55 protein-coding genes, 1 other RNA gene and 2 pseudogenes (1 of these 58 cut by a window edge) are annotated in these 56,812 nt (G+C 55.0%); 44 read left to right on the top strand and 14 right to left on the bottom strand.

All coding sequences use genetic code 11. The annotated features are described in order from the left end of the window. Positions 1 to 295, top strand: partial view of a 16S rRNA (cytidine(1402)-2'-O)-methyltransferase gene (gene rsmI / locus AC222A_RS03160; protein WP_372758470.1) — the 3' portion only. Its footprint begins 545 nt before the window's first position; the window shows 295 of its 840 coding nt (coding positions 546-840); the start codon falls outside the window, past its left edge; the stop codon is at positions 293 to 295. On the opposite strand, the gene AC222A_RS03155 is transcribed toward rsmI, so the two are convergent. Further along, entirely contained in the window at positions 283 to 1,317 is a 1,035-nt protein-coding gene (locus AC222A_RS03155) for a Gfo/Idh/MocA family protein (RefSeq protein WP_486774626.1), read from the bottom strand. The two genes, rsmI and AC222A_RS03155, sit on opposite strands and share 13 nt — an antisense overlap. A 79-nt stretch (positions 1,318 to 1,396) precedes the next feature. Between AC222A_RS03155 and rnpB the strand changes: the two genes are divergently transcribed. The 20 genes from rnpB (at position 1,397) to mutT (ending at position 24,148) form a co-directional block, all read left to right on the top strand. After that, positions 1,397 to 1,750: RNase P RNA component class A (gene rnpB / locus AC222A_RS03150), an RNA gene on the top strand. A gap of 296 nt (positions 1,751 to 2,046) precedes the next feature. Further along, positions 2,047 to 2,490: a division/cell wall cluster transcriptional repressor MraZ gene (mraZ, locus tag AC222A_RS03145; protein WP_372749502.1), complete on the top strand. Its 444-nt coding sequence runs from the start codon at positions 2,047 to 2,049 to the stop codon at positions 2,488 to 2,490. Between the two features lie 9 nt (positions 2,491 to 2,499). Continuing rightward, positions 2,500 to 3,423 (top strand): 16S rRNA (cytosine(1402)-N(4))-methyltransferase RsmH, encoded by a 924-nt coding sequence (gene rsmH, locus AC222A_RS03140; RefSeq protein WP_372749501.1) that lies wholly within the window; start codon positions 2,500 to 2,502, stop codon positions 3,421 to 3,423. A gap of 23 nt (positions 3,424 to 3,446) precedes the next feature. Beyond that, positions 3,447 to 3,728 carry a cell division protein FtsL gene (ftsL, locus tag AC222A_RS03135; protein ID WP_372749500.1) on the top strand — a complete coding sequence of 94 codons (282 nt, stop codon included), beginning with the start codon at positions 3,447 to 3,449 and terminating at the stop codon, positions 3,726 to 3,728. Continuing rightward, positions 3,712 to 5,451, top strand: a complete 1,740-nt coding sequence (locus AC222A_RS03130) for a peptidoglycan D,D-transpeptidase FtsI family protein (protein WP_372764774.1) — start codon at positions 3,712 to 3,714, stop codon at positions 5,449 to 5,451. The genes ftsL and AC222A_RS03130 overlap by 17 nt, the downstream gene beginning before the upstream one ends. 13 nt (positions 5,452 to 5,464) lie before the next feature. Further along, a complete protein-coding gene (locus AC222A_RS03125; RefSeq protein ID WP_486774625.1) occupies positions 5,465 to 6,931 on the top strand; it encodes a UDP-N-acetylmuramoyl-L-alanyl-D-glutamate--2,6-diaminopimelate ligase in 1,467 nt (488 codons plus the stop codon). Further along, positions 6,928 to 8,307 (top strand): UDP-N-acetylmuramoyl-tripeptide--D-alanyl-D-alanine ligase, encoded by a 1,380-nt coding sequence (locus AC222A_RS03120; RefSeq protein WP_372750281.1) that lies wholly within the window; start codon positions 6,928 to 6,930, stop codon positions 8,305 to 8,307. The genes AC222A_RS03125 and AC222A_RS03120 overlap by 4 nt, the downstream gene beginning before the upstream one ends. Next, positions 8,301 to 9,383 (top strand): phospho-N-acetylmuramoyl-pentapeptide-transferase, encoded by a 1,083-nt coding sequence (mraY, locus tag AC222A_RS03115; RefSeq protein WP_372783141.1) that lies wholly within the window; start codon positions 8,301 to 8,303, stop codon positions 9,381 to 9,383. Before AC222A_RS03120 ends, mraY begins: the two co-directional genes overlap by 7 nt. A gap of 7 nt (positions 9,384 to 9,390) precedes the next feature. Then, positions 9,391 to 10,749: a UDP-N-acetylmuramoyl-L-alanine--D-glutamate ligase gene (murD, locus tag AC222A_RS03110; protein WP_486774624.1), complete on the top strand. Its 1,359-nt coding sequence runs from the start codon at positions 9,391 to 9,393 to the stop codon at positions 10,747 to 10,749. Further along, positions 10,742 to 11,884 carry a putative lipid II flippase FtsW gene (gene ftsW / locus AC222A_RS03105; RefSeq protein WP_372749892.1) on the top strand — a complete coding sequence of 381 codons (1,143 nt, stop codon included), beginning with the start codon at positions 10,742 to 10,744 and terminating at the stop codon, positions 11,882 to 11,884. The genes murD and ftsW overlap by 8 nt, the downstream gene beginning before the upstream one ends. Continuing rightward, positions 11,874 to 12,974: an undecaprenyldiphospho-muramoylpentapeptide beta-N-acetylglucosaminyltransferase gene (murG, locus tag AC222A_RS03100; RefSeq protein ID WP_372758971.1), complete on the top strand. Its 1,101-nt coding sequence runs from the start codon at positions 11,874 to 11,876 to the stop codon at positions 12,972 to 12,974. The genes ftsW and murG overlap by 11 nt, the downstream gene beginning before the upstream one ends. Continuing rightward, entirely contained in the window at positions 12,967 to 14,394 is a 1,428-nt protein-coding gene (murC, locus tag AC222A_RS03095; RefSeq protein WP_372758972.1) for a UDP-N-acetylmuramate--L-alanine ligase, read from the top strand. Before murG ends, murC begins: the two co-directional genes overlap by 8 nt. After that, entirely contained in the window at positions 14,391 to 15,323 is a 933-nt protein-coding gene (locus AC222A_RS03090) for a D-alanine--D-alanine ligase (protein ID WP_372750007.1), read from the top strand. Before murC ends, AC222A_RS03090 begins: the two co-directional genes overlap by 4 nt. Beyond that, positions 15,323 to 16,096 carry a cell division protein FtsQ/DivIB gene (locus AC222A_RS03085; RefSeq protein WP_372750008.1) on the top strand — a complete coding sequence of 258 codons (774 nt, stop codon included), beginning with the start codon at positions 15,323 to 15,325 and terminating at the stop codon, positions 16,094 to 16,096. Before AC222A_RS03090 ends, AC222A_RS03085 begins: the two co-directional genes overlap by 1 nt. A gap of 52 nt (positions 16,097 to 16,148) precedes the next feature. Further along, positions 16,149 to 17,384, top strand: coding sequence for a cell division protein FtsA (gene ftsA, locus AC222A_RS03080; protein WP_372763611.1), 1,236 nt, complete (start codon positions 16,149 to 16,151; stop codon positions 17,382 to 17,384). A gap of 56 nt (positions 17,385 to 17,440) precedes the next feature. Next, the gene (gene ftsZ / locus AC222A_RS03075) at positions 17,441 to 18,589 is read left to right on the top strand and encodes a cell division protein FtsZ (protein WP_372758509.1); all 1,149 of its coding nucleotides are present in this window, start codon (positions 17,441 to 17,443) and stop codon (positions 18,587 to 18,589) included. Positions 18,590 to 18,687: 98 nt separating this feature from the next. Beyond that, positions 18,688 to 19,602, top strand: a complete 915-nt coding sequence (lpxC, locus tag AC222A_RS03070; protein ID WP_372748729.1) for a UDP-3-O-acyl-N-acetylglucosamine deacetylase — start codon at positions 18,688 to 18,690, stop codon at positions 19,600 to 19,602. 204 nt (positions 19,603 to 19,806) lie between these two features. Next, complete coding sequence (secA, locus tag AC222A_RS03065; protein WP_486774623.1) at positions 19,807 to 22,527, top strand: preprotein translocase subunit SecA; 2,721 nt, start codon at positions 19,807 to 19,809, stop codon at positions 22,525 to 22,527. Between the two features lie 3 nt (positions 22,528 to 22,530). Beyond that, entirely contained in the window at positions 22,531 to 23,745 is a 1,215-nt protein-coding gene (argJ, locus tag AC222A_RS03060) for a bifunctional glutamate N-acetyltransferase/amino-acid acetyltransferase ArgJ (protein ID WP_486774622.1), read from the top strand. After that, positions 23,708 to 24,148, top strand: a complete 441-nt coding sequence (gene mutT, locus AC222A_RS03055) for an 8-oxo-dGTP diphosphatase MutT (RefSeq protein ID WP_486774621.1) — start codon at positions 23,708 to 23,710, stop codon at positions 24,146 to 24,148. Before argJ ends, mutT begins: the two co-directional genes overlap by 38 nt. Here mutT and AC222A_RS03050 read toward each other — a convergent pair. Genes AC222A_RS03050 through pilB form a run of 5 tightly spaced genes read right to left on the bottom strand, consistent with a single transcriptional unit; the run spans position 24,122 to position 28,764 of the window. Continuing rightward, on the bottom strand, positions 24,122 to 24,361 hold the full coding sequence (locus AC222A_RS03050; protein ID WP_372763608.1) for a DNA gyrase inhibitor YacG: 240 nt from the start codon (positions 24,359 to 24,361) through the stop codon (positions 24,122 to 24,124). The two genes, mutT and AC222A_RS03050, sit on opposite strands and share 27 nt — an antisense overlap. Further along, a complete protein-coding gene (gene coaE, locus AC222A_RS03045; RefSeq protein WP_372748734.1) occupies positions 24,345 to 24,956 on the bottom strand; it encodes a dephospho-CoA kinase in 612 nt (203 codons plus the stop codon). The genes AC222A_RS03050 and coaE overlap by 17 nt, the downstream gene beginning before the upstream one ends. Then, complete coding sequence (locus AC222A_RS03040; RefSeq protein WP_372748735.1) at positions 24,956 to 25,822, bottom strand: prepilin peptidase; 867 nt, start codon at positions 25,820 to 25,822, stop codon at positions 24,956 to 24,958. The genes coaE and AC222A_RS03040 overlap by 1 nt, the downstream gene beginning before the upstream one ends. A gap of 2 nt (positions 25,823 to 25,824) precedes the next feature. Beyond that, positions 25,825 to 27,045: a type II secretion system F family protein gene (locus tag AC222A_RS03035; RefSeq protein WP_372781179.1), complete on the bottom strand. Its 1,221-nt coding sequence runs from the start codon at positions 27,043 to 27,045 to the stop codon at positions 25,825 to 25,827. A 3-nt stretch (positions 27,046 to 27,048) separates the two neighbouring features. Continuing rightward, entirely contained in the window at positions 27,049 to 28,764 is a 1,716-nt protein-coding gene (pilB, locus tag AC222A_RS03030; protein ID WP_372763605.1) for a type IV-A pilus assembly ATPase PilB, read from the bottom strand. Between the two features lie 391 nt (positions 28,765 to 29,155). On the opposite strand from pilB, the gene AC222A_RS03025 reads away from it, so the two are divergent. The 3 genes from AC222A_RS03025 (at position 29,156) to AC222A_RS03015 (ending at position 31,742) form a co-directional block, all read left to right on the top strand. Further along, positions 29,156 to 30,022, top strand: coding sequence for a DUF3014 domain-containing protein (locus AC222A_RS03025; protein ID WP_372763604.1), 867 nt, complete (start codon positions 29,156 to 29,158; stop codon positions 30,020 to 30,022). 68 nt (positions 30,023 to 30,090) lie between these two features. Then, entirely contained in the window at positions 30,091 to 30,729 is a 639-nt protein-coding gene (can, locus tag AC222A_RS03020; RefSeq protein ID WP_372749805.1) for a carbonate dehydratase, read from the top strand. Positions 30,730 to 30,815: 86 nt separating this feature from the next. After that, positions 30,816 to 31,742: an NAD-dependent epimerase/dehydratase family protein gene (locus tag AC222A_RS03015; RefSeq protein WP_486774620.1), complete on the top strand. Its 927-nt coding sequence runs from the start codon at positions 30,816 to 30,818 to the stop codon at positions 31,740 to 31,742. A gap of 38 nt (positions 31,743 to 31,780) precedes the next feature. Here the strand turns inward: AC222A_RS03015 and AC222A_RS03010 are convergent, their stop codons facing one another. The 4 genes from AC222A_RS03010 to AC222A_RS02995 all read right to left on the bottom strand — a co-directional run bounded on the left by AC222A_RS03010 (position 31,781) and on the right by AC222A_RS02995 (position 35,418). After that, on the bottom strand, positions 31,781 to 32,314 hold the full coding sequence (locus tag AC222A_RS03010; protein WP_486774619.1) for a hypothetical protein: 534 nt from the start codon (positions 32,312 to 32,314) through the stop codon (positions 31,781 to 31,783). Between the two features lie 201 nt (positions 32,315 to 32,515). After that, complete coding sequence (locus AC222A_RS03005) at positions 32,516 to 33,919, bottom strand: NAD(P)(+) transhydrogenase (Re/Si-specific) subunit beta (RefSeq protein WP_372750161.1); 1,404 nt, start codon at positions 33,917 to 33,919, stop codon at positions 32,516 to 32,518. Positions 33,920 to 33,922: 3 nt separating this feature from the next. Beyond that, positions 33,923 to 34,207 (bottom strand): NAD(P) transhydrogenase subunit alpha part 2, encoded by a 285-nt coding sequence (locus tag AC222A_RS03000; protein ID WP_372750160.1) that lies wholly within the window; start codon positions 34,205 to 34,207, stop codon positions 33,923 to 33,925. A gap of 2 nt (positions 34,208 to 34,209) precedes the next feature. Next, complete coding sequence (locus AC222A_RS02995) at positions 34,210 to 35,418, bottom strand: NAD(P) transhydrogenase subunit alpha (protein WP_372750159.1); 1,209 nt, start codon at positions 35,416 to 35,418, stop codon at positions 34,210 to 34,212. Positions 35,419 to 35,742: 324 nt separating this feature from the next. Here AC222A_RS02995 and AC222A_RS02990 point away from each other — a divergent pair, with 324 nt between their 5' ends. Beyond that, positions 35,743 to 36,033, top strand: a complete 291-nt coding sequence (locus AC222A_RS02990) for a DUF1244 domain-containing protein (RefSeq protein ID WP_486774618.1) — start codon at positions 35,743 to 35,745, stop codon at positions 36,031 to 36,033. Positions 36,034 to 36,136: 103 nt separating this feature from the next. Beyond that, a pseudogene (locus tag AC222A_RS02985) lies at positions 36,137 to 36,748 on the top strand (DUF4382 domain-containing protein); the annotation flags it as partial. A gap of 480 nt (positions 36,749 to 37,228) precedes the next feature. Here AC222A_RS02985 and AC222A_RS02980 read toward each other — a convergent pair. Beyond that, a complete protein-coding gene (locus AC222A_RS02980) occupies positions 37,229 to 37,624 on the bottom strand; it encodes a hypothetical protein (RefSeq protein WP_372759069.1) in 396 nt (131 codons plus the stop codon). Positions 37,625 to 37,774: 150 nt separating this feature from the next. Between AC222A_RS02980 and AC222A_RS02975 the strand changes: the two genes are divergently transcribed. Beyond that, positions 37,775 to 38,338 carry a heme-binding beta-barrel domain-containing protein gene (locus tag AC222A_RS02975; protein WP_372759070.1) on the top strand — a complete coding sequence of 188 codons (564 nt, stop codon included), beginning with the start codon at positions 37,775 to 37,777 and terminating at the stop codon, positions 38,336 to 38,338. Positions 38,339 to 38,374: 36 nt separating this feature from the next. Then, complete coding sequence (locus AC222A_RS02970) at positions 38,375 to 38,839, top strand: YaiI/YqxD family protein (protein WP_372781167.1); 465 nt, start codon at positions 38,375 to 38,377, stop codon at positions 38,837 to 38,839. Between the two features lie 121 nt (positions 38,840 to 38,960). Here the strand turns inward: AC222A_RS02970 and AC222A_RS02965 are convergent, their stop codons facing one another. Both AC222A_RS02965 and AC222A_RS02960 read right to left on the bottom strand, forming a co-directional pair. Continuing rightward, the gene (locus tag AC222A_RS02965; RefSeq protein WP_372759072.1) at positions 38,961 to 39,266 is read right to left on the bottom strand and encodes a hypothetical protein; all 306 of its coding nucleotides are present in this window, start codon (positions 39,264 to 39,266) and stop codon (positions 38,961 to 38,963) included. Between the two features lie 279 nt (positions 39,267 to 39,545). Next, the gene (locus AC222A_RS02960) at positions 39,546 to 40,916 is read right to left on the bottom strand and encodes a cytochrome P450 (RefSeq protein ID WP_372759073.1); all 1,371 of its coding nucleotides are present in this window, start codon (positions 40,914 to 40,916) and stop codon (positions 39,546 to 39,548) included. Positions 40,917 to 41,102: 186 nt separating this feature from the next. Between AC222A_RS02960 and AC222A_RS02955 the strand changes: the two genes are divergently transcribed. Beyond that, on the top strand, positions 41,103 to 42,128 hold the full coding sequence (locus AC222A_RS02955; protein ID WP_372799526.1) for a 2-dehydropantoate 2-reductase: 1,026 nt from the start codon (positions 41,103 to 41,105) through the stop codon (positions 42,126 to 42,128). Then, positions 42,125 to 42,880, top strand: coding sequence for an SDR family NAD(P)-dependent oxidoreductase (locus AC222A_RS02950; protein ID WP_372750651.1), 756 nt, complete (start codon positions 42,125 to 42,127; stop codon positions 42,878 to 42,880). The genes AC222A_RS02955 and AC222A_RS02950 overlap by 4 nt, the downstream gene beginning before the upstream one ends. Before the next feature lie 17 nt (positions 42,881 to 42,897). Here AC222A_RS02950 and AC222A_RS02945 read toward each other — a convergent pair whose 3' ends face one another. Next, positions 42,898 to 44,142, bottom strand: coding sequence for a sulfotransferase family protein (locus AC222A_RS02945; protein ID WP_372781165.1), 1,245 nt, complete (start codon positions 44,140 to 44,142; stop codon positions 42,898 to 42,900). Positions 44,143 to 44,315: 173 nt separating this feature from the next. On the opposite strand from AC222A_RS02945, the gene AC222A_RS02940 reads away from it, so the two are divergent. The 14 genes and pseudogenes from AC222A_RS02940 to AC222A_RS02875 all read left to right on the top strand — a co-directional run. Beyond that, positions 44,316 to 44,792 carry a nuclear transport factor 2 family protein gene (locus tag AC222A_RS02940; RefSeq protein ID WP_372750180.1) on the top strand — a complete coding sequence of 159 codons (477 nt, stop codon included), beginning with the start codon at positions 44,316 to 44,318 and terminating at the stop codon, positions 44,790 to 44,792. Then, positions 44,792 to 45,238 (top strand): MaoC/PaaZ C-terminal domain-containing protein, encoded by a 447-nt coding sequence (locus tag AC222A_RS02935; RefSeq protein WP_372750181.1) that lies wholly within the window; start codon positions 44,792 to 44,794, stop codon positions 45,236 to 45,238. The genes AC222A_RS02940 and AC222A_RS02935 overlap by 1 nt, the downstream gene beginning before the upstream one ends. Positions 45,239 to 45,361: 123 nt before the next feature. After that, positions 45,362 to 46,483, top strand: a complete 1,122-nt coding sequence (locus tag AC222A_RS02930) for an Rv3169 family protein (protein ID WP_486774617.1) — start codon at positions 45,362 to 45,364, stop codon at positions 46,481 to 46,483. 95 nt (positions 46,484 to 46,578) lie between these two features. Beyond that, positions 46,579 to 47,694 carry an alanine dehydrogenase gene (gene ald / locus AC222A_RS02925; protein WP_486774616.1) on the top strand — a complete coding sequence of 372 codons (1,116 nt, stop codon included), beginning with the start codon at positions 46,579 to 46,581 and terminating at the stop codon, positions 47,692 to 47,694. 143 nt (positions 47,695 to 47,837) lie between these two features. Beyond that, positions 47,838 to 49,427, top strand: a complete 1,590-nt coding sequence (locus AC222A_RS02920) for a FadD3 family acyl-CoA ligase (RefSeq protein WP_372764480.1) — start codon at positions 47,838 to 47,840, stop codon at positions 49,425 to 49,427. Then, positions 49,420 to 49,944, top strand: coding sequence for an Lrp/AsnC family transcriptional regulator (locus AC222A_RS02915; protein WP_372749538.1), 525 nt, complete (start codon positions 49,420 to 49,422; stop codon positions 49,942 to 49,944). Before AC222A_RS02920 ends, AC222A_RS02915 begins: the two co-directional genes overlap by 8 nt. Next, entirely contained in the window at positions 49,941 to 50,408 is a 468-nt protein-coding gene (locus AC222A_RS02910; RefSeq protein ID WP_372749539.1) for an Lrp/AsnC family transcriptional regulator, read from the top strand. Before AC222A_RS02915 ends, AC222A_RS02910 begins: the two co-directional genes overlap by 4 nt. A gap of 114 nt (positions 50,409 to 50,522) precedes the next feature. Continuing rightward, entirely contained in the window at positions 50,523 to 51,398 is an 876-nt protein-coding gene (locus AC222A_RS02905) for a CoA transferase subunit A (RefSeq protein ID WP_372749540.1), read from the top strand. Between the two features lie 10 nt (positions 51,399 to 51,408). Next, complete coding sequence (locus tag AC222A_RS02900; RefSeq protein ID WP_372749541.1) at positions 51,409 to 52,209, top strand: CoA-transferase subunit beta; 801 nt, start codon at positions 51,409 to 51,411, stop codon at positions 52,207 to 52,209. An 88-nt stretch (positions 52,210 to 52,297) separates the two neighbouring features. Next, positions 52,298 to 53,413, top strand: a complete 1,116-nt coding sequence (locus AC222A_RS02895; protein WP_372758553.1) for an NAD(P)H-dependent flavin oxidoreductase — start codon at positions 52,298 to 52,300, stop codon at positions 53,411 to 53,413. A 17-nt stretch (positions 53,414 to 53,430) separates the two neighbouring features. After that, on the top strand, positions 53,431 to 54,186 hold the full coding sequence (locus tag AC222A_RS02890; protein WP_372758552.1) for an enoyl-CoA hydratase family protein: 756 nt from the start codon (positions 53,431 to 53,433) through the stop codon (positions 54,184 to 54,186). Between the two features lie 129 nt (positions 54,187 to 54,315). After that, the gene (locus AC222A_RS02885) at positions 54,316 to 55,488 is read left to right on the top strand and encodes an acyl-CoA dehydrogenase (protein WP_372749124.1); all 1,173 of its coding nucleotides are present in this window, start codon (positions 54,316 to 54,318) and stop codon (positions 55,486 to 55,488) included. 95 nt (positions 55,489 to 55,583) lie between these two features. Then, the gene (locus AC222A_RS02880; RefSeq protein WP_486774615.1) at positions 55,584 to 56,633 is read left to right on the top strand and encodes an acyl-CoA dehydrogenase family protein; all 1,050 of its coding nucleotides are present in this window, start codon (positions 55,584 to 55,586) and stop codon (positions 56,631 to 56,633) included. A 51-nt stretch (positions 56,634 to 56,684) separates the two neighbouring features. After that, positions 56,685 to 56,812: pseudogene (locus tag AC222A_RS02875) on the top strand (acetyl-CoA C-acetyltransferase); the annotation flags it as partial.

Here is a 56,812-nt window from a genome sequence, read left to right as displayed (position 1 = left end):
AATGGCTGTGCTGGCCCGGGAACTGACCAAGATGCATGAAACCATTCGTCGGGCGCCGTTGGCTGAGTTGGCCGATTGGATAGCCGCTGATGCCAACCAGCAGCGGGGAGAATGCGTGGTGCTGGTGCAGGGTGCACCCGCCCAAGAGCAGGCGTTGGATGCTGAGGCTGCCCGAGTGCTGCAGATTCTGATGGCAGACTTACCGCTAAAACAGGCGGCCCAACTGGCTGCCAAAATCACCGGCTTGAAAAAGAATCTTCTCTATCAGGCCGGCCTTTCTCTTCAGTCAGACTGAGCACCGCGCAGCGGCATACCGGCCGCGCGATAGATTGAATCGATAAAGGTCATGTTTTCCAGGGCGTCGGACAGGTCGCTCTGGGTCTCCCCTGAGGCAATGCGTTCGGCAAACCGTTTAAGTTGTCCCGTGTAGCTGGCAGCACCGCTTACCTTTTCACGGGTGGTTTTTCCGTCGATGGTGGTTTTCAGTTGGTGATATATCTGCGGGGCTACGGGGTTGAGAACATATAGCTCACCCTTGCTGCCGCGGACCTTGGCACTTATGCGAAACAGGCGCCGAGACAGAAGGGAGTTTTCGATGACACCGGTGGTGCCGTTACCCCATTCAAACTCTACCCGCATGGCGCGGTCGACATTTTCGCGCAGCAGTTTCGCTTCGGCGCGCACAACCTTGGGCAGTACTTTTAGCGCTGGATCATCACTGGCGCTGGCCAGCAGACGGGCGATATTGCAGGTATAGGCTCCGACATCCATGGTGGCGCCGCCGCCCAGGGCATAGTTGAAACGTATGTCGTTAAGCATTGGCAGGGGAAAGCACATACCAACGTCAATGTGCTCAATACGACCTAAAGCTTTCACACGTTCGCACATTCGTTCTGCGAGCGGGTGGTAGCGATAGTGAAAGGCTTCCATCAGTACGCGTTGGTTGCGGTGTGCAGCGGCGGTCATTTGCCTGACTTCGTCGGCATTGCTGGCAATGGGTTTTTCGCACAGCACGTGCTTGCCGGCGTCCAACGCCCGAATTGTCCATTGGCAGTGCAGGGCATTGGGCAGCGGGTTGTAGATAGCGTCGATAGCCGGATCGTCAAGTAGCGCCTCGTAGGTTTCGTGGACCACTGCTATGCCATGTTTCTTTGCGTACTGGCGAGCGCGCTCTGGATCGCGGGCGGCAATGGCGTGCACCTTGATATGGGGTAGCGATTTAGCAGGTTGGATAAGGCCGAAGTAACCAATGCGGGCGGCGCCCAGCATGCCAATATTAAGCGTGGTGGTTGCGTTTTGCGCGGTGTTGGTGACCATGATGAGCCTCTTGAAATATTGTTATGCGGCCTAGCATAGAGGGCTTGCGCTCAAACTGGATACTGTATATTCTTACACCTGAGTCGGTCGGGCAGTCGCCGCCTGTTTTACGCAGGGGGAGGAAAGTCCGGGCTCCATAGGGCAGAGTGCCAGGTAACTCCTGGGGGGCGAGAGCCTACGGAAAGTGCAACAGAAAGGATACCGCCAGACTGCTTCCCGGTAGTCTGGTAAGGGTGAAAAGGTGCGGTAAGAGCGCACCGCGCGGCTGGTAACAGGCGTGGCGATGGTAAACCCCGCTCGGAGCAAGGCCAAATAGGAATCCATCGCTGCGGCCCGCAGTGGATTCGGGTAGGCTGCTTGAAGTCAGTGGTGACACTGACTCTAGATGAATGACTGTCCTCGACAGAACCCGGCTTACAGACCGACTCATTTTTATTTCCCGTCAGTAACTCCCCATTACCGCTCTCAGCAGGGCGGCTACGCCTATTCTTAAGACTTTACCTTAAGTGTCTCGCGCATCGGCTTGATTTTGGTCGAGAATGAGGTGGGGCTGCTTTGCAAGATGTAAACCGTTACCTGCATTTTTACCGCAACTTCTTGAGAAATAAAAGCATTTTCCCTCCGTTTAGCTTGACACTCCTCTCGCGTCGTCCCTATAGTGTGCAAAAGTGGTAAAAAGTGGATTTTAGTGGGAATAAGTGGTTAATAACTCCATAGGAGTGGGGAAACGTGTTCACCGGCAGCAACAATGTCACGATGGATTCAAAGGGGCGTCTGGCCATTCCGGCCAAGATTCGTGACGCCCTTGTGGAATCCTGTGGCGGCCGCATTGTGGTGACCGCACATACCGAAGATCGCTGTGTCCTGGTTTATCCCGAGCAGGAATGGGCTGAGCTCAAAGAAAAAATTGCTGCGCTTCCGAATATGAACGCCAAAGCCAGACGAATTCAGCGTCTGGTGCTCGGGTATGCCCAGCCTCTGGAGCTTGACGGCAATGGCCGAGTGCTGTTGCCGCAAACCTTGCGCGATTACGCGCAGCTTGAAAAGAAACTGATGTTGGTTGGGCAGAACAACAAACTGGAATTATGGAGTGAGGCGCTCTGGAACAGTTGGGTAGATGAAGATGATCCAGAGGGTGATGTACCTGATGCCGTTAACGCCCTGTCATTGTAGGTTGGGGCGATGAGCGAGCATGTGACCGTATTGCTAAAAGAGGCCGTGGAGGCTTTGGTGAGCGACAGTGCGGGTTTCTACATTGATGGAACATTTGGTCGCGGCGGGCACAGTCAGGCAATCCTTGGTGTGCTCGGTGAGGGTGGCAGGTTACTTGCTATCGACAAAGACCCCGCCGCCATAGCGGCGGGGCAGACACTGCAGGCGGCCGATGGTCGCCTGCTTTTGTATCGGGGTTCCTTCGCTGAACTGGACCATGCGCTTGCCGATCACGGGGTGACCGCGGCAGATGGCATTTTGCTGGACCTTGGCGTGTCTTCGCCGCAGTTGGACGATGCCGAGCGCGGCTTCAGTTTCAGCCGCGATGGCGACCTGGATATGCGGATGAACCCTGATGCGGGCCAGAGTGCCGCTCAGTGGTTGGCCGGGGTAGAAAAGGCGGAATTGGTACGCGTTCTGAAGGAATACGGTGAAGAGCGCTTTGCCAAACGTATTGCCGGGGCCATTGTTGCCGCGCGCGAAGAGCATCCAATTACACGCACTTTGCAATTGGCGAAAATCGTTACTGAGGCCAATCCCGCGTGGGAAAAACATAAACACCCGGCAACCCGAGCCTTTCAGGCTATTCGGATCGCCGTTAATGATGAATTGCGCGACCTGGAAGTCGCACTAAGCAAGGCGGTGGATTGCCTAGCGCCCGGAGGGCGGTTAGTGGTCATCAGTTTTCACTCGCTGGAAGACCGCATGGTCAAACAGTTTATGCGACGAGAAAGCCGGGGTGATGAGCCGCCTTCCTACATTCCGGTGCAGGACAGTGCGATTAGCAATCGCCGGTTAAAGCTCTTGGGCAAGGCGATCAAGCCGGGGGCTGACGAGTTGGCGCAGAATCCACGCGCGCGCAGTGCCGTTATGCGCGTGGCGGAAAAACGATAGTAATTACTCAAAAGGGGTTGCGAGTGGCTAAACAGGGGTTTGTTGCGGGGCTGATAATGCTGATCGTTTTGTCAGCACTGTCTGTCGTGTACAGCTCCCATCAGTCGCGCCAACTGTTTAATGAATGGCAGTTATTGCAAAAAGAAGCCTACCGGCTAGATGAAGATTGGGGGCGCCTGCTGCTCGAGCACAGTACCTGGGCAGCCCACGACCGAGTTGAACGATTGGCCAGTGAGCGTTTGATGATGACGCCACCGGTAAATGAAGCACTGCAGTTGGTGAAAGTGAATGCCAAAGAGGACTAAGCAAACAGTACAGCTTGTTCCCATCTGGCGCTTTATGGTGATGGCGCTGGGTTTGCTGTCGCTTGCGATTTTATTGGTGTGGCGAACCCTGAATCTGCAGATTCTGGATGCCGATCGAGGTCGTGAGTTTTTGCAGGGGCAGGGTAACGCCCGAACCATCCGCAGCGAAAGTATTCCTGCACATCGCGGCATGATCGTTGATCGCCACGGTGAGCCGCTAGCGGTAAGTACTCCGGTGGCCTCAATCTGGGCAGACCCAAAGGAATTGATCCAGGCAATGGGGCGAGTGCCAGAGCTGGCGCGTTTGCTTGAGTTGGATTCGGCTTCTCTCAATAAGAAAATCAGCAGCCTATCGTCGCGCCGTTTTGTCTATTTGCGGCGACATATGTCACCGGCTGCTGCTGAACGTGTATTGTCGGCTTCAATTCCCGGCGTTTACATGCAGCGCGAATACCGTCGTTACTATCCAGCTGGCGAAGTGGTCTCCCATCTAGTGGGCTTTACCAACATCGACGATGAGGGGCAGGAAGGGCTGGAGCTCGCGTACAACGATTGGTTGCGGGGCACACCGGGCAGCAAGCGCGTTCTCAAAGATTTATACGGCAATTTCGTGCGTGATCTGGATGAAGGAAAACCAGCGCAGCCGGGTAACGATTTGCAACTGACCATCGATCTTCGGCTGCAGTATCTTGCATACAAGGAATTGAAGGCAGCATTGCAACGCAGCCGCGCCAAAGCGGGAACGTTGGTCATGCTCGACAGCGACAGCGGTGAAGTACTGGCGATGGTCAATCAGCCGGGCTTTAACCCCAATAACCGCATTGAAATGAAACTTGCTGCCATGCGCAATCGCGCCATGACTGACATGTTTGAGCCTGGCTCAACGGTTAAGCCTTTTACGGTTGTGGCGGCACTTGAAAGTGGTAAATTCTCAGCCGATTCGGTGATTGATACCAACCCCGGACATATACGTATTGGCTCAAAAACACTGGTTGATCCGGTTAACTACGGTACTTTGAGTCTGGAGCAGATGCTTAAAAAATCCAGTCAGGTGGGTATCAGCAAATTGTCGCTGGCGTTGAACGAACAGTGGGTCTGGGATGTGTTTCAGCGCATTGGGTTGGGGCGTTCTACAGGCACGGGCTTTCCCGGAGAAAGCAATGGCATTCTTCCCAATCATCCAAAATGGCTGCCGATCGAACGAGCAAACTTTGCGTTCGGCTACGGATTGTCTGTTACGACTTTGCAGCTCGCTCAAGCCTACGGCGTGCTTGCCAGTGGCGGTGTGTTGCGTCCGGTCAGCCTGATTCAGCAGGGGCGCAAGGGTGGTGAGCAGCGGGTAATGAATGAGGAGATTGCACGTTCCGTAACTCAGATGCTCGAGTCGGTTATTCGTCCTGGGGGCACAGGAACGCGCGCCCATATCGATGCCTATCGTGTGGCTGGCAAGACCGGCACGGTGCATAAGATCGTTGACGGCGGCTACGCGGATGATCGCTACCTGTCATTGTTTGTTGGTATGGCGCCGGCTTCTCGGCCGCGAGTGGTGACGGTCGTGACGATTGATGAGCCCGGCAGTGGTCGCTACTACGGCGGCGAAGCCGCAGCACCCGTATTTTCTCGAGTTACCGGAGAGGCAATGCGTCTGTTGAATATAGCGCCGGACGCGGTTGACGAAGTGATTGCAGATAAAGCGGCAAAAAAGAAACCGGGTTCAGCGTGAAATGGAAGCACTGATGGGGCAGACAACGACGGTTCTAGGCGATTTGCTTGACGCGGTTAGCGCGGATCAGGCTGCGATCCCGGTTACCGGCCTAGCGCTGGACAGCCGACGTGTTCAGCCTGGCGATGTGTTTGTTGCTCTAGCCGGCCACAAACTCGACGGTCGCGATTTTATCGATAAAGCAGTGTCGAAAGGAGCGGCGGCGATCATTGCCGAGGCGCCCTGTGATGCGACGCGCTGGTCCTTACCGGTTATCCCGGTGGCGGATCTATCCGAAAAAGTCAGCGACATCGCCGGCCGTTTTTATGCCAACCCTTCGCAGTCGATGCGTGTTATTGGGGTCACAGGTACCAATGGGAAATCAAGCGTTACCCACTACATCGCTCAGGTGCTGGAAAGCATGGGTAAACCGTGTGGCGTTATCGGTACCCTCGGTGCTGGCCGCGTTGGGCAGTTGCAGGGCGCGAGCAATACCACGCCGGATGCGATCAGCACCCAGAGCACACTTGCCCAGTGGCGTGATGCGGGTGCGCAGTGGGCGGCGATGGAAGTTTCATCTCATGGCTTGGTGCAGCACCGGGTAGCAGCCATTCAGTTCAGCACGGCAGTATTCACCAACCTGACTCAGGATCACCTTGATTACCACGGCACCATGGAGGCTTATGGTGAGGCTAAATCCCGTCTGTTTGCCCTACCCGGACTAAAAAATGCCGTACTGAATCGCGATGATAGTTTCAGTAAGCGGTTGCGCGAGCGAATTCCCACAAGCGTTAATGTTGTCAGTTTCGGGCTGGGCGGAAGCGCGGATATACGGGCGTTAGACATCCGTTATCACAGTAAAGGCATTGAGGCGCGTATTGTGACACCGTGGGGGGAGTTCACATTGAACTCGGGCTTATGCGGTGTAGTCAACCTGAAAAATATTCTGGCTGTCGTTGCCGTCCTCGGCTGTGAAGGCATCTCTTTAAAGGCTATCGCCGCGGGCGTTTCCAGCTTGCAAGCCGTGCCCGGTCGTCTGGAGAGGCTGCCGCCGGTAGATAGCGTACAAGTAGTAATTGACTACGCGCATACACCGGATGCACTGGAGCAGGTGCTCTGGAGTTTGCGGCCCCATTGTAGCGGCAAACTTTGGTGTGTGTTTGGTTGCGGCGGTGACCGTGATCGCAGTAAGCGTCCTTTGATGGCTGCCGTTGCTGAGCAGTTAGCCGATCGCATCGTGATCACCAGCGACAATCCGCGCAGTGAATCTCCAGACACCATACTTTCCGATATCCGTGCCGGTTTGAGTCAGCCCCCGATTCTCCAAGATGCGGACAGAAAGCGGGCGATTGAGTTCGCTATTGCTTCAGCCCAGGCAGGTGACCTGGTGTTGATTGCAGGTAAAGGACACGAAGACTATCAGGAGTCAGCCGGACGGCGACTGCCGTTTAGTGATGTGCAGTGCGCGCGATTGGCCCTTACCCGGAGGCAGCGGACATGATGGCTCCATTGCCTTTACAGGAAATCGCTCACGCTATCGGTGCCGATGGGGTTTTTGACGGCACGGTGGAAAACGTTAGTACTGATTCGCGCAATATTGCTGCCGGTGATCTGTTTGTGGCTTTGCGAGGTGAGAATTTCGACGGCCACCAGTTTGTTAACGCAGTGGCGCAGCAGGGTGCGGTCGCAGCCGTTGTTGAGTCGCCGAGTGATATCGACCTGCCTCAGCTCTGTGTCAAAGACAGTCTGGTAGCGCTTGCCCAGATTGCCGCCTTGAACCGCCAGCGTTTTGTGCGTGCTGGTGGCCGGGTTGCCGCATTGACAGGGAGTTGTGGCAAGACCAGTTGTAAAGAAATTCTGGCGACGATTTTGCGACAGAAGGTTTCGGTACTTGCCACCAGAGGTAACCTGAATAACGAAATCGGCGTACCAAAAACGCTCCTTGAAATTGCCCCTGAGCACCAGCTTGCTGTTATTGAAATGGGGGCGGCCAAGCCGGGTGATATTCACTACCTGTGTCAGTACGCGCAACCTGAAGTCGCATTGATTACATTGGCGGCGCCGGCCCACCTTGAAGGCTTTGGCAGCATCGAGGCTGTCGCGAAGACCAAAGGTGAGATTTACACGGCATTACCGCCTCACGGAACCGCGGTTATTAACGCTGATGATCGCTTTGCGCAGCAATGGCAGGATTCCACCTCGGCGGGTCGGGTAGTGACAGTAAGCTTGTGCAGCACGACCGCCGATGTTTATGCATCTGCCATAAGAACCGGTGCAAAAGGTTGCGAATTTGTGTTGCATGCGCATGGTGAGCAGGCCGATGTTCATATGCCTCTACTCGGCGAAGCGATGGTAATGAATGCGCTACTTGCGAGTGCCGCGGCGATGAGCTTGGGGGCAACTATGGCGGACATCGCCGCTGGGCTGGCTGGTTTGTCCCCAGTGCCGGGTCGCCTTTATCCCTCGGCGCAACCCTGGGGTTTGTTGATTGATGATAGTTACAACGCGAATCCCGCGTCGGTAAAAGCAGCCATCGATGTGCTTTCTCAGTGTCAGGGTCGGAAAATACTCGTGCTCGGTGATATGGCAGAACTGGGTGCAGACAGCGATGCGCTGCACGATGAGGTTGGCCGCTATGCCGTGGAGTCCGGTATTGATCTGTTATTTACCTGCGGTGAGCACGCCAAGCACGCCACTGAAGCCGTGGTGCCGCATGGCTTGCATTTTCCAGATAGAGCGGCCTTGGCTGCTGCGCTGATAAATATAATTGAAAGTGGCGATGCGGTCTTGGTGAAGGGTTCCCGGTCTTCGGGAATGGATGATGTAGTGAAGACGGTTGCCAACTCTCAGGTAGCTGGGGGAATAACAACATGTTAATGCTATTGGCTGATTACCTGTCGCAACACGTCAGTGGTTTTGCGGTATTTCAGTACCTCACATTCCGCGGCATTCTCGGTGTGTTGACCGCGCTGGCGATATCGTTGCTGGTTGGGCCGATCATGATTCGGCGGCTGAATTATCACCAGATTGGTCAGGCCGTACGCAGCGACGGACCGGAAAGCCATTTCAGTAAATCAGGCACGCCCACCATGGGCGGTGCCTTGATTCTTGTGGCCATTGCTATCAGTACCTTGCTCTGGTCAGATCTGTCTAACCCATATGTGTGGACGGTACTGGGGGTAACGCTGATCTTTGGCGCGGTCGGCTGGGTTGACGACTATCGCAAGGTGATTGAACGCAATCCTCGTGGACTGCCAGCCCGCTGGAAATATTTCTGGCAATCGGTCGGCGGACTTGCGGCCGCACTTTACCTGTATACGCTGGCGTCGGAGCCGGCCCATACCCAGTTGTTCATTCCTTTCTTCAAGGATGTATCACTGGAGCTTGGCGCACTGTTTGTTGTGTTGACTTACTTTGTGATCGTCGGCTCCAGTAATGCAGTGAACCTGACAGACGGTTTGGACGGATTGGCCATTCTGCCCTCGGTGATGGTTGGAGGGGCGCTGGCCATTATCGCCTATGTAACGGGCCACTTTAAATTCGCGGATTATCTGCATATTCCTTACATCGCAGGCGCCGGAGAGCTGATTGTATTTTGCGGCGCGCTGGCGGGCGCTGGGCTCGGCTTTCTGTGGTTTAACACCTATCCCGCTCAGGTTTTCATGGGTGATGTGGGGGCTTTGGCACTGGGTGCGGCGTTGGGCACTGTGGCTGTTATTACGCGCCATGAAATCGTGTTTTTCATCATGGGCGGCATTTTTGTCCTTGAAACGGTATCGGTCATTTTGCAGGTGGCTTCATTCAAGCTCACCGGTAGACGGATATTTCGCATGGCGCCGATACATCATCACTATGAATTGAAAGGTTGGCCTGAACCGCGGGTGATTGTCCGTTTCTGGATTATCACCGTGGTACTGGTGCTGTTTGGACTGGCAACGCTGAAACTGCGTTAGGAAAAGTATGAGCCTGATCGCCTCAGACAAGCTTCGCGTTATCGTTGGCCTCGGTGTCACCGGGTTGTCCTGCGCGCGATTTCTGGCCTCCAAAGGGCTGGGCTTTGTCGTGGCTGACAATCGCGATGCGCCGCCCGCTCTGGCAGCGTTTAAGGCTGAGTTTCCCGAGGTGGAGGTTGTCTTGGGTCGCTTTACCATTGGTCAATTTGATGGTGCGGATGAGTTATATGTAAGCCCGGGAGTCTCGTTGCGTGAACCAGCGATCGCCAGTGCCAGCCAAGCGGGTGTTCGCGTAACAGGGGATTTGGATCTGTTCGCGCAGCACGCGAGTGCACCGATTGTCGCAATTACCGGTTCAAACGGCAAAAGCACCGTGACGACACTTGTCGGCGAGATGGCCGAGGCCGCCGGTCGCCGCGTTGCAGTGGGTGGCAACCTTGGTACGCCAATGTTGGATTTGCTCGATGATACGGTTGAACTTTATGTCGTTGAGTTGTCGAGCTTCCAGCTTGAGCGTTGTGCTCATTTGGGGGCCGAAGTGGCTACCGTGCTGAATGTCAGTGAGGACCATCTCGATCATCACGGTTCGCTGATTGCCTATCACCAGGCAAAGCACCGCATTTTTCGCGGCTGTCGACAAGCGGTGATTAATCGTGACGATATGCTGACGCAGCCCTTGGTACCAGAGGATGTCAAAGTCGCCAGCTTTGGGTTACAGAAACCTGATCGCGGTCAGTTTGGGCTGCTGATTCAAGAGGGCCGCGAATACCTCGCTTGCGATGGCGATGCGCTGCTGCCATGTGATGAATTGCGTATTGCCGGTCGCCACAATCAGGCCAATGCGCTGGCTGCATTGGCTTTGGGTCGCGCCGTGGGTCTGCCAATGGCAGCCATGCTAGAGGCGTTGACGCGTTTTGGTGGCTTGCCCAATCGCTGTCAGTTCATCGCCCAGGTAAATGGCGTGGACTATTTTAACGATTCCAAAGGCACCAATGTGGGCGCGGCCGTTGCCTCAATTGAAGGGCTGGGGTCACGCTACCGCCTTGTACTGATCGCGGGTGGTCAGGCGAAAGGTGCGGATCTTTCGCCGGTTGCGGAGGCCCTAGTAAAAGTAGGGCGCGGTGCGGTGTTTATCGGCGAATCCGCTCAGGACTTGTTGGATATGGTCGCAGCGCGCATCCCCACTGTGCTTGCACAGACAATGCAGGATGCGGTGGCCCAGGCCGCAGGTATAGCTCAGTCAGGCGACGCGGTTCTGCTGTCTCCCGCCTGCGCAAGTTTTGACATGTTTGATAATTACGAGCATCGAGGTGCCTGTTTTGTTGAGGCGGTGAACCAGTTGGCAGCAGGAGGTGCGCATGCTTGAGGCGATCAATCAGCACCGCGCCGACGCGCAGTATCTGGACCGTTTGTACCTGGGTCTGCTGGCTGCGCTGCTCATTATTGGTTTTGTGGCCATGTCGTCGGCGTCTATTGAATTTGCGGCTAGACAATATGGCGACGCGTTTTATTTTGCCAAGCGTTACGGCTTTTATCTGGGGTTGGCGGCCGTGTTGGGCGTAATGACTTATCAGGTGCCCATGGATGCCTGGCGCAAATACAGCTGGTTGCTCCTGTTAGGCGGGTTTATCGCGTTGGCGCTTGTATTAATTCCTGGTATCGGTCGCGAGGTCAATGGCAGTCGTCGCTGGTTGGCTTTCGGCCCATTAACGCTGCAGGTTTCAGAATTCGTCAAGTTGACCGTGGTGTTGTACCTGGCCGGCTACCTGGTGCGTCGCCACGAAGAGGTGAAGAGTAAATTCGCCGGTTTTGTGAAACCGATGGCGGTAGTTGCCATGGTGACACTGCTGCTGATGATGGAGCCGGATTTTGGTGCCACGGTGGTCACTGTAGGCACGGCTTTGGCTCTGTTATTCCTGGCGGGTGTCAAACTGATGCAGTTTCTTGCGGTGATTGCTGCCAGCGCGGGAGTGCTTGCGATTACCGTCATGGTGTCGCCGTATCGAATGAAACGCCTGACGGCGTTTACCGACCCTTGGGCAGACCAGTTTAACAGCGGTTATCAGTTGACCCAATCATTGATCGCCTTTGGCCGTGGTGAGTGGATGGGCATCGGGCTGGGTAACAGCGTACAGAAACTGTTTTATCTACCTGAAGCGCATACCGACTTCGTGTTCGCGATCTGGGCAGAAGAATTTGGATTTATTGGGGCCATGCTGGTGCTGGCTTTGTACGCCATTTTTATAGCGCGTATTTTGCGTATCGCACGCGATGCTGAACTCAAAGGAATGCCGTTCAATGGCTTTGTCGCATACGGCATAGCAATAATGTTAGCAGCCCAAGTTTTTATCAACATAGGCGTAAATACCGGCCTGCTGCCAACAAAAGGTTTAACTTTGCCCTTCATGAGCTATGGCGGCAGTAGTCTTCTCGTTTGCGTAATCATGGCAAGCATGGTTGCGCGTATCAGTCAGGAAAATGGAGGTACGCATGAGCGTTGATGCCTCCGTAGAAACTGTGTTGGTCATGGCCGGTGGTACCGGCGGGCATGTATTCCCGGCGCTGGCAGTTGCCGGAGCACTGCAGGATCGCGGTGTCGCGGTTCAGTGGTTAGGTACGGCGCGCGGTATCGAAGCACGTGTGGTGCCGGCAGCTGGTATAACGCTACATACTCTGCCTGTACAGGGCATACGTGGCAAAGGTCTTTTATCGCGGATTACGGCGCTAGTAAAAGCAATGCAAAGTCTGCTTAGCGCTGTCGTGCTAATCGGAAGGGTCAAGCCGATCTGTGTTATCGGCCTCGGTGGCTATGTGGCCGGTCCCGGTGGATTGGCAGCTTGGCTGACTCGCACACCCTTACTGATTCACGAACAGAATGCTGTACCGGGTACGACCAATCGACTGCTGGCGCGTTTTGCACGACGAATACTTACCGGTTACCCGGTAGCGTTAGGCGGAGATAAAGCCGTGCATATCGGTAATCCGGTGCGTGCGGATATCAGTTTGCTGCCAGCGCCAGAGACACGTTGCGCTGAGCGCGAGAGGTTGCGTTTGTTGGTATTGGGTGGAAGCCAAGGCGCGTTGGCGATTAACCGCGCGGTGACTCAGACTGTCGCGCAATTACCCAAAGGCCTGGCGTTGGATGTATGGCATCAAACGGGCGCGGCACATATTGAGGCTATGAATGAGGCCTATCGAAACGCGAGGATCGACGCCGATATTTCGATTAGGGCCGAAGCCTTTATCGACAATATGGCTGAAGCATACGCGTGGGCAGATGTGGTGTTGTGCCGGGCGGGTGCATTGACAGTTGCTGAATTGACGGCCGCCGGTGTTGCCTCGTGGTTGGTGCCGCTGCCACAGGCCATTGACGACCACCAGCGCGCTAACGCGCGCTGGCTTGAAGAAAACGGAGCAGGTGAAATTCTGGAGCAATCATCACTATCGGTTGAGTTGTTGACCGAGAAACTCATGGGCGCTGCAAAGAATCGTGGCGCGCTTTTGCAGATGGCTACGGCGGCGCGACAACTGGCCAAGCCGGATGCTGCTGCCGTCGCTGCTGGCTACTGCCTGGAGGTGGCTCATGGCTAAGCGCGGAGATTCCTTTGTTATTCCAGAAATGCGCCGGGTCAAGCGTATTCATTTTGTCGGTATTGGCGGTGCGGGTATGTGCGGTATTGCCGAGGTGCTTTCAAACCTCGGATATACCGTGTCGGGTTCTGATATCAAAGATACGTCGACCGTTGAGCATCTACGCAGTAATGGTATCGCCGTAGCGATCGGGCACGCGGCAGAAAATATTGCAGGCGTCGATGTCGTTGTGGTCTCAAGCGCCATCAATCCGGAGAATCCGGAAGTTGCCGCTGCGCAGGAGTCGCGAACACCTGTCGTGCGCCGAGCGGAAATGCTGGCAGAGCTCATGCGTTATCGGCATGGCATTGCCGTTGCCGGCACCCATGGCAAAACCACTACCACCAGTATGATCACCAATATTTTTGCGCAGGCGGAGCTAGATCCCACTTTCGTGATTGGCGGCAAAGTGAACAGTGCCGGCACTAACGCCAAGCTTGGTGAAAGTCGTTACCTGGTGGCAGAAGCCGACGAAAGCGACGCATCATTCCTGCATCTGCAACCCATGGTTTCCGTGATCACGAATATCGAACCAGATCACATGGGTACCTACGGCGGCGATTTTGAAAAGTTGAAGCGCACGTTCATCGAATTTTTGCACAACCTGCCGTTTTATGGTGTCGCGGTGGTCTGCGTTGACGATCCGGTAATTCGCGAACTGATGCCCAGTATGGCTCGTCAGATACTGACCTACGGTTTCAGCGAGGATGCAGATTTCCAGATCCGGGAGGTTGTGAAAGACGGACTGAAAACCCACTTTGAGGTAATGCGTCGTGCAGAAGGTGATGTGTTGTCGCTGACGCTGAATCAGCCAGGTTTACACAACGTCTTGAACGCCACCGCTGCAATTGCCGTTGCTACGGATGAAGGAATTGCGAGCGAGCATATCTGTAAGGGTATTGAAACCTATCAGGGAGTGGGTCGACGCTTCCAGATATATGGTGATTATGCAGTGGGCGATGGTGTCGCAACGCTGGTGGATGATTACGGGCATCACCCGACTGAGGTGCAGGCTACTATCCGCGCCGCGCGTCAGGCGTGGCCGGATCGCCGTCTGCTGATGATCTATCAGCCGCATCGGTACACGCGGACTAAGGACCTCTACGATGATTTTGTACGCGTGTTGTCCGATGTGGATATGTTGCTGATGCTCAATGTTTACGCCGCAGGTGAGGGCCCGATTCCCGGTGCGGATTCGCGCAGCCTGTGCGGCAGTATTCGGCAGTTGGGTAAAGTCGATCCAATTTTTGTTGAGGACATGAACGACGTGTCTGAAGTGCTGTTATCAGTCGTTCGTGCGGGCGATGTTGTGCTGACTCAGGGGGCGGGCAACGTCGGTGGAATAGCGCAGCAGTTGGCAAATATGGCGTGGCATTCATGAGTGGAAAGACCTTGATCGACGAAGTGCGTTCGCGACTGAATGGCCCACTCGTCGTTCTAGCGGGCGGTCGTTCGGCTGAGCGTGAGATTTCTCTGCGCTCGGGTAACGCCGTGCTCGAATCGCTGCAGCGCAGTGGCTTGGCGGCGGAGCTGATTGACACTGCCGATTCTCAGTGGATGGAATCCGCCCAGCGGGCAGCACTGGTGTTCGTCGCATTGCACGGTCCCGGTGGCGAAGACGGTACGGTGCAAGGCGCGTTGCAATGTATGGGTTTGCGCTATACCGGCAGTGGTGTGCTTGGATCGGCAATAGCTATGGACAAGCTGCGCACTAAATTGTTGTGGGCAGGTCAGTCGCTGCCGACACCGGCGTTTGAAGTGGTCGATGAAGCATCTGATTTGTCCGCGGTGTTTGCGCAGCTGGGAGAATGTATTGTCAAGCCGGTATGCGAAGGGTCGAGTATTGGAATGATGCGCGCGTCTTCTGCGGAGCAACTGGCAGAGGCGGTTGCCGGCGCGACTCGCTATGGCGTGAGTCTCGCAGAAAAATGGGTATTTGGAGCTGAATACACCGTGGCGATTGTCGGTGACGAAGCGCTTCCGGCAATTCGGCTTGAAACTAATAATCGCTTTTACGATTTCCAGGCCAAGTATCAGTCGAACGATACGCGATATATCTGTCCTTGTGGTCTCGGCGCGCAGGAAGAGCAGCAATTGCAAGATCTGGCACTGCGAGCGTTCCGTGCGGTGGGGTGCAGTGGATGGGGGCGCGTCGATGTCATGCGTGATGCCGACACAGGCGAATTTCAGTTGCTGGAGGTAAATACAATCCCGGGGATGACTGATCATAGCCTGGTGCCGATGGCTGCGCGCGCGATGGGCTGGAGTTTTGATGAGTTGGTGTTACGAATCATGTTGCAGGCTTTGTGATGGCGAGAAAGCAGAATAAGCCAGTTAAAAAGCGAGGCGCGCAACCAAAGCGTCATCGTCCACGGGTGCAACGCAACTGGTTTCCGCTTTTGCGGCTGACCTTATCGTTGGCCATATGTGTGGCGGTGCTGGGATTCTTTGGGCAACTCATCCTGAGTGTGGGCAGTGTCTCGGTAGAGCGTGTTGCTTTTGCGGGCAACGCGCAGTACGTGGCGCGGGAGGATTTGATTGAACGGGTGGCTCCGCATCTGGATAAAGGGTATTTCGCACTGGCGCTCGATGAAATTAAGCACAGTGTTGAGCAAGAACCCTGGGTGTTTTCAGCTCGCGTGGAGCGCAGTTGGCCCTGGTCGTTAACTATCACTATTGAAGAGCAGTCACCCATTGCTTACTGGGGGCGCGACAGTTTTATTAATAATCGCGGCGAGATATTTACGCCTGCGACGCTGTCGCGAGATTTGGAGCTACCCATGCTCAGAGGGCCGGAAAGCTCTGCTCTTGCTGTGCTGCAAGCCTACCAGCTAATCGCGCAGATGTTGGCGGAAACGCCGCTGCAACTCGGTCAGCTGTCGCTGGATGAAAAGGGTCAATGGGTAGGCGTAACCCGCGAGAATGTGGAGATACGCTTGGGAAATACAAGGCCGGTGCACAGTATGAAACGCTTTTTACTGGTTTACCGGCAGGCATTGCATGAGCGCTTTGCCGACGTGCAACAGGTCGATACACGTTACATCAACGGTATCGCCGTCGACTGGAAGGGAGCTCGCTCTTGAACAATAACATTTTGCCTTATGCGCAAATCACTGCGGAAGCTGGGAGGTAATTATGGCGAGTGCGCATACAGACCGAATGATCGTTGGGCTTGATATTGGTACGTCGAAAGTCGTGGCCATTGTCGGTTCCATCAATGATGACGGTGTACTTGAAATCGTCGGCATTGGTTCCCATCCGTCGCGCGGCATGAAGAAAGGCGTGGTAGTGAACATTGAATCCACGGTTCAGTCGATTCAGCGCGCGGTGGAAGAGGCCGAGTTAATGGCCGGCTGCCAGATTCACAGCGTATACGTCGGTATCGCCGGCAGCCATATTCGCAGCCTCAATTCTCACGGCATTGTGGCGATTCGCGACCGTGAAGTGTATCCGCTTGATCTGGAACGGGTCATAGATGCCGCGCAGGCGGTAGCGATTCCAGCGGATCAGAAAGTGTTGCACATACTGCCGCAGGAATACGTGGTGGACGATCAGGAGGGAATCCGAGAACCGCTTGGTATGTCGGGCGTGCGGCTCGAGGCGAAAGTGCATCTGGTGACCTGTGCCGTCAATGCGGTGCAGAACATCGAAAAATGTATTCGGCGCTGCGGCCTTGAGGTTGAAGACGTCATCCTCGAGCAGCTCGCGTCGAGCTATGCAGTGCTTACAGAGGATGAGAAAGAGCTCGGCGTTTGCATGGTAGATATCGGAGGTGGCACGACGGATATCGCCATCTTCACGGAAGGAGCTATCAAGCACACGGGTGTGATTCCTATTGCGGGTGATCAGGTGACTAACGACATAGCCATGGCGCTGCGCACACCCACCCAATACGCGGAAGAAATCAAAATCAAGTATGCCTGCGCACTTACTCAGCTAGCCGGCGAAGACGAAACTATAAAGGTGCCCAGTGTGGGAGAGCGGCCGCCGCGCGACCTGTCGCGACAGCAGTTGGCAGCGGTGGTGGAGCCTCGATACGACGAGCTGTTCACCCTCGTGCAGGCCGAACTGCGTCGCAGTGGCTACGAAGACATGATCGCTGCGGGCATCGTACTCACCGGCGGAACATCCAAAATGGAAGGTGTGATCGAATTGGCCGAGGAAATCTTTCATATGCCAGTCCGCCTGGGCGTGCCCCAGGATATTAGCGGCCTGACTGACATTGTGCGCAACCCCATCTATTCAACCAGCGTGGGGTTGCTGCAATACGGTTTTAAACAGCACGGTAGTGACGTTAGCAGAAAACGCAGCAAGCACCTCAATGTCAGTTTTGTTGAGCGCTTGAAGCAGTGGATACAGAGCAATTTTTAAGTTTAGTAACCGGGTTCACATACGCTGAGCCCAATCGCTAAAAAGGGAGAAAGACCATGTTTGAACTAGTAGACAATGTACCGCAAAGTGCAGTCATTAAAGTCATCGGCGTTGGTGGTGGTGGCGGAAATGCTGTGAAACACATGATAGCCAATCAGGTGGATGGCGTAGATTTTATCTGCGCAAACACCGACGCTCAGGCGCTTACGGACATCTGCTCGCGCACTGTCCTGCAACTGGGCAACAACATTACCAAGGGGCTGGGAGCCGGCGCCAATCCGGAAGTGGGTCGAAAGGCTGCGATGGAAGATCGCGACCGCATTCAGGAAGCGCTGGAAGGTGCCGATATGGTCTTCATTACTGCTGGCATGGGTGGCGGTACAGGGACTGGTGGCGCGCCGGTGGTTGCAGAGGTGGCACGCGAGCTGGGCATTCTGACCGTTGCTGTTGTAACCAAGCCGTTCCCTTTCGAAGGACGTAAGCGGATGGAAGTGGCTGAGCAGGGCATGCGTGAGCTGCGCGAGCACGTGGACTCACTGATCACCATTCCGAATGAGAAGTTGCTGAGCGTACTGGGTAAAAACACTAGCCTGCTGGACGCTTTCAAAGCGGCCAACAATGTGTTGCTCAACGCGGTTCAGGGTATCGCTGACCTGATTATCCGTCCGGGCATGATCAACGTTGACTTCGCGGACGTGAGAACGGTTATGTCCGAGATGGGAATGGCCATGATGGGCTCTGGTATTGCCTCGGGCGAGAACCGGGCTATCGAAGCCGCAGAGGCGGCGATTCGCAGCCCACTGCTGGAAGACGTCAACGTGCAGGGTGCGCGGGGTATTCTTGTGAATATCACGGCGGGTCTGGACCTGTCTCTGGGTGAATTCTCCGATGTGGGTGACACTGTGCGCGAGTTTGCCTCTGACCAGGCAACTGTAGTCGTGGGTACGGTTATCGATCCTGAAATGACCGATGAGCTACGTGTGACCGTGGTAGCTACCGGGCTTGATGGTGGTGATATCCCATTGAAAGTAGTAGAAAATAAGCCTTCTGAGCCAAAAACGGCCAGCGACTATCGGCAGCTGGATCGGCCAACCGTGATGCGCAAATCTGCGCCTGCGCGAGAGGCGGTCGCGACGGCTCCGGTAGAGGATCGCGACATGGAATATTTGGATATTCCAGCGTTCCTTCGCCGACAGGCTGATTAAAGGCGTTGCTGGTCACAATTTAGCCAGCTGACATTTGGTGAATGGCGTTTGCTCTGTTAACATGCGCTAGCCTCTGCATGTGAGAAATTAGCAGGATAATGATTAGACAACGCACATTGAGAAACACGATCCGCGCCACTGGCGTGGGGTTGCACACGGGTGAAAAAGTATATCTCACCCTCAAGCCGGCTCCTGTGGATAACGGCATTGTATTTCGCCGTACGGATCTGAATCCGGTTGTCGAGATTCCTGCGCGAGCAGAGAATGTGGGCGATACCACGCTGTCTTCGACCTTGGTCAAAGACGGGGTGCGTGTGTCAACCGTAGAACACCTATTGTCAGCCATGGCTGGATTGGGAATCGATAACGCCTTTGTCGAGCTCAGTGCAGCTGAAGTGCCTATTATGGATGGTAGTGCAGGGCCTTTTGTTTTCTTGATCCAGTCCGCTGGTATTGAAGAGCAGAATGCCGCGAAGAAATTCATCCGTATTAAAAAGGAAATCACGGTTAAGGATGGAGACAAGGTAGCCAGTTTTCTCCCTTTTGATGGCTTCAAGGTCTCCTTTACCATTAACTTTGATCACCCGGTATTTCGTGACCGCAGACCCAAAGCTGAGCTCGATTTTTCCAGCACCTCGTTTGTAAAAGAGGTCAGCCGTGCACGTACCTTTGGCTTTATGCATGAGATCGAATATCTGCGCTCGAAAGGTCTTGCCCAGGGCGGTAGTGTCGACAATGCGATTGTTGTTGATGAATACCGCATCCTGAACGAAGACGGGCTTCGCTACGAAGATGAGTTTGTGAAACACAAAGTGCTCGATGCTATCGGCGACCTCTATCTATTGGGCTACAGCCTGATTGGAGAGTTTCGTGCGTATAAAAGTGGTCATGGGCTAAACAATGCCTCGCTGCGTGCCCTCATCGCACAGGAAGATGCCTGGGAAATGGTAACTTTCGACGATATCGCAGATGCGCCGATCTCTTACGTAAATCCTGTCGCAGCGATCGGCTGATCGTTGTACCTCCGGGCCTTTACAGGCGTGGAAATCCCCGTCTTTCTATGCGATATTGGCGCACTTGCCGATATCGCATCACCGCGCAATTGCCTGGTGATTGCCACCCAAAGCCCACGTTGTGTTTTCCATGGTGATAGCCAGCATGTGGGCATGTATCCGGCACACCACTCATTCAAAACGAAGTTACAAGCGAATTCATAGATGATAGCTGGCGTATTCAAGAAAATTTTTGGCAGCAAGAATGATCGAGAACTCAAGCGTATGGGCAAGCTGGTGCTGCAAGTTAACCAGCTTGAAGACGACTTTAAGGCTCTCAGTGACGAAGCCTTACGCGGAAAAACGGCCGTCTTCAAAGAACGCCTGAGTAACGGTGAGTCGCTCGATGCCCTGCTGCCGGAGGCCTTTGCCGCAGTGCGCGAGGCGAGCCGACGTGTTATGGGCATGCGTCACTTCGATGTCCAGCTGATCGGTGGCATTACGCTGCACGAAGGTCGCATTGCGGAAATGAAAACGGGTGAAGGTAAGACGCTGGTCGCGACTCTGCCGGTCTACCTGAATGCGTTGACCGGGAAAGGCGTCTATGTAGTGACCGTCAACGACTATCTGGCGCGACGTGATGCCGAATGGATGCGTCCAGTGTATGAATTCCTGGGCCTGAAAGTGGGCGTTGTTGAGTCTCGTCAGGACGGCGCGGCCAAGCGTGAGGCCTACCAGGCCGATATCACCTACGGCACGAATAACGAATTTGGGTTTGACTACCTGCGAGATAACATGGCGTTTTCGCTGGAAGATCGTTACCAGCGCGGGCTGCATTTCGCGATAGTGGACGAAGTTGATTCGATTCTGATCGATGAGGCGCGCACGCCACTGATTATTTCCGGACAGGCCGAGGACAGCTCGCGGCTGTACAAGCGGATTAATCAGTTTATTCCCAGCTTGGTCGCTACAGATCCGGATGATCCGGAGAGCGAAGGCCATTACAGTATTGATGAGAAGGCGCGTCAGGTTGAGCTGACAGAGTCTGGCCACGAGCTGGTGGAAGAGCTGATGGTGAAAGACGGCTTGCTTGAAGAAGGCGATAGCCTCTACGCTGCGACCAACCTCAACCTGTTGCACCATGTATATTCAGCGCTGCGCGCGCATGTGTTGTACCACCGCGATGTGGAATACATCATTCAGGATGGTCAAGTGGTGTTGATCGACGAGCACACTGGCCGCACCATGCCTGGGCGCCGTTTGTCCGAAGGTCTGCACCAGGCGATTGAAGCCAAGGAAAATGTCGACATTCAGGCTGAGAGCCAGACTCTGGCCTCTACCACCTTCCAGAATTATTTCCGGCTGTTTGAGAAGCTGGCAGGGATGACCGGTACTGCCGACACGGAGGCCTTCGAGTTCCAGCATATTTATGGTCTGGATGTGGTGGTTATCCCCACCAACAAACCCAGTCAGCGCCGTGACCTGAATGACCTTGTGTACCTGACTAAGGATGAAAAGTACGACGCCATTGTCGAGGAAGTACGCGAGATTATCGAAAAAGGTGCCCCCGTGTTGGTTGGTACCGCGTCTATCGAGACATCCGAAGAAATGTCGCGGCGCTTCAAGGCCGCAAAAATCGACCATAACGTGCTAAATGCCAAATTCCATGAGCGCGAAGCCGAAATTATTATCCAAGCCGGTCGCCCGGGTGTGGTGACAATTGCCACGAACATGGCCGGTCGCGGTACCGATATCGTTTTGGGCGGCAACGTCGAGGCCGAAATCAAGGCGCTGGATAAGGCGGATGAGGCAGAAGCTCAGAGAATGCGCGCCGAATGGGAAGTGCGTCATCGTCAGGTGCTGGACGCCGGGGGACTGCACATTATCGGTACCGAGCGTCACGAATCTCGCCGTATCGATAATCAGCTGCGAGGTCGCGCAGGGCGTCAGGGCGATCCCGGGATGTCGCGGTTTTATCTGTCGCTTGAGGATAACCTCATGCGAATTTTCGCCTCCGATCGTGTGCGCAATATCATGCAGGCGCTAGGGCTCGAGAAAGGTGAAGCCATCGAGCATCGCATGGTAAGCAATGCCATTGAAAAGGCCCAGCGCAAGGTTGAGGGGCGAAACTTTGATGTGCGTAAGCAGTTGTTGGAATACGATGATGTTGCCAACGACCAGCGCCGGATTATCTACCAACAGCGCGATGAGCTGCTGGAAGAAGATGATATAACGCCAATGCTCGAGGCCATCCGCGCAGATGTCGTAAACGGCGTAATCGATGAATATATCCCGCCCCAGAGCATTGAAGAGCAGTGGGATGTTCCGGGCCTGGAAAAACGTCTCGAAGCCGAGTTTGCGATTAAGGCTCCGGTTCGAGAGTGGCTGGATGCCGACAGTGCACTCCACGAGGAAAGTCTGCGAGAGAAGTTGCTCGAGGAAGTAACCAAAGCCTATCAGAACAAGTGTGACGGCATTGGTAAGGACATGCGGCGGGTAGAGCGCCACATTATGTTGCAAGTGCTCGATACCCTGTGGAAAGAGCATCTGGCGACGATGGACCATCTGCGCGCGGGTATTCATCTGCGCTCCTATGCTCAGAAAAACCCGAAACAGGAATACAAGCGTGAAGCCTTTGAGCTATTCCAGGAAATGTTGGAGTCACTCAAGCACGAGGTGATTCGCTTTCTGGCCCATATCCAGATTCAGCGCAGTGACGAAGTTGAAGCGCTGGAAAAAGAGCGGCGCGAAGCCAGTGCTCGTCAGGCCATGGAATTTCAGCACGCCGAAGCTTCTGCGCTTGAGGCAGATCAGGTCGGCGACGATGACGGCGCGCCGGGCGCGGAACCATTTGTGCGAGACGGCCGTAAAGTGGGGCGCAATGAACCGTGTCCCTGTGGCTCAGGCAAAAAATACAAGCAATGTCACGGCCGGTTGGGAACTTAAGATATGGCAGTAGGAAGTGGTGAGTTGCCAGTATTGCACCCGGTTGATGGTGTAAGAATTGCGATCGGCAGTGCTGGCATCAAGCGGCCTGGACGTAAAGACCTAGTGCTGTTCGAGATTGCTGATGGCGCCAGTACAGCGGCGGTATTTACCCAGAATAGATTCTGCGCGGCGCCAGTCCAGGTGGCTCGTGAGCATCTGCATGCGGGGTCGCCGCGCTACCTGCTGATTAACACCGGCAATGCCAATGCGGGAACGGGGCAGCGTGGTCTGGCATCGGCGCGCCGCAGCTGCGAGGCATTGGCGGAGATTGCTGGCTGCGAGCCCCATCAGGTATTGCCGTTTTCAACGGGTGTTATCGGTGAAACACTACCACTGGCAAAAATTGAGGCGGCAATGCCAACCCTGCCAGAGCTCCTCAGTGCAGACAACTGGCTGGCTGCCGCGACCGGGATCATGACCACAGATACCCGACCAAAAGCCACGTCATTGAAAGTACCCGGTACTCCATACACGATCACGGGCATTTCTAAAGGCGCCGGGATGATCAAACCCAATATGGCTACGATGCTGGGTTTTGTGGCAACGGATGCGGCAGTAACGCCGGCGGTGTTGCAGCGTTTATTGGACGACGCAGTGAACCGCTCGTTTAACCGGATTACTGTTGACGGTGATACCTCCACGAATGACGCCTGCGTGTTGGTGGCAACTGGCCAAGCCGGCGGTGATGTCATCGATGGAACTGAATCACCTAGCTACGAGGCGCTTAAAGCGGGGCTTGATCAGGTGATGATAGAGCTGTCGCAAGCTATTGTCCGCGACGGAGAGGGCGCTACCAAGTTTGTGTCAGTCAAAGTTACTGGCGGACAGCGCAATGCAGAGTGTCTTAAGGCTGCTTTTACAGTGGCAGAATCGCCGCTGGTGAAAACAGCACTATTTGCGAGCGACCCGAACTGGGGGCGCATACTTGCTGCGCTTGGACGCGCAGGTATTGACGATCTCGATGTCGAGCAAGTCAGCGTATCTATTAATGGTGTTGTTGTAGCCGAGGCCGGCGGTTTGGCGGAGAGTTATACCGAGGCGGCCGGCAAGCAGGCAATGGCCCCGGAAAATATCGATATTCTTATCGATCTTAATCGGGGTGATGCGGTAGAGACGGTCTGGACTACCGACTTGTCGCATGACTATGTCACCATCAATGCCGAATACCGTTCCTAATAATCGGCAGCGCGTTCATGTGGCTGCCGGAGTAGTCGTGAAATCCGGCAGCGTACTGATTGCACAGCGTCACGCCAATGCGCATCAAGGTGGGCTATGGGAGTTTCCAGGCGGCAAGCTGGAATCTGGAGAGTCCGTTGAAGCTGCCCTTGGGCGCGAGCTGAATGAAGAAATGGGTGTGACGGTTCGTCAGTGCCGTCCGCTGATGCAGGTGGCTCACGATTACGGTGATAAATCGGTGCTGCTGGATTTTCTGCTGGTGGAAGATTTTTCAGGTCAGCCGCAGGGGCGTGAAGGTCAGCGTTGGCTTTGGTGCCCGCTCTCCGAGCTGACAACTTATGCCTTTCCCGAGGCTAATCAACCGGTCGTTGATCGCCTACTCGAAATTTTCAAGATCGCCTGAAAACACGTCGCTCATCAAATCATCACCCGCTACTACCCGCTCCCCATTGGCCCAAGCAATGAAATCTCCGTTTTTACAGCTCTCTGAGCAGAAAGGACGAGATGGGTTCTGCTGGCTCCACACCACATCGGCCTGACAGCCGGGGCACTTTACCCGCAGTGTTTTTTGTGCGGCTGTGGAAGATGCTTTTGCTGTCTTAAGCTTGGTTGGCATGTGACTTCGCCAGCTCCAGGTAATGTTTGTGTAGGTTTTCGACCGCGCTATGCAGGGATTGCAGGTCGCCGTCATTGCAAATCACGTCGTCAGCGGCGTCTAGACGCTGCTGACGTGTGGCTTGCGAGGCTATGATGCTTTCCACTTGCGCGCGATCATTGTTGTCCCTAGCCATCGTGCGGCTGATCTGCACTGACTCCGGTACATCGATAATAAGCAGTCGCTGACACCAGGCTACCTGTCCAGACTCAACCAGTAAGGGCGAGACAAACAGCACATACGGGCTGCTGGCGGACATAAGCTGACGTCCGGTTTCCTCGGCTATCAATGGGTGCAGTAGCGCTTCCAGCCACTGCTTTTCTACCTCTGATGAAAAGATGATTTTACGCAAGGCCGCGCGATCCAGGCTGCCATCGGCGAGTAGAATTCCATTGCCGTGACGCTCAGCTATCGCCTGAAGGGCGGTAGAGCCGGGCTCGACAACTTCTCTGGATACCTGGTCAGCATCCACACAGGCAATGCCCAGCGATTCAAAATGAGCAGACGCAGCCGATTTTCCGCTGCCAATGCCGCCAGTAAGGCCTACTACAAACATTATCTCAAGCCAGCAAGTTGCAGATATTGATTGACGATCAGTTCACCCCAAAACAGCGTGATCAAACCGGCTCCTGCCAAGTAAGGGCCAAAAGGTATAGTGCGATTGTGGTCGGACTTGTTTAGCGCGAGGTAGATGGAACCGACGATCGCACCTACCAGTGACGACAGTATGATAATGACAGGCAGTTGTTGCCAGCCCAGCCAAGCACCCAGTGCGGCGAGGAGCTTGAAATCTCCATAGCCCATGCCTTCTTTGCCCGTGATCAGTTTGAACAACCAGTACACGGACCACAGGCTGAGGTAGCCGACGGCTGCACCCCAGACCGCATTGTCCAGCGTGATTGGGCTGAAGCCCAATGCGCTGAGCAACAGGCCGGCCCACATAAGGGGCAGGGTAAGCTGGTCTGGAAGTAACTGGTGGTCTATGTCGATGAACGTAAGAATCAGCAAAGTCCAGCAGAGGGCGGCGGTGGCGAACCCGTAAGGGCTTAGGCCAAACAGGTAGAGACATGCCAATCCCAGCAGTGCAGTGCACAACTCAACGATCGGGTAGCGCAAGCTGATGGGGGCCTTACAGGCTGCGCACTTTCCGCCCAGCAGGATGTAGCTGATCACCGGAACGTTGTGCCAGACTTTTATCGGCGTTTTGCAGCTCGGGCAGTGGGAGTTGGGAATTGCAATATTGAAGTTTTGCGCAGAGTCGTCTGCTTCTGTGTGTTCGCTTTCCAGCAGCAGCTTACATTCATTGCGCCATACTGCTTCCATCATCAATGGCAGGCGATAGATAACCACGTTGAAAAAGCTGCCTATCGCAGCGAAAACCACAAAGCTGACGGTGTACGCCAGCAATAAACCGTCGGTCATGATTAAACAGCTGCCCCCATTGCGAAGATTGGCAGGTACATAGCAATCATCAATCCACCTACCAGCACGCCCAGGACCGACATGATGAGCGGCTCTAACAGCGCGGTCAGGCCATCCACGGCGTTGTCCACTTCGGCCTCATAAAAGGTGGCGACCTTGTCGAGCATGTCATCCAGTGAACCAGACTCTTCACCAATAGACACCATCTGCAGCAGCATATTCGGGAACAGCCCTGTCATCTTGATGGACATATACAGGCTTTGACCGGAGGTCACATCAGCCCGCACTCGGTCGATGGCTTCTTTGTATACCGCGTTACCGGCAGCACCGCTAACGGATTGCAGAGCGTCCACCAGGGGAACACCGGCTGCGAAGGTGGTGGCGAGTGTTCGCGAAAAACGCGCCACAACAGCATTGTTGACAATGTCGCCAACCACCGGCGCCTTCAGTGCAAGGGCGTCCACTTTGTCGGAGAAAGTCTTAGAGCGCTGGCGGGCTTCTTTAAAGCTATAGCTGGCGACAACAATGATGCCGAGACAGATAAACCAGTTCGCTTGCATCCATTCAGACATGGACACCACTAGCTGGGTAAAGGCGGGTAGCTCGGAGCCGAAACTCTCAAAGGTGGTTGCAAACTGTGGCACAACCTTCACTAACAGAATGCCGGTCACCACGATGGCGACACATACAACCGCAATTGGGTAGTTCATGGCCTTCTTGATTTTGGCTTTGAGGGCTTCAGACTTTTCTTTATAGGTCGCCACGCGGTCGAGCATGGTTTCCAGTGTGCCGGATTGCTCGCCTGAGTCGACCAGGTTGCAAAACAGGTCATCGAAGTATTTAGGGTGTTTGGTGAGTGACTTGGCAAAACCGGCACCCGAGGCCACGTCAACTTTTATTTCGCTGATCAGCTTGCGCAGTGTTGGGTTTTCGGCGCCTTCAGCCACTATTTCGAAGCTTTGAATCAGCGGGACACCAGCCTTCATCATAGTGGCCATCTGGCGGGTAAAAATGGCGATGTCTTGTGGTGTAATCTTTTTGTTGGATTCAAACAGCGGCTTTGGTTTCTTTTTAACGCTTCTGGCGGTTATGCCCTGTTTTCGCAATTGCACCTTGACCACGGTGGCATTGGTAGCGGTTACTTCGCCGCGTGTCTTTTGCCCTTTCTTATCGACGCCTTGCCAGACAAAGGTCGTCGTTTTTGTTGCGGTAGAGGTGGCCATAGATTAGTCCTTGGTAACGCGGTTAACTTCTTCCAGGCTGATAATGCCGGCGGCGCATTTTTGCAGCGCGGACTGGCGCAGGCTGTTGAAGCCGTGTTTTTGTTGTTGCGCCGCAATCTGCAGAGAATTGCCGTCCTCCATGATAATTTGCGCGATCTCCGGTGTGATGCGAACCACTTCATAAATACCGGTACGACCTTTGTAGCCCTTGTTGCAACGGGCGCAACCAACGGGTTTGTTGATGGTTGCGCTGGCAATCTGTTCTTCGCTGAAGCCTGCTTCTACCAGTGTTTCATGGGGAAGCTCGGCAGGTTGCGTGCACTCGCCACACAGTCGGCGTGCCAGTCGCTGCGCAATAATCAGGCTGACCGAGGTGGCAATATTAAATGACGGCACCCCCATGTTGCGCAGGCGCGTTAGCGTCTCGGCTGCACTGTTAGTGTGCAGCGTGGATAGCACCAAGTGACCGGTCTGAGCGGCTTTGATCGCAATTTCAGCGGTTTCCAGATCCCGTATCTCGCCGACCATGACGATATCGGGATCCTGTCGGAGGAAGGAGCGAAGTGCGGAGGCGAAGTCGAGCCCTACCTTGGCATTTACATGAACCTGGTTGATACCTTCCAGGTTGATTTCCACCGGGTCTTCGGCGGTAGAAATGTTGGTTTCTGGTGTGTTTAGGATATTAAGGCCGGTGTAAAGCGATACGGTTTTACCGGAACCTGTGGGGCCAGTGACCAGAATCATACCCTGTGGTTGGCTGAGCGCAGCCATGTACATTTCTTTTTGGTCTGGTTCATAACCCAGTGCGTCGATACCCATCTGCGCCGACGTGGGATCCAAAATCCGCAGTACGATCTTTTCGCCCCACAGGGTTGGCAGGGTATTGACCCGAAAGTCGATCGATCGTGTTTTCGACAGCCTCATCTTGATCCGGCCGTCTTGCGGAATCCTGCGCTCGGAAATGTCCATATCCGACATGATTTTCAGACGAGCAGCCAGCTGTCCGGATATTGATTTCGGGGGTTTGGCGACTTCATGCAGAATGCCGTCAGTTCGAAAGCGTACCCGGTAGGTCTTTTCGTAGGGTTCAAAGTGAATATCCGACGAGCCGCCGCGGATGGCGTCTAGAAGAACCTTGTTGACGAAGCGAACTACCGGCGCGTCGTCACCCTCTTGTTTGGCATCACCACCGGCATCACCATCCTGATCTACCGCTTCTACTTCCAGGGCATCGAGGCTTTCATCGTCGAGGTCGCCGAAGCCTCCGCCGAGCGGTTCTTCTTGGGCTTCAACGAACTTGGGCACCATTTCATTGAGTAGTGCCTCGTCGACCACAATGGGCTCGACCGCCAGATTGGTGTGAAACTTTATTTCATCCAGCGCCCGCAAATTGGTCGGGTCAGCAATAGCGATAAACAGTTTTTTGCCGCGTTTGATCAGCGGTAGCACCGAGTGCTTGCTCAGCAGTTTGGTGTCAATCAGATCGCGCGGCGCATGTTCCAGGTTGAACGCACGTAAATCGAATAGCGGCGACCCAAATTCCTCTGATGCGGCCTGGGCAACAAGAACACCATCAACCAGCGACTTGCTGACCAGATAGCGTCCCAGTGTGGTTTTTTCCTGCTGGGCTGCTTCCAGTGCATCAAGCGCCTGCTCATTGGAGAGCACGCCGTCGTTAACGAGGCGTCGGGCCAGACTATTGAGAGAAACTTTTTGCATTGTCGCTGCCATGGTTACTGCCGATGTGTCGTTAGTATAGCTGCATTGTCGTTAATCAAGGCCAGTCGCGCCGCTGTTGATTATCGTGATATCGGCAGCACTGCCAGCTAACGCTGTGTCGGGGCGTCAGCGGATTGACCCAAAGTGGCGTCACGTTAAGGAGTGTTAACTAATTTTCCTTTTAAATCAAGGGTATTAGAGTCATTGTGAGGTCGCTGTCTAGTTTTGGCGCAGGCGTTAACCTGTGACTGGCCAGACGTGTGCCGCGAATACCCATAAAAAAGCGTGGTGGGTCATTCATCGGCTTGCGAGGTTGTCGCGGCTAGCCCTTGGCATCCGGGTGAAATCGCCAGTATGATGCCACGCATAAAGTGAAAAAAAGGATGTGGTTGTGAACGGAAAAGTCATTCTTGCGATACTTGTCGTCATTTCTGGGGCTGTGGGCTACGTGTTTTACAGTTCGACCCAGTCTGAATGGAACGAGGTTGAACCGGTTTCAGAATCGGCAGAGTCGACAACAAAAGAAGACGCTGTAACTGTTGAGCCGGAACCAAAATCGGTACCCAAGAAAGACCCGGCTCCGGTGGTGGAGGCGCCAGCCCCTACTCCGGCCCCGAAAGTAACTACTGAAATGGAACAGGAAGAGCCGAAAGTGGCCGCGCCTGACCTGGTGACGGCGCCGAAGAGCGTCAATAATAGTGATGCTCGGGTGAAAGAAGCTATCACCGACCTTGCTCAGCGCATGGTTCGCTGGATGGTGCCGGCTGAACAGGTACGCAAGTGGGTATTGACTATTGATCTTGTGGCTGACGGAAAAATTCCTTACAAGCACGCACCGATCAAGTATGACCGCGATCCCTTTCTGGTGTTGCCCGCCGGTGATGAAACCTATGTGTCTGACAGCGGTAATTATTCGCGCTGGGATGATCTGATAGGCGTGATTTCCGAGGTTCCAGTACAGGACGCAGCGCGTTACTACCGCGAGTGGTTGCCTCTGTTTGAAAAGGCCTACGATGAGCTCGGTAAGCAGGGCAATTTCCACGACCGCTTTATGGCTGCGCTGGGGCAAGTGCGTTCTGTCAGCGAGCCACCTATGGGAGCAACATTGGTTCGCCCTCATATTTTTTATCAGTTTGCCGATCCTGAACTGGAGGCCGCATCAGCTCTTACTAAGTGGATGTGGCGTCTGGGCCCCGAAAATATGCTCGAGCTTCAGGATTTCGCGCGTAACCTCAGTGCTGAACTTACCTACCGATAGGGGTAGAATATCGCGGGGACGAAGAGCCCCGCGACTCTCACTGACAACGAAGTAACGAGATATACCCTATGGATTCTTCACGTAACCTGCTGGAAAACAACCGGCAATGGGCCGCCGCGATCAAGGCGGAAGACCCCACTTTCTTTGAGCAGCTTTCTGCTCAGCAGACCCCTGAATACCTTTGGATTGGCTGCTCCGACAGCCGGGTTCCGGCTAATCAGATAGTCGGTAAGATGCCGGGGGAAGTATTTGTCCACCGCAATATCGCCAACGTGGTAATACACACGGATCTCAACTGCCAATCGGTGATTCAGTACGCGGTAGAAGTGCTGAAAGTAAAGCACGTGATCGTCTGTGGCCACTATGGCTGTGGCGGTGTGATGGCGGCCATGGGGAGCTCGCAGTTCGGGCTTATTGATAACTGGTTGCGCAATATCAAGGACGTGTACCGTCGGCATGAGCAAGAGTTGGCAGCAATCGAGGATGAAACGGAGCGCGTCAACAAGTTGTGTGAATACAATGTGCTCGCGCAGCTTGAAAATGTGTGCCACACCACCACCATTCAGAATGCTTGGGCGCGCGGCCAGGAGCTGTATGTTCACGGCTGGATTTACAGCATTAAAGATGGGCTGATTCGCGATTTGCGCTCAACGATCTCTGCGCCAGATCAGTTGTCCGATGTCTATCAGGTAGCCAGTCAGGAGTAATCTTACTGCCGTCACCCGTCTGGGTGGCGAGCCTTCTCCAATAGCCGTCTTACAATGGGCCTTTTGCGACCAAGAGGCCCGTTGTCATGCCCGTTTCCCCTGTAAATCTCAGCGATAAGAAAATTCTGATAACCGGCCCGACCGGGCAGGTTGCGCGACCGGTAGTGGAAGCACTGGCAAAGATGGCTCAGGTGACCGCGTTGGCGCGTTTCACGGATGAGGCGGTGCGAGCGGAAGTGGAAAGCCTTGGTGTTACGACGGTGCGGGCTGATCTGGCTGATAAAGCATCGCTTGATAATTGCCCGACAGATTTCGATTACATTCTTAACTTTGCAGTCGTGAAAAGCGGTGATTTCGACTACGATCTGCGCGCTAACGCCGAGGGTGTCGGTAACCTGATGACTCACTGCCGTGGTGTGAAAGCGTTTTTGCACTTTTCTTCTACCGCGGTTTACGAGTATGCGGGACACTCGCCGCGCAAAGAGTCTGATCCGTTAGGGGATAACCATCGCGTGATGTTCCCCACCTACAGTATTGCAAAAATCGCGGCGGAAACCGTGTGTCGGTTTGTTGCTCATCAGCATGGCATTCCCACAACTATTGCGCGTTTGAGCGTGCCTTATGGCGATAACGGTGGTTGGCCGTTCTTTCATTTGCTGATGATGAAAGAAGGGATCCCGATTGATGTGCATCCGGAGCAACCCAATACCTACAACCTGCTGCACGCAAATGATTACATGGAGAAAATTCCCTATCTGTTGGCGGCTGCCAGTCCAGAGGTTACCACCACAAATTTCGGGGGTTCGCAGGCTGTCAGTATTGAGCAGTGGTGCGCCTATCTTTCCGAGTTGAGCGGGTTCGAGCCGGTGTTCAACCCGAATCCTAAAGCTTTTGGAGCGCTTGAGATTGATACCACGCGCATGCATGAGCTCATTGGTGAGACACAAACCGATTGGCGCGCGGGTATTCGCTCCATGGTAGAGCATTTGGCGCCGGATTTGATCAAGAGCTGAAGCGCCGTAGGCGCTTCAGCTCTTCAGTGGTTAGCGCACTACACTTTCTTTTTCGCGGCGGCTTTTTTCTTGGCGGGGGCTTTTTTGGCTGCTGCCTTTTTAGCCGGGGCTTTCTTGGCAGCGGCTTTTTTCTTGGCGGCGGCTTTCTTTTTCGGGGCTGCTTTTTTCTTACTGGCAGTCGGTTTCTTTTTGGCCGACAGGCGCGCTTTGCTTGCCGTAATGGCGCGGTTGTATTCCTGTTTTATCGCGGCGAAATCTTCTTTGGTTAGCGATAGCACGGCGCGTGCATCGTCTTCAAGATCTTTGGCTTTATCCAGTGCCTCTCTGGCTTTCTGAATCTGCTTATCCAAGCGGCTGTTGAATTCTTTCTTAGCCTTATTCTGCAGCTCTTTCAGGCGCTTTTGTTCGTCGCTGATACGTTTGCGAGCCTTTTCCACCTGTCCTTTGGCTTGGTCAACGGCTTTCTCTGCATCCGCTACGAGGCTGTTACGGGCTGATTCTAGTTTCTTTTCCAGTGACTCGATTTCTTTTTTGATTGCAGCGATAGGGTCTGAAGCTTTGCTTGTGGCCATCCGAAGCATCCTTATTTGCAATGAAGTGATAGCGTTACCGGTTGAACAATCGATCACCAATTCTGGCATGTGACCGCTGTCGACAGCATAACAATAGCAGAATGAAAAAATTTGAACAGGATTTGATCAATATGAAGTTATCGGTCATAAAAAAAGCCCCCTAGCGTAAGCGAGGGGGCTTTGTGTGAAGCGGCTCTGTGCTTAGCCGTTTTCCAGCGCAGTGGTGATGTCCACAACCGCTTTCTTACCGTCACCAAACACCATCAATGTGTTGTCGAGAGCAAACAGCGGGTTGGGCAGGCCTGCAAAACCAGCGCTCAAGCTGCGCTTGATAACAACAACTGTGCGGGCTTTGTCCACGTTTAGAATGGGCATGCCGTAGATTGGGCTGCCTTTGTCTTCACGGGCCATCGGGTTGGTTACGTCGTTAGCGCCCAGCACAATTGCCACGTCGCAGTCGTCAAACTGCGGGTTGATGCGTTCCATCTCCACCAGTTTTTCGTAGGGAACTTCCGCTTCAGCCAGTAGCACGTTCATGTGGCCAGGCATACGTCCCGCAACCGGGTGAATCGCGTACAGCACTTCACCGCCGTTGCGCTCGATAGCGTCAGCCAGTTCACGCACCGCGTGCTGAGCTTGCGACAGTGCCATGCCAAAGCCGGGTACGATGATGACTTTCTGTGCAGTTTCCAGCAGCATGCCAACTTCGTCGGGTGATGCGCTGGTGATTTTGCCTTCGTAGATCTCGTCGCCGGCGCCTTCGCCGCCAGTGTCTGCGCCCATGCGGCCAAACAGTACGTTGGGCAGAGAGCGGTTCATCGCCACGCACATGATGTTAGTCAGGATAAGACCAGAGGCACCGACCAGTGAGCCGGATACGATCAGTACGGTGTTGCCCATGACGAAACCGGCGAATGCCGCAGCGATACCGGAGTAGCTGTTCAGCAGGGCAATAACAACTGGCATATCAGCGCCGCCAATGGGCAGTACCAGGGTCAGGCCGAGAACAGCAGCAGCGCCAATGGCCAGCCAGAAATACAGCGTGTTGGTCGGATCGATGGCCAGCATCACGGAGCTTGCCAGAGCACCAATCAGCAGCAGGCCGTTAAAACCCGTCATACCGGGAAAGCCAATCGGCTGGCCGGGCATGATTTCCTGCAGTTTGGCAAAAGCAATCACAGAGCCGGTAACGGTTACCGCGCCGATGATAACGGTCAGGGCAATTGTGATCATGGTGATCGTGCCCAGTGCGCCGTCGGCAAAGCCCGCGCCGCCCAGAGTCTGGAGGTAGCTTGCAGCGGCCAGGCCCAGTGACGCGCCGCCACCAAAGCCGTTCAGAATGGCAACCAGCTGAGGCATGGCAGTCATTTGAACTTTTTTGGCCAGAACAAAGCCGATAACACCGCCGAGAACGGCGCCAGCAATGATCAGCTCAAAGCTGATAATGCTGTTGTCGAGCAGGGTAACGGCAACGGCAACCAGCATACCGGTGGCTGACATCATGTTGCCGCGCACGGCAGTTTTCGGGCGGGTCAGCCCTTTAATACCCAGAATAAACAGGATCGCTGCTGCCAGGTAGGCGAGGTTCATCCATATATCCAGCATGGTTTAATCCTTCCTCTTGAACATGGCGAGCATACGGTTGGTGACCATATAGCCGCCAACCACGTTAATAGACGCGAGTGTTACCGCGACAAAGCCAAGCCAGCGGGCAACTTCGCCGCCGTCGGTGTTGCCGGCAGCCAGAATGGCGCCTACAACCGCAATCCCGGAGATTGCATTGGTGCCCGACATCAGTGGGGTGTGCAGTGTGGGTGGAACCTTGGTGATCAGCTCCACACCGAGCATGAGGGCGAGCACAAACAGGCTCACCTGCATAATCAGAATTTCCATGCTTACTCTCCTGTTTTCTCTTCAGCTTCTTCTTGGGGAGTGCCCAGCTGCATGGCGGGAAGCCCGAGAATGTTGCGAATCATGGCGTGAGTGACTTCGCCATCGTGAGTAACCACGGTGCCGGCAACCACTTCGTCGTCGAAATCGAATTCCAGTACACCTTCATCGTTCAGCAACAGATCCAGCAGGGTGGTCAGGTTGTTGCCAAACATCTGGCTAGCGTGGAAGGGGTGACGTGCCGGCAGATTAAGCGGGCCGGAGATGATCACGCCGTTAACGTTGATGGTTTCGCCTGCCTTGGTGGCGGCGCAGTTACCACCGCGCTCGGCGGCAATATCAACAATCACGGTGCCTGGCTGTACCGACTTGAGCATCTCTTCGGTGATCAGTACCGGAGAGCGGCGGCCTGGTACGGCAGCTGTGGTGATGATGATGTCCTGCTCGGCAAGCACCTTGGCCAGCGCAGCCTGCTGCTGAGCGAGCTGCTCGGCAGTCTGCTCTTTGGCGTAGCCGCCAGAATCCTCAGATTCGTTATTTTCCAGCTCGAGATCAACTGGCTTGGCACCAACAGAGATGATTTGGTCGCGGGCAGCGGGGCGGATGTCATAGGCTGAAACGACAGCGCCGAGGCGTTTGGCGGTGGCGCAGGCCTGCAGGCCGGCAACACCAGCACCGAGAATCAGAACCTTGGCGGCTTTCAAGGTGCCCGCTGCAGTCATCATCATCGGGAAGATGCGCGGTGCCAGCGAGGCGCCGTGCAGAACAGCGTGGTAACCGCCGATGGTAGCCATGGAAGACAGTACGTCCATGCTCTGGGCGCGGCTGATGCGGGGCACCATCTCCAGACCCAGTGACGTTACGCCAGTATCGGCGATCTTTTGGGCCAGCTCGGCTTCACCCAGAGGGTCGAGCATGCCGGCAATGATCTGGCCTTTGCGCAGGCGGGCGAGGTGTTCGTCGCGCACGCTGGGGTCAGGGCTGACGGGCTGAATGGCGAGTACCACTTCCGAGCGTTCATAGATGGTGTTTGTCGAATCGACAATCTCGGCACCAGCGTCAATATAGTCCTGGTCGGAAATACCAGCGGCCAATCCGGCTCCGGCCTCTACCAGGCAAGTCTGGCCCTTGTCGACCAGCTTCTGGATATTCGGGGGTGTGAGCGCTACGCGGGTTTCTCCGGCGGCGTGCTCACGGCACAGTCCAATTATCACACCAAGCTCCTTAGTTTGCTGCTTGCAGGTACCCACGTTGGTGTTATAACCACGTTTTTGCGGGCGTAGAGGGGGAGGGATTACCGCTCTGATAATATGCCAAAAACTCCCCCCCAGGAATAAGGCACAGCTGTCGAGCAGTATACGTTTTTCTGGTTTATTCAGGCAATTAATGGCAGTTATAATGCCTATTGATTGCTATGATGGGGTTGCCCATCCAAATTTGCCGCCGTATTGTGCCTAAATTAATCAGCATCGTCACATTTTTTTCTAGGCTAAACGAGGTAGGCAGTGTTCGGCGATGCTCTTCACATGGGAATTTGAATGATGACAGATAAGAAAACTGAGATTGAAGCGGCGGTATTCAGGCGCCTTGTGGCGCACTTGGATAGTCGCAAAGACGTGCAGAATATCGACCTTATGAATCTGGCCGGCTTTTGTCGCAATTGTCTGTCCAAGTGGTATGTGGCTGCCGCTGAAGAGCGTGGAGACAGTATTGATTACGATGGCGCGCGGGAAATTGTGTACGGCATGCCCTACGACCAATGGAAGGCTAAATACCAGCAGGACGCGACGCCGGAGCAATTGGCCGCATTTGGCAAGAAGGATGACTAGCAAAAACGGCTGCTAAACTGCGACAGTCCGTGTCGATGTTGTGTTAACCCTATCGCAAATCGTTAATGTTTAGTCGCAAATCCGTAACATTTTACAGAGCTTAATGTGTTCAACTGCCATTATTCGCCTGATTTTTTGGCAACTCGGAGACAGAGCAATGATTCGGATAGCTAACGCCCTACCTAAACGGAATATCGCGTGGGCTGTACTGGCGGGCGTGGGTTTCTTTCTGGTTGGCTGCAATGGTAGTGATTCAGATGACCCGGCCCCGGCGCCGACTGGTGAGGTCAGTATGGCGGTCACGGATGCGCCCGTGGATGGTGTTAATCGAGTAAAGGTGACCTTCAACCGGGTGGAGCTCAAACCGGCTCAGGGTGACAAAATCACCGTTGACTTAGATCCTCCGGTCACCGTTTCCAATCTGTTGGATCTGACGGGCAATGCTGCGGCAGACGTGCTGGGTAAAACGACAGTGCCCGCCGGTGACTACAACTATATGCGCTTATATATGGTAGGTGGCAGCCCCAGCAGTGAGGTAGAAGAAGATACCGGTGGTCTTTTTGACCTGCTCTTGCCGGGGCAGCAGGCGGGCGCCGAAAATCGATTTCTGCAGCTGGTTTCTGGCTTTACGGTTCCTGCTGGCGGCAGTGCGGACTTTACCGTTGATATAGACCTGCGCAAAGCGCTCACCAAACCCAGCGGCAAAAACCACTATCTGCTCAGACCAGCGCTGCGTGTTGTCAACAACGTAGAGGTGGGCACTATCCGGGGTAGTGTGGATTCAGCACTGTTGGCCGATACCAGCTGCAATAATAATGTGGCAACAGATGAGGGTGTGGCGGTCTACCTTTACGAAGCTGATGTGGTGGCGATGGGTGATGTTTTTGTCGATGAGAACGGGCAGTGCCAACACTGCAAAACTGATTCGGGCAAAGTAGAGGTCACGCCGCTAACCACAGCAAATGTGAAGCAGAACGCGCAGACTGGCAGCTACGAATACACCGTGGGCTTTGTCGAAGCTGGCGAGTACAAAATTGCGCTCACTTGCCAATCCTTGGCCGATGACCCGGAAGTGGATGACGATATCGGGTTTCTGCAATCTACAAGCGTGAGTGTTGCGGCGAATCAGACGGCAGAGGTGAACTTCACCGCTTCGCCGTAACACATCTCCTATGTCAACCTTCTACAGCGGCGCCTAAAGGGCGCCGTTTGGTATGAATCGGTTGGTTGTGTTTGTGCGAATCCAGCTCAGTTCGTCGCGTGATAGTTTTTCACCGCGCCGCTTCAGCAGGCGGTTGATCCAGATCGCCGGGTTTTGGTCGGCAACGTCGCAACCACTCACCAGGATTTCCGCCCGCACGAAAAATCGCAGCAGGGTGTGTAATTGGTCGGACGAATAGTGTTCGAGCGTTTCGCGCCAGCGTGCTTCCGGTAGGCGCATTATGGCAGCCAGACGCTGTGCTTCATCGTCAGTGTGTAACTGTGCGAGAGATTCAAGTTGATCCGTCGCGCTGATCTCGAGGGCTTTATCGAGTAGCGCTTTGTCAATGCTCTGGTCTGAATCAGGTGGGGTCCAGCTATCTACGCTCATCGGTTAAACCTCTCGGGTGGGTAAAATCAAGCAGGCACGCGGCCTGAAGCTTGTGGTATTTTATCGGGAGCGTTGACGCTTGCACACTGTTGTCAGTTACTGACAGCTGGGTGATAGTAACTGAACAATAATGAGCACAGGAGTATAACGATGAGTGAAGTAGATCCGGTAATGCTTGTGGATTATGGGCCGCTGCAAGCGTTGATCGGCGTATGGGAAGGTGATCAGGGGATGGATGTGTCACCTGAGCCTGATGCAGTTGAAGAAAACCCCTACTATGAAACCATTGTGTTTGAAGCCGCAGGTGACGTAACCAATGCCGAAACCCAGAAGCTGTCAATTTTGCGTTACCACCAGGTGGTAAAGCGCAAGCGCAACGACGAGGTGTTTCACGATCAGATTGGCTATTGGACGTGGGATCGCAGTGACAATACCATCTCTTTCTCCCTGGCCATTCCGCGTGCGGTTACGGTGTTGGCTGGTGGGCAGTGGCAGCCGGGCAGCAATGAGCTGTCAGTGAAAGCCACCGCTGACGGCGCTGATTGGGGAATTTCCCAATCGCCCTTTATGCTGGCGAAGGCAAAAACCACGGCGTTTGAAATGGCCGTGACTGTCGATGGCGATTCCCTGCGCTACAGGCAAACCACCTTCCTGAGTATCTACGGGAAGGAATTTCCCCACACGGATGAAAATACGCTCAAGCGCGTGGGTTAACCTGGTGACGGCTGTAGTTTCCTCTTGCAATGGAAAATGCTCGTGACGCATCCGTGTATCTGGGTTGATGCCGATGCCTGCCCCAAGGTCGTCCGCGAGATACTGTTTCGCGCTGCCCAGCGCACCGGTATTCGCCTGACGCTGGTTGCCAACCAGTCTATCGTCGTGCCGGCCAATCCGAATATCACTGCCATTCAAGTGCCTTCCGGCTTTGATATCGCCGACAATGAAATTGTGCGGCGGGCGGGCGCGGGTGATCTGGTAATTACCGGTGACATTCCTCTGGCGGCCGAAGTTATGGAGAAAGGCGCGCAGGCATTGAACCCCCGTGGTGAGCTGTATACCGAGAACACCATACGACAGCGTCTCAACATGCGCGATTTTATGGATACGTTGCGTGCGAGCGGCGTGCAAAGTGGCGGTCCGCCACCACTCGGTCAGCGCGAACGCCAGCAATTTGCCAATGCGCTTGACCGCTACCTTGCACAGTGTGACCTCTGACAGCGTGCTGTGATCGGCAGACAATTACCTGCGTGAATTACCTGAGCGCTGTTACTTAACGGGAAAAAGGCCCGCGGGCCTACAGGACGACTCGCGGGCAGAAAGGGAAAGGTGGCAGAAATCAGCTGTTGGTCAACAGGGTGTTGAAGAGCGAAGCTTGCCGGTTGATGCTGGCAGCAAGTGATTTCAATCGACCTACGTAATAGTTGAAGCTGAAAGTGTCGAGTTGATTGCACTCTTCCAGCATTTTTTCGGCGGAAAAAATGTAGTTCTGGATAGTGGCAACGGCCTGCTGCATTTCTGTGTAATCGGCTTCGCGAGCATCGGGCACGCTGGGCGATTCGTAGAAAACAGCGACGGAGCAATCGGCAAATGCCGATGTAGTGCCTGCCAAAATGAGCAGGGCTAAGCATAGAGACTTATACATAACACGATACCTCCTTTGGTCACGTTTCGTGCGCATTCAGTAAAGCAATGCCTATGCCAAAAGATCTAATAATATATCTATATGTCTTAAGTGCGCGCGGTGGTTGGGTTTTTACAGATTGAGCAGTGGGTCGGCGTATAGTCATTGGCCGTTATTACGCACTAAGAGGGTTCAGGCGCCGCAGCGTGGGGCGTTGTCGCAGACGTGGAAGGTTTTCGTTGCCCCGCGCTGCAGCACGGTTGTGTGCTGTTAGGCGGGGCGATTATGGTGCATGCGCTGCTACAGCTTCTCCAGTACCAGCGGCATATCATCCAGTGGTTTGGCAAAGGGAAAATGCTGCACTTTTGCTGGATACTGGTAGCCATCGACAAACTTCAGTCGGTAGCGGCTGAGCATATCAGCCAGCACGCATTTGTAGAGCATGCCAGCAAAATGCAGACCGATACATTTGTGCGCGCCACCGCCGAAGGGGGCCCACATAAAGGGATGTTTTTTGTGCTCCTCCCTGCCCGGGGCAAAACGGTCGGGGTCAAAGTTGTGGGGGTTCGTCCACCACTCTTCCATACGATGTGTGTAAAGCGGTGATGCCTGAATCAGGGTGTGGGCAGGAACGGAGTGGCCATCGATTTCTGTATCGCGCACGGTGCGCCGCATCAGTTGTGGTACTGGCGGGTGCAGGCGCAGTACTTCCTTGAACAGCATTTCGGTGTCTTTCAGGTTATCACCTAAATCTTCGAATTCGATATGGGGCTTGTTGAGAGCGAGCACCTCGGCGCGCACGCGATCTTGCCAGTCTTGGTGGCGGGCGAGAAATGAGGCGGTCATTGTCAAGGCGCTGGTGGTGGTGTCGTGCGCGGCCAACAGTAGAAATATCAGGTGCTCGCCAACGACCTTCTCAGAGAAGAGTTGGCCATTTTCGTCGGTTTCTTTGGCGAAAAAGCTGGCCATATCGCGGCCATCACTTTGTCGTTTCTCACCGACCAGACTAATGAAAAACTTTTCCAGGCCGCGACGGCCATCCATCCCTCGGCGGTAAAGTAATCCTGGCCAATCCTTGCGAATGAGGGCGACCGTGGCGGCCATCATGTCGAGAAAATCCTGGTTCAACTGCTGGGTCTCGGGGCCCTCGAGGTCGAGGCCAAGAAAGACTTTGGCTGCAATATCCAGCAGCAGCTCTTTCACGTTCGGGTAGAACTTAAAGTCTGCCTGTTGTCCCCAGGAGTTGATACTGCTGTCTATCACGCTATGAACATCTTCCACATAGCCTTTCATCGCGTCGTTTTTGAAGGCTGTCTGCATGATGCGTCGATGAATTTTGTGTTCGCCGAAGTCACGCATCAATAGGCCGCCGGCGAAGAAATCGCCGAGTGGGCCGTCGTATCCCATTCGTGGTGAAAAGATCTGTTCCGGATCCAGTGTCAGTAGTTTGATGTACTCGGGGCCGAGTGCAACAAGCATGCGATTGAACGTGAGTGAGGCTTTTGAGATTGGGCCGTACTGTTTGTACATCTTGTCCAGTACCGCGTAGGGCTCAACCAGAAAGGGAAAGGTGTAGCCAATAAGTGGCAGCCCGTATTTACCCGGGAGGTGGTCGAGATTGCGATTATCTTTGGCGTGAACGTAGCTGTAATCAGTGGATTGTGAGGGCATGGAAACGTGTCTCCCTTGGGGTTTGTGGTTGCTGGAACTACAAACTAATAGTTATTAGTGTCGAGCATACAGCGAGTGCTCAAAGCTGTCATGTGTTTCGATCATACGCCGCACCCGCAGGTCGGGCAACGGGGTTCATCCTGCCCTGGCGGTAGTCTATAGTGTAAAAAAACTTTAAGGAAAACTATGGCCGATCAAACACATACACGCGTATGCATCTACGGGGCCGGGAGTATTGGCACCTACGTAGGGGGGCGTTTGCAAGCTGCCGGGGTGCCGGTCACGCTGATCGGGCGGCCGAAGATTGCCGGTCAGATTGGTCGGCATGGTTTGCGATTAACCAACTGGCAGGGCAGCGATGTACGGCTGGACGCCAGCGATATTCGTTACGTGACAAATGATGCGGTTGCGGCGGAGGCTGATCTAATTATTGTGGCTGTTAAATCGGCGGCGACAGGGTCCGTGGGAAAGGCGCTGGCGGGGCGAATTGCGCCCACAACGGTGGTGCTGAGCCTGCAAAATGGTATTGGTAATGCACGCACTCTTGCCGACTACTTGCCGGACAACCCTGTATTGACGGGAATGATTTCCTTTAACGTGCTGCAACGCGGTGAGGGGCATTTTCATGCAGGCACGGAGGGCGAGTTAATGTGTGAAAGTCACCCCGTGCTTGAAGCCTTGCAGCCGTTCTTTGCCAAAGCTGAATTGCCACTGGAATTGCGCGACGATATGCACGCTGTGCAATGGGCGAAATTGCTGATGAATCTCAATAACCCAATCAACGCGTTGTCGGGAATCCCACTGCTCGATGAGCTGTCGCAACGCAATTATCGTCGCTGCCTGGCGCTGTTGATTGCGGAAACCCTGTCGGTGCTTAAAGCCAATGGCATCAAGCCAGCAAAGCTGATGCCGATACCGATGAGTCTGCTGCCGTGGGTGCTCAGATCGCCGGACTGGCTGTTCAAGCGGCTCGCTAGTCAGATATTGGCGATTGATCCGGTTGCGCGTTCTTCGATGTGGGAAGATCTGGATGTAGGCCGGGTAACCGAAATCGACTGGCTGAACGGCGAAGTTGTGCGACAGGCCGAAAAGCAGGGGGTTGCGGTACCGGCCAATCGGCGGATTGTCGCCTTGATTAAACAGGCGGAGCAGGGCGGTCGGCGCAATTGGCAAGGGCGCGAGTTGTTGGAGGCCCTGCAGGAGGGCGAGTGAATTTCACCGATAAAGCTTTTATGGTCACAGGCGCGGCTTCCGGTATTGGTGAAGCCTGCGTGCGCCGCGCTGGCGAATTAGGTGCGTCCATTCTGTTGTGTGATATCGATGTGGAGAAGGGCGAGGCGCTCACGCAGTCGCTTCAGGCAGAGGGTGTCGATTGCCGTTTTCACGTCTGCAATGTGTCGGCCGAACAGGATGTTGAAACGGCTGTGCGCAAGGCCATTAAATATTTTGGTGGTCTTGACTGCGCCATCAATAATGCCGGTATTGTTGGTCCAGCCTGCGCACTGGAAGACTATTCACTGGAAGACTGGAATCGGGTAATAGCGGTGAACCTGACGTCGGTCTTTCTTTGCGTAAAACACCAGTTACGGGTCATGAAGCCGCGTCAGGCCGGGGCAATTGTCAATGTAGCGTCGGGTGCGGGTTTGATGGGCACGCCGAATCTGGCAGCCTACTGTGCCTCCAAGCACGGGGTTCTGGGAATTACCCGCACGGCGGTGGCTGAGAACCCGCAGGCGGACGTGCGCATCAATGCAATCTTGCCCGGCTCTACTCGTACGCCGATGCTAGAACAAAGCATGGCTGCCAGTGATGCGGTGAGTGCCATGATCATGCAGAGCATTCCCTGCGGTCGTCTGGCTGAGCCGACTGAAGTGGCTGAAGCTGCGCTGTGGCTCTGCTCTGATGGTGCGAGCTATATCAACGGGCATTCGCTGGTGGTGGATAACGGCGGGATGGTCAGTTGAGCTCTGACGAGGTGTGGTCAGAGCCTTTCCTGGGCGATATTGAAGCGTTCCTGGTAGGGTTTGAAGCGCTTGCGTTCTTCTTCCAGCCGCAACCCGGTGGCGGTAAACAGGTAGCGGTGCCGATCCAGCTGTTCATAATCGTGCTGGCCAAGCCAGGTGGTCATTGCTTCGCGGGCATTTTTTGTCAGCGGCAGTGAAAAGTGTCGGTATATTTTGTCCACCGCCGCCAGTGGGTTGTCAGTAATGTCACTGTAGTGTAGGTCGAGAATGGGTTCGCGCGTGCGCAGGCGCGCTTCGCGTAACTCGCGATTGCGTGTCAGCCCCTCGCTAACCAATTCCGCCTGTTGGCGGGCAATGTCGCGGATGTCGACTGCATCCGACGACACGCTGCGCAGGGTGTATGTCAGGTTGCTCAAGGCAGACACCGATTTCAGTGGGTCGCGGTGCACCTGTACCACCATCGCATCCGGGTAGCGCTGCAGCAGTTTGTCCAAATGCCATAAATGGCTAGGCGACATGAGCACCCAGCGTTCTGCTTTGTGCCGCCATTGCAGATACTGCAAAAACTGGTAATGAATATTGTAGGCGCCGCGAAAGTTTGCATCATGGCTCAGCCAGCGTTGATAAGAAGGCACGCGGTAGCTCACATTGAAACTCATCGCCATAAAGTTCATGGCGCTAATGGAAACGCATTCCTGCGGCCGCTGCGCACCCATCGGGTAGAGCTTTTTCAGGTCTGGCATAAGGCGCTGGGTATTTTTCAGTTCGCGCTCTACCTTGCCGATGCGCGAGTCGCTGAAATAGGATTCAGTTCGCGGCGGCGGAAAGGGGTAGCGCATTTCCCACGTCTTGGGTACCCGGTTGTCTGGATCCTGTGCTAGCAGATCGTGCAGCATGGTTGTGCCCGATTGCGGCGGGCCAGTAATGATCAGGGGGCGGAGTATGGGAGAACCACTCAGCTCCCTATTCACTTTAAAGGCGTGGATAAGCTTCAGCCGGTTTTCCAATACATGCAATAGCTCAGCCTGCGCCACCATGCGACCAAAGGGAGTCAGGTTGGCTTCGCTTTCCAGTGCATCGCAAAGGCAGGTGAGCCCTTCTTTAAAATCATCTGGCCCAAAATCATTCAGGTTTGTGCTGCGGCGTGCCCGTTTCATGAGCGAGCGGGGCTTGAGTGAGGCGCCGCGCAAACCAAACAGGCGCAGACTTTTGCCCGCCATGTTCAGTAATCTCAGGTTGAAAGGGAGTGATGCCTTGTACATCAAGGGATGATCCGTGCCGCGAAGGGCGACAGTCTACCGCAGGCGGGAGCGTCGAGGCCAGCCACGCCATGCTCTTGTGAAAGCGATGCGCGTCACCCATTGAGGGGATGGTCTGGGAGCCACACCAAACTATAGTACGCTGACGATAATTCATACTCATCAGGAGTTGACCGATGATTGATCTGGAAGCTATTGAGCTGATAAAGCAGCTGAAGGCCCGCTATTTCCGATTTCTGGATACCGCAAACTGGGAGGGCATGCAGCGCTCTGTGTTCACGGCCGACGCGACGATAAATTTCAAGAGCCCGTCCTACGACATCAGCTTCAAGGGTTGGGGTGACATAGAAAACTTTTACAAAAGCGCATTTACCAAAACCCGCTTTGGTATGCACAACGGACACCACCCGGAAATTACCGTGTCGGGAGATACTGCCGTTGGACTGTGGTACCTGCACGATATTTTCGTGAACCTGGACGACAACACCCAGTTTGAAGGCAGCGCCCTGTACCGTGACGAGTACGTCAAGAAAGACGGTGAGTGGCGAATCCAGAATTCTGCCTATGAGCGTCTGTTCGAGCAGATCAGCAAACGTCCAGACGATGTGAAAGTGACCGCAATTCCGATTGGCAACCGCTTTGCCTGCGACTGATGCGATACTTCGATGACATCGTCGTCGGCACGCGGGTGGAGGGTTCGAGCACCTACACCCTCAGTGCCGACGAGATTAAAGCCTTTGCCGGTCAGTGGGATCCAATGCCCTTTCATGTGGATGAAGCAGCCGCCGCAGCATCGCCATTGGGGGTGTTATTTGCGTCGAGCATTCACACCGTAGCCATTGGTGTGCGGCTGAGTCACGATATGGCTCAGGAGCCGATGGCTGTGGTGGCGGGTCTGGGTTGGGATAGCGTGCGGTTTCACTGCCCAGTTTGTGCCGGTGACACTCTGCGGGTAGCGGCTGAGATTGTCGACAAGCGGGTATCTCGCAGCAAGCCGGATCGCGGCGTGTGTACTACCCAAATAGAGCTCTACAATCAGCGCGATGAGTTGGCCGTGAGCTACAAAGTCGCCAGCTTGGTACTCAAGCAGCCTGGTTGAATACCTGTCTCTTTCTTCATCTTTGATGGCTTGCGTCTCTTACTATCCGGTCGTATAGTCAGTGAGCATTGGCACATCAGCGATCGCCACTTTTCCATGTCTAATAACCGCAGGTGACCCCCCATGATTACCAGTTTCGATGATTACTGTATCCACCAGACACCGTTTCCGGTGGCAGAGCCTTCCACCAGTGACCGCAATTTCTATGATCGTTACTGGTTTAATGGCTTTGACGAAAGTGGCAGCTACCTGTTTGAAATTGGTTTTGGCCTCTACCCCAATCGCCACATCATGGATGGCCATTTTAGTGTGGCCAAGGGCAACCGGCAGTATGCCTTTCACGCTTCACGTAGAGCGCCAAAAGATCGAAAGGAAACGGTCGTTGGGCCGCTGAGCATTTTTATCGAAAAACCTATGCGGCAGGTGCGGGTAAAGCTGGAAGCCAACGAACACGATATAGAGTGTGATCTGCTGTTCACGGCGGCCAGCGTGCCTCATCGCGAGCCGCCCAATATCATGCACGACGATGGTCACCTCATTATGCACACCTCGCGTTTTACCCAACTGGGTTACTGGGAGGGGTATTTCAGTATCGACGGTGAGCGCACCGAAGTGAAAAAGGCCTATGCTATTCGCGACAAATCCTGGGGCGTGCGCCCGGTGGGTGAGCCGCAGGGTGGCGCGCCAGGGTTGCTGAACGACGAGCCCGGGGTTTACTGGGTATGGAATCCGGTCAATTGGGGCGACGTTTGCACCCAGATGGGAACCTTTGAAGACCGTGATGGGCACCCGACGCAGGTGAGTGCGGACCTGCTGCCGCTTTACGCCAACCTGGAGGATATTCCCGAAGGCGAAGAGCCCGGCATTACCAAGATGACCGAGGTAAAGCACAAGCTCAGCTGGAACAAGGGCACACGGCTGGCGTCTGGCGGTGAAATGAATTTTTCCGACAAAAATGGCAACAACTACGACTACACTCTCGAGCCGTTGCAAAAGTTTTACATGCTGGGCATTGGCTATAACCACTTTGAGTGGGGTCACGCCTACTGGAAAGGCGAGCTGGAAACGGGCCGTGAAGAGTGGAATCTGGACGAGATTAACCCGCTCGACTATCAGTTTATCCACACCCACCAAGTGGTTCGCGCCACCATGGGTGACAAGGTGGGCATGGGTACGCTGGAAACCATCGTGATTGGGCGTCATGAACCTTCAGGATTCAAGGATTTCTTCGACGGCGCCGAGTAAACCCGGCTGGCGACGGTATTTCTCACCGTCGCCATTTAATCGCCACCATTCCCGACTACACTTGAAGTAACAGCTTTTGCTTCAAGGAGTTACAGGTGAAAATAGGCGTTCCCACCGAAATTAAACCCCAGGAATATCGCGTTGCTCTGATGCCCGAGCAAGTGGCGTTGCTGTGCAAGGCCGGGCATAGCGTCTGCGTGCAGCGCGGAGCGGGCGAAGGTAGCGGTTTTCTCGATAAGGATTATCGCAGTGCGGGCGCCACTATTGTCGACGGTGCGCAGCAGCTATTTGACGCGGCGGAACTCATCGTAAAGGTGAAAGAGCCCCAGTCGGAAGAGTGTGCGCGGCTGCGTGCTGGGCACGTGCTATTTACGTATTTGCATCTGGCACCTGATCGCGCCCTCGTCGATTCCCTGCTCGACAGCGGCGCGACGGCTATCGCTTATGAAACGGTGCGCGATGAGAGTAATCGCCTGCCTCTACTCTTTCCTATGAGTGAAATAGCCGGACGTGTTGCGGCCCAGGCGGCCGCGCGATGTCTCGAAAAGCCACTGGGTGGAAGTGGCATTCTGCTCGGCGGAGCCACCGGCGTTGAGCCGGCAAAGACGCTAATACTTGGCGGCGGTGTGGTGGGGGTTAACGCGGGGCTGATTCTCAGCGGCATGGGTGCGCAGGTGACCGTCCTTGACAGTTCTGAGACCAAGCGCGCGCAGCTGGCGCAGGAGTGGGGGCGTTGTTTTCAGATCGGCGCCTCTGACGCGGCTACTCTGGGCGAACTGTTGCCCGAGGCTGATGTGGTTATTGGCGCTGTACTGGTGCCCGGCGACGCCAGCCCGAAACTGATTCGGCGGCGTGACCTTGCGCGTATGAAAAGTGGGGCTGTGCTGGTTGATGTGGCAATCGACCAGGGCGGATGTTTTGAGAGCAGTCGACCAACCACGCATGCTGCGCCTTCCTTTATAGAGCAGTGTGTGGTGCATTACTGTGTTGCAAATATTCCGGGCGCGGTACCGCGTACCGCGACGGCAGCGCTTTCTCGGGCGACCTTTCCCTATATTCAGGCCTTGGCAGACAAGGGCTGGAAGGCGGCGATGCAGGCTGACCCGGGCCTGGCGAGCGGGCTCAGTGTCTGTGGCGGCCGGCTTGTCTGTCCGGCCGTGGCGCGGGCTCAAGCGCGGCCGTTTGTCGAACTGGAGTCTGTCCTCGCTTAACGATCATTGTTCTGTGAAACACCCCCTACATAACCTCTTGATATAAGAATGCGTAATCATAGTCCTTTCTGATTACGCATAATCCTTGATTCGTTTCTAGGTGCTGGCTAGACTGTCTGCCACATTTTTTGGATTTCACGGAAATGTCGGACACTAAATTACCGCTGAGTTTGCCCGCACTGATTGCTTGGGCTGCCAATGAATATAAAGATCAGGTCGCGATCAAGGAAGAAACTCGGCGGGTGAGCTATGCCGAGCTGGCAGGGCTGGCACAGCGTTCGGCGGCGGCGTTTCTGGCAGCGGGTGTTAATAAAGGCGATCGTGTCGCCATCTGGGCGCCGAATATGACTGAGTGGATCGAAGCGGCTATCGGCTTGCAGTCTGCCGGGGCCGTGCTGGTACCGCTCAATAACCGTCTGCAAGGGGCGGAAGCTGCCGACATCCTGCGGCGCAGCGGTGCGCGCATTCTGCTGACCTACACGCGCCTGGAAAAGGGCGAGCCACTGGCGCTGCTAGAGAGTGAATCTCTTCCAGAGCTGGAAAAGCGCATCTTGCTGCGCGGCGAAGATGCGCGCGCGCAAACCTGGGACGATTTCCTGGCCGGGGGCGACAACCTCAATCGCGACACAGTAGCCGAACGCGCCGCCAGCGTAGCGCCGGATGACATCGCAGATATGCTGTTTACATCGGGTACCACCGGCAAGCCTAAAGGCGTGTTGTGCACCCATCGTCAGAATATCCAGGTGTTCAAGACCTGGGGCGATACGGTGGGTCTGCGCAGCAGCGACAACTACCTCATTATCAATCCTTTCTTCCATACCTTTGGCTACAAGGCCGGTTGGCTGGCTTCGATTATCTTCGGCAGCACGACGCTGCCGGTGATGGCGTTTGACAAGGAAGCTGCCATGGCGCAGATCGAAAGCGATCAGGTCACCATGCTGCCGGGTGCTCCCTCGCTGTATGAAATGTTGTTGGCCGATCCGGCGCGAGACAACTATGACCTCTCCAGCTTGCGTCTGGGTGTGACTGGCGCTGCCGCTGTGCCGGTGCAGCTGGTTAAGGATATGCGTTCAGTACTGGGCTTTAAAACCGTAGTGACTGCTTACGGACTGACAGAGTCTACCGGGGTGGTCAGCATCTGTCGGCCAGACGACGACGCCGAAACCATAGCCACCACCTCCGGTCGGGCCATTGAAGGTGTAGAGGTTAAGTGCGCAAACCCGGACACCGGCGCAGAAGTGCCCCGAGGTAGCGAAGGTGAAATTTGGGTGCGCGGTTACAACGTGATGCAGGGCTATTTCGACATGCCTGAGGCAACGGCGGAAACCATCACATCAGATGGCTGGTTGCGTACCGGTGATATCGGCGTGATGGATGAGCGCGGCTATCTGCGTATTACCGACCGGCTGAAAGATATGTACATCATGAACGGTGAAAACGTTTATCCGGCCGAAGTGGAAAAAGCCCTCTATGGCTTGGAGGGGGTGGCCCAAGTAGCGGTGATCGGCGTGCCGAAACAGCCACAGGGCGAAGTGGGCATGGCGTTCATTGTCCCAAAACCGGGGTCGGATCCAGATAAAGACGCGGTGATCGAGCACGCCAGCCGGCATCTGGCGCGCTACAAGGTGCCGATGTATGTGGAAATTGTAGACAGCCTGCCACTGAATGCGTCCGGCAAGGTGGTGAAGCCAGAGTTGAAGGCGAAAGCCAAGGCGATATTGGGTAATGGTTGAGGGCGTGTTGAAAGATCCGGTGGCTGAGCGTATTCCGATGAATACCGCCGAGCTTGATGAGACGGATCAGCGTTTAGTGTCATTGCTGCGGCACGATGGCCGGATGCCCTACAAAACACTGGCAGAAAAAACCGGGCTAACCGAAACCACGGTGCGCAGCCGATTGCGCCGGCTGGAAGAGCAGGATTTATTGCGGGTGGTCGCGGTTACGGATTTTGAGGCGGCCGGCTACTCCCTGATGCTCGCGGTTGGCGTGCAGGTTGAGGGGCGCAGCGCTGCAGATGTGGCGGCGGATCTGGCGGCATTTCCTGAGGTGTTTTCTGTGTGTCAGGTGGTGGGCAGCCACGATATTGAATGCCTGATGGTGGCAGAAGATCAAGAGGCGGTGTCCGAGTTGCTGACCCAGCGCCTGGCAGCGGTGAAGGGCGTGCGACGATTGCTGCCGGCCATGGCGATTGACGTGTTGAAGAATCAACCTAACTGGGTGCGTTTTGACACGCCGCGAGGACAGTCATGAGCAAACGTCGCCTCGACGAGCTGGATCAGAAAATTGTGGACGCGCTGGCGGTAGATGCCCGCACCAGTAATCGCAAAATCGCCGGTGAGCTGGGTGTAACTGAGGGTACCGTGCGCGGACGTATCAAGCGCATGGAAGAAGAAGGGCTGATCCGAATTACCGCGGTGACCAATATCGATCACCTGCGCAATCCTACCTTGGCCTACATCTGGATTGAGGTCGATAGTGCGGTTGAAGTGCAGAATGTGGCCAAAGCATTGGCCGATACGCCGCAGATCGGCTTTGTGGCGGTTACTTTGGGTCGTTTCGATATTCTGGCGATCACCTTGGTGCAGAACAATGGTCAGCTGGCAGAGTTTCTCAATACCCATGTCAGCGTGATTCCGGGCGTGAGACGCACCGAATGCTCATTGGGGGTTACTTTTGTGAAGCATGATTACCGAATGTCTAAAATCATCGCCTGATCGGGATTGCGTAGTTTGATTGGCTAATCAATACGAACTATTGCTAATTTAGGTTAAAATAGAGAAATATGCGTAATGCTGACCACAGGGCCAGCCGCAGAACAAGGAGTCGATATGAACAAGCAAATGAGCCTGCAGGACGTTGTCGGCCAGTTGCGCGATGGAATGACCATCGGCATTGGTGGCTGGGGTCCGCGTCGTAAACCGATGGCGCTGATCCGCGAAATCCTCAAATCCGACCTCAAAGATCTGACTATCGTTGCCTACGGTGGCGCCGATGTGGGCATGCTGTGCGCTGCTGGCAAGGTCAAGAAACTGGTGTTTGCCTTCGTGTCTCTCGACTTCATTCCCTTGGAGCCGTACTTCCGTCAGGCCCGTCAGAAGGGCGAAATCGAAGTTATGGAAATCGACGAAGGCATGATGCTGCTGGGCCTGCGCGCTGCAGCCTGGGGCTGCCCCTTTATTCCGACCAAGGTTGGTCTGGGAACCGACGTTATCAAGTACAACCCGGATATCAAAGTTATCGACAGCCCTTACGATGACAAAGAGTGGGTGGCCATGCCGGCACTGAAACTGGATGCGGCATTGATTCACGCCAATCGCGCCGATACCCGCGGTGTATGCCAGATCACCAGTCCGGACCACCATATGGATGACTGGTTTGCCCGTGCCGCCGCCAAAACCTATGTAACGACAGAAGAGATTGTCGATACCGAATTCTTCGCAGATGAAGCTGAAGCGCGCATGGTTTTCTGGGAACGCAGCCAGACCACCGGTGTGGTGCATGTGCCGGGTGGTGCGCACCCCTCATCTTGCGCACCGAACTACGGCTTCGATGTGCCGCATTTCAAGGAGTACAACGCCTCCGCCAAAGAAGGTGGCTTTGCCGCCTACGCCGACAAGTACATCAACGGCAAGAGCGAAGACGAATACCAGCAAGCAGTCGGTGGTCTTGAAGCCATCCAGAAACTGCCGAAACCGGTTTACTAAGGAGACGACAATGGCTACGCCTGCAAAAGACTACACCTTGGCGGAACTGATTATTTGCGCCAACGCCGCCGCCTATGAAAACGATGGCGAAGTACTGATAACCGGTATCGGTGTGCTGCCGCGCATTGCTGCCAGCCTCGCGATGAAAACCTGCAACACCGACATCATGATGACCGACAGCGAATGCTGGCTGCTGTCTGAGCCCAACCCGCTGAGCCGAGGCAAAGACTACAAACAGATGAACGAGACCTGGATGGGTTTCTCGCGCATATTTGACAACGTGTGGAGCGGCCGTCGCCACATTACCGGCGGCCCCACCCAGATTGACCGCTTTGGTCAGAGCAATATTTCTGCGCTGGGTGGCACCTACGACAAGCCCAAAGTGCAAATGTTGGGCACACGTGGTTTTCCCGGTAACTCATTTTGCCACGCCAACTCATTCTTTGTGCCGTCGCACAATACCCGCGTGTTTATCGACGGCGAATGTGACGTGGTGTGCACCATCGGTTACAACCCAGAGCGCATGCCCAAGGGCTACACCAACGACGATATCGACCTGCGCATGATCTTTACCGACTTGTGTGTAATGGACTTTGGCGGCCCGAACAAACAGATCCGTCTGGTGAGCCTGCACCCCGGTATCACGGTTGAGCAAGTGGTTGAGAACACCGGTTTTGAAATCTGCATTCCGGACAATGTACCGACTACACCGGCGCCGACAGAAGAACAGCTGGCGATTATCCGCGAAATTGATCCGCAGGATCTGCGCAGCAAACAGTTGAAAGACAATCCTCCGGGCGACCGGAGCTGATTCGCGGGCAAGGCCCGCTCCCACAGTTGTTGAATGAACTGGCACTGTGGGAGCTTGCCGTGCAAGCGAAGATTTTTAGGCGATGACCATGTCAAACCCATTAAACACACGCATCACCGACCTACTCGGCTGCAAATACCCGATCATCCAAACCGCGATGGGCTGGGTCGCCGACCCGACTCTGGTGGCTGGCACCTGCAACGCAGGCGGCTTTGGTTTTCTGGCCGGCGCCACCATTCCGCCCGAGGAAATGGAGCGCGATATCCTGCGCGTGAAAGAGCTTACCGATAAGCCCTTCGGTGTGAACTTTCATATGTACCAACCCAATGCCGCCGAGATTGTTGATCTGGTGATCAAGCACGGCGTGCGTGCGGTCAGCTATTCCCGTTCACCGGGCCCTGAATTTATCAAAAAGCTGAAAGACGCCAATGTTGTCTGCATGCCGACGGTAGGTCTGCCAAAGCATGCGATCAAAGCAGTTGAGCTGGGCGCCGATGCGGTCACCGTTCAAGGCGGTGAAGGTGGCGGCCATACGGGGTCTGTCCCCACCACACTGTTGTTGCCACAAGTCGTTGATGCCGTTGGCGACAAGGTGCCCGTGTTAGGTGCTGGTGGTTTCAAGGATGGCCGTGGTCTGCTGGCAGCCATGAGCTACGGTGCAGACGGTATTGCCATGGGTACGCGTTTTCTGCTGACCAAGGAAAGCCCTGTTCCGGAAGCGACTAAAGCGCGCTACATCGACTGCAAAAATCCCGGCGAGATTGTTGTTTCGACCGCAATGGATGGTCTGCCCCAGCGCATGATCATGAACAAGGTTTTGAGGGAACTGGAATCGGCCAGTGCCCTGAAAAAACTCATTATCGCTCTGCGCAACGGTCTGGCCTTTCGCAAATTTACCGGTGCGAGTCTGTTTGGCCTGCTGAAATCCGCGATGGCAATGACCAAGTCCGGCGATCTTACTCTGGCCCAAGCCATCATGTCGGCGAACGCGCCGATGATTATCCAGAAAGCGATGGTCGACGGTCAGCCGGACGAAGGGGTTCTTCCTTCGGGGCAGGTTGCCGGTGTAATCGATCAACTGCTGAGTTGCGAGGAACTGATTACACAAATCGTCGCGGAAGCCGAGGCGGGACTACAACGCTTCTCTGTGGGAGCGAGCTCTGCTCGCGAAAGCTCGTCTGCAGGGCAGACTCCCACAGCTTAACCTTTGAGGATTAGTACATGAGCAAGCCCTTTAGCCTGACCATTTCTGACACTGGTATTGCGGAAATGATCTTTAATAAGCCGCCCGTTAACGCTTTCGACAGCGCGGGCTGGTTTGCCATTGCCAATGAAATTGAAGCGCTGGGTAAAAATGACCAAGTGCGCGTCATTATTATCGCTGCCGAAGGCAAAGGTTTCTGTGCCGGTGTGGATATCAAGGAATTGCAGGCCGACGCCAGCAAGATCACCGCCGTCAACAAAGGTAACTACGACACCTTTAAGGCCATTCACCGTAACGAAAAGCCAGTGATAGTGGCTGTGCACGGTTTTGTTTTGGGCGGCGGAATCGGTATCAGTGGCGCGGCTGACATTATCGTTGCTTCTGAGTGCGCAACCTTCGCAGTACCGGAAGTGGATCGCGGCGCGATGGGCGGTGGCGCCCACCTGCAGCGCATGTTCCCGGTACAGAAAGTGCGTTACATGTACTTTACCGGCGAAGGCATTGATGCGCAGGAAGCTTACCGATTGGGCGCAGTGGAAAAAGTCGTGCCGCGCGATCAATTGCTGGCGACCGCCCGCGAGATGGCTGAAAAAATCGCGGAGAAATCACCGCGCATGATACAGCTCGCCAAAGAGGCGCTGACCGGTATCGAAGACGGCAATCTGGAAGACAAATACCGCTGGGAGCAGGGCTTCACCCAAGAAGCCTATGCCTCAAAAGATTCCCAGGAAGCGCGGGATGCATTTGTCGAGAAGCGCGACGCCAGTTTCTAGTACACCCCTCACCCCAGCTCTCGCCTGCAGGGAGAGGGGGCGCATCGAAGCTGGGGCATACCTCTTCCTTTGGGAGAGGGACAGGGTGAGGGAGTCGCGCACGATTAGTTGAACCAACGAGGTTAGTAAATGGACCTGACATTCACACCAGAACACGACGCCTTCCGTCAGGAAGTGCGCCAGTGGCTAGCGGCTAACGTCCCCGCTGAGCCGCTGAAAACGTTTGATACCGAAGAAGGTTTTCAGCAACACCGCGAGTGGGAAGCCAAGCTCTACGAAGGCCGCTGGGGCATGATCACCTGGCCCGAAGAAATGGGCGGCCGCGGTGCTGACCTGATTCAGTGGCTGATCTTTGAGGAAGAATACTACGCGGCGCGTGCGCCTTTACGGGTAAACCAGAACGGGATCTTCCTGCTGGGCCCCACCTTGATGGAATACGGCACCGACGAGCAGAAAAAGAAATTTCTTACCGGCATGGCCACGGGCAAAGATATCTGGTGCCAAGGCTGGTCAGAGCCTAATGCCGGTTCCGATATGGCCGCCATTCGCTCCAAGGCCGAACTCAGCGAAGACGGCACCCACTATATTATTAACGGCCAGAAGACTTGGTCTACCCGAGCGGTTTGGGCGGACTGGTGTTTTGGCATGTTTCGTACTGACCCTGAGTCGGAGCGTCATCGCGGCCTGACTTTCATTCTGATGCCACTCGATCTTGAAGGCATTACCGTGCGTCCGATTCCTCAGTTGGATGGATTGCCCGGCTTTGCAGAGATCTTTTTCGACAACGTTAAAGTACCGGTGGAAAACCGCCTGGGCGGCGAAGGTGAAGGCTGGGGTGTGGCAATGGCAACCGCAGGCTTTGAGCGCGGTTTGATGCTGCGCTCGCCGGCCCGCTTTCAGGAAACGGCAAAGCGTTTGGTCGAGCTTTATAAAGCCAATCGCGAGTCAGCCGATCGCGACCCGGCGATCCGTGAAGCCGTGCTGCGCGCATATATGGACGCCGAGGCTTATACCCTGACCACCTATCAAACAGCCTGCCGATTGATCAAAGGCGGCAAGATTGGTGCCGAAGCGTCCACCAACAAGATTTTCTGGTCCGAGCTGGATCAGCAGATGCACGCCACCGCGTTGAGCATTCTCGGCGCGCGGGCAGAACTGCAGCCGCATGCGCCGGATGCAAAGGGTGTGGGAACCTGGCTGGATGGCTGGATGTTTGCCCAGTCGGGGCCGATCTACGCGGGAACCAATGAAATCCAGCGCAATATTATTGCGGAAAGAATGTTGGGTATGCCCAGGAAATAATTGTTCGCGGGCACGGCCCGCTCCCACACCAACGTGGTAAGCCATTGTGGGAGCTTGCCCTGCAAGCGAAGCCTTTCAGGCGAGAGAGAAACGTTATGGATTTTACCTTTTCAGAAGACCAACTCCTGTTTCAGGAATCGGTTAAAGACTTTCTTGTTAACGAAATCACGCCGGAAAAAATCCGTGAACTGTGGGAGACCGAAAGCGGTCGCAGCCCGGAGCTGTGGGCGCAACTGGCCGAGCTCGGCCTGACCGGCATCACGGTACCGGAAGACTTCGGCGGCCTCGGTATGAACGCGCTGGATTTTGTATTGCTGGCGCAGGAGTGCGGCTATGTCGCACTGCCCGCGCCGCTGGTGCACACCGCGATGGTTGCTGTGCCACTGATCGTCAGTAGTGGCAATGACAGCCTGCAACAAACCTGGCTGCCGAAAATAGCCGCTGGCGAAGCCGTGGTGATGGTGGGGCTGGAACAGAATGTGTTCGTGGAAGATGCGCATATCGCAGACCTGATGATTCTGGAAAAGGCCGGTGTGCTGTACGCAGTCGATCCGAAATCCGCGACCCTGCGTGCCAATGAATCGGTTGATCCGTCGCGCAAACTGTTTGCGGTGGAATTTGATGAAGCTGCTGCAGAAAAGCTGGCCGAGGGCGAGAGCGCCCGGCAGCTGATTGCCGGTGCATTGAACGGCGGTGCGCTGGGTACTGCCGCCGAAGCACTGGGCTTGGCCCAGCGTATGGTGGATATCTCTGTGCAGTACACCAGTGAGCGTAAACAGTTTGGCGTCGCCATTGGCACCTTTCAGGCGGTGAAGCATCACATGGCGAATATCGCCTATCGCTTGGAATACGCCAAGGCCCCGGCCGCTCGTGCGGCCTATGCCATCGATCACGCGCAGGACAACGTCGACATGGCCGTGAGCCACGTCAAACTGGCTGCCTGCGAAGTGGCCAACCTTGCCGCCAAAAACTGTATCCAGGTGCACGGCGCCATGGGTTACACCTGGGAAGTCGATCTGCATATCTTTATGAAGCGTGCCTGGGCCTTTAACAGCAGCTATGGCACCGCCGGTTTCCACAAAAACCGCGTTGCGGCAGCCGTGCTGGCCGACGGCGCCGCGCTTGGCGCGGGTGCAACCTTTTAACGAGCTGACTCAGCCCGCCGCGTGTGCGGCGGCTGCTACGAGGAAAAGACCATGGCTGAAGCCTATATTGTCGATGCAGTAAGAAGCCCCACTGGGCGCCGCAAGGGCGGTTTGGCCCATGTGCACGGCGCCGATCTCGGCGCCCATGTACTGAAAGCGATTGTCGAGCGCAATGGCAT

Source organism: Litorivivens sp. (assembly GCF_057445395.1).
This window is presented reverse-complemented; position numbering and strand designations above follow the sequence as displayed.

Bases quoted from the DNA above. Each gene is read 5' to 3' on its own strand.
- AC222A_RS02910 (WP_372749539.1), top strand. From the start codon at position 49,941: ATGAGCAAACGTCGCCTCGACGAGCTGGATCAGAAAATTGTGGACGCG.
- AC222A_RS02970 (WP_372781167.1), top strand. From the start codon at position 38,375: ATGCTCGTGACGCATCCGTGTATCTGGGTTGATGCCGATGCCTGCCCC.
- AC222A_RS03050 (WP_372763608.1), bottom strand. From the start codon at position 24,361: ATGCCAACCAAGCTTAAGACAGCAAAAGCATCTTCCACAGCCGCACAA.
- secA (WP_486774623.1), top strand. From the start codon at position 19,807: ATGATAGCTGGCGTATTCAAGAAAATTTTTGGCAGCAAGAATGATCGA.
- AC222A_RS03130 (WP_372764774.1), top strand. From the start codon at position 3,712: ATGCCAAAGAGGACTAAGCAAACAGTACAGCTTGTTCCCATCTGGCGC.
- AC222A_RS03010 (WP_486774619.1), bottom strand. From the start codon at position 32,314: ATGGCCACAAGCAAAGCTTCAGACCCTATCGCTGCAATCAAAAAAGAA.
- AC222A_RS02915 (WP_372749538.1), top strand. From the start codon at position 49,420: ATGGTTGAGGGCGTGTTGAAAGATCCGGTGGCTGAGCGTATTCCGATG.
- AC222A_RS02890 (WP_372758552.1), top strand. From the start codon at position 53,431: ATGAGCAAGCCCTTTAGCCTGACCATTTCTGACACTGGTATTGCGGAA.
- mraY (WP_372783141.1), top strand. From the start codon at position 8,301: ATGTTAATGCTATTGGCTGATTACCTGTCGCAACACGTCAGTGGTTTT.
- AC222A_RS03015 (WP_486774620.1), top strand. From the start codon at position 30,816: ATGCCCGTTTCCCCTGTAAATCTCAGCGATAAGAAAATTCTGATAACC.
- AC222A_RS02975 (WP_372759070.1), top strand. From the start codon at position 37,775: ATGAGTGAAGTAGATCCGGTAATGCTTGTGGATTATGGGCCGCTGCAA.
- can (WP_372749805.1), top strand. From the start codon at position 30,091: ATGGATTCTTCACGTAACCTGCTGGAAAACAACCGGCAATGGGCCGCC.
- ftsA (WP_372763611.1), top strand. From the start codon at position 16,149: ATGGCGAGTGCGCATACAGACCGAATGATCGTTGGGCTTGATATTGGT.
- AC222A_RS03155 (WP_486774626.1), bottom strand. From the start codon at position 1,317: ATGGTCACCAACACCGCGCAAAACGCAACCACCACGCTTAATATTGGC.
- murD (WP_486774624.1), top strand. From the start codon at position 9,391: ATGAGCCTGATCGCCTCAGACAAGCTTCGCGTTATCGTTGGCCTCGGT.
- AC222A_RS03120 (WP_372750281.1), top strand. From the start codon at position 6,928: ATGATGGCTCCATTGCCTTTACAGGAAATCGCTCACGCTATCGGTGCC.
- lpxC (WP_372748729.1), top strand. From the start codon at position 18,688: ATGATTAGACAACGCACATTGAGAAACACGATCCGCGCCACTGGCGTG.
- murG (WP_372758971.1), top strand. From the start codon at position 11,874: ATGAGCGTTGATGCCTCCGTAGAAACTGTGTTGGTCATGGCCGGTGGT.
- AC222A_RS02905 (WP_372749540.1), top strand. From the start codon at position 50,523: ATGAACAAGCAAATGAGCCTGCAGGACGTTGTCGGCCAGTTGCGCGAT.
- argJ (WP_486774622.1), top strand. From the start codon at position 22,531: ATGGCAGTAGGAAGTGGTGAGTTGCCAGTATTGCACCCGGTTGATGGT.
- AC222A_RS03040 (WP_372748735.1), bottom strand. From the start codon at position 25,822: ATGACCGACGGTTTATTGCTGGCGTACACCGTCAGCTTTGTGGTTTTC.
- AC222A_RS02990 (WP_486774618.1), top strand. From the start codon at position 35,743: ATGATGACAGATAAGAAAACTGAGATTGAAGCGGCGGTATTCAGGCGC.
- AC222A_RS03000 (WP_372750160.1), bottom strand. From the start codon at position 34,207: ATGGAAATTCTGATTATGCAGGTGAGCCTGTTTGTGCTCGCCCTCATG.
- mutT (WP_486774621.1), top strand. From the start codon at position 23,708: ATGACTATGTCACCATCAATGCCGAATACCGTTCCTAATAATCGGCAG.
- AC222A_RS02940 (WP_372750180.1), top strand. From the start codon at position 44,316: ATGATTGATCTGGAAGCTATTGAGCTGATAAAGCAGCTGAAGGCCCGC.
- AC222A_RS02895 (WP_372758553.1), top strand. From the start codon at position 52,298: ATGTCAAACCCATTAAACACACGCATCACCGACCTACTCGGCTGCAAA.
- AC222A_RS03125 (WP_486774625.1), top strand. From the start codon at position 5,465: ATGGGGCAGACAACGACGGTTCTAGGCGATTTGCTTGACGCGGTTAGC.
- AC222A_RS02965 (WP_372759072.1), bottom strand. From the start codon at position 39,266: ATGTATAAGTCTCTATGCTTAGCCCTGCTCATTTTGGCAGGCACTACA.
- ftsW (WP_372749892.1), top strand. From the start codon at position 10,742: ATGCTTGAGGCGATCAATCAGCACCGCGCCGACGCGCAGTATCTGGAC.
- pilB (WP_372763605.1), bottom strand. From the start codon at position 28,764: ATGCAAAAAGTTTCTCTCAATAGTCTGGCCCGACGCCTCGTTAACGAC.
- AC222A_RS02945 (WP_372781165.1), bottom strand. From the start codon at position 44,142: ATGTACAAGGCATCACTCCCTTTCAACCTGAGATTACTGAACATGGCG.
- AC222A_RS02920 (WP_372764480.1), top strand. From the start codon at position 47,838: ATGTCGGACACTAAATTACCGCTGAGTTTGCCCGCACTGATTGCTTGG.
- AC222A_RS02885 (WP_372749124.1), top strand. From the start codon at position 54,316: ATGGACCTGACATTCACACCAGAACACGACGCCTTCCGTCAGGAAGTG.
- AC222A_RS03035 (WP_372781179.1), bottom strand. From the start codon at position 27,045: ATGGCCACCTCTACCGCAACAAAAACGACGACCTTTGTCTGGCAAGGC.
- AC222A_RS02935 (WP_372750181.1), top strand. From the start codon at position 44,792: ATGCGATACTTCGATGACATCGTCGTCGGCACGCGGGTGGAGGGTTCG.
- AC222A_RS02900 (WP_372749541.1), top strand. From the start codon at position 51,409: ATGGCTACGCCTGCAAAAGACTACACCTTGGCGGAACTGATTATTTGC.
- AC222A_RS02980 (WP_372759069.1), bottom strand. From the start codon at position 37,624: ATGAGCGTAGATAGCTGGACCCCACCTGATTCAGACCAGAGCATTGAC.
- murC (WP_372758972.1), top strand. From the start codon at position 12,967: ATGGCTAAGCGCGGAGATTCCTTTGTTATTCCAGAAATGCGCCGGGTC.
- rsmH (WP_372749501.1), top strand. From the start codon at position 2,500: ATGAGCGAGCATGTGACCGTATTGCTAAAAGAGGCCGTGGAGGCTTTG.
- AC222A_RS02955 (WP_372799526.1), top strand. From the start codon at position 41,103: ATGGCCGATCAAACACATACACGCGTATGCATCTACGGGGCCGGGAGT.
- AC222A_RS03005 (WP_372750161.1), bottom strand. From the start codon at position 33,919: ATGCTGGATATATGGATGAACCTCGCCTACCTGGCAGCAGCGATCCTG.
- AC222A_RS02880 (WP_486774615.1), top strand. From the start codon at position 55,584: ATGGATTTTACCTTTTCAGAAGACCAACTCCTGTTTCAGGAATCGGTT.
- AC222A_RS02960 (WP_372759073.1), bottom strand. From the start codon at position 40,916: ATGCCCTCACAATCCACTGATTACAGCTACGTTCACGCCAAAGATAAT.
- AC222A_RS03085 (WP_372750008.1), top strand. From the start codon at position 15,323: ATGGCGAGAAAGCAGAATAAGCCAGTTAAAAAGCGAGGCGCGCAACCA.
- AC222A_RS02930 (WP_486774617.1), top strand. From the start codon at position 45,362: ATGATTACCAGTTTCGATGATTACTGTATCCACCAGACACCGTTTCCG.
- ftsZ (WP_372758509.1), top strand. From the start codon at position 17,441: ATGTTTGAACTAGTAGACAATGTACCGCAAAGTGCAGTCATTAAAGTC.
- coaE (WP_372748734.1), bottom strand. From the start codon at position 24,956: ATGTTTGTAGTAGGCCTTACTGGCGGCATTGGCAGCGGAAAATCGGCT.
- AC222A_RS03090 (WP_372750007.1), top strand. From the start codon at position 14,391: ATGAGTGGAAAGACCTTGATCGACGAAGTGCGTTCGCGACTGAATGGC.